The 57,671-nt window shown below is 75.5% G+C and carries 11 protein-coding genes (2 of these 11 cut by a window edge); 2 read left to right on the top strand and 9 right to left on the bottom strand.

Annotation, left to right across the window (positions count from 1 at the left end; translation table 11 throughout):
* Both ACFV0O_RS15875 and ACFV0O_RS15880 read left to right on the top strand, forming a co-directional pair.
* Window positions 1-12 carry the 3' end of a BTAD domain-containing putative transcriptional regulator gene (locus tag ACFV0O_RS15875; RefSeq protein WP_380341600.1) on the top strand. The gene continues 1,815 nt to the left of window position 1, outside the view, so the window shows 12 of its 1,827 coding nt (coding positions 1,816-1,827); the start codon falls outside the window, past its left edge; the stop codon is at window positions 10-12.
* Window positions 13-121: 109 nt separating this feature from the next.
* Window positions 122-784, top strand: a complete 663-nt coding sequence (locus ACFV0O_RS15880; protein WP_380341562.1) for a class I SAM-dependent methyltransferase — start codon at window positions 122-124, stop codon at window positions 782-784.
* Window positions 785-829: 45 nt separating this feature from the next.
* Here the strand turns inward: ACFV0O_RS15880 and ACFV0O_RS15885 are convergent, their stop codons facing one another.
* The 9 genes from ACFV0O_RS15885 to ACFV0O_RS15925 all read right to left on the bottom strand — a co-directional run.
* Complete coding sequence (locus ACFV0O_RS15885; RefSeq protein WP_380341565.1) at window positions 830-1,930, bottom strand: HAD-IIIC family phosphatase; 1,101 nt, start codon at window positions 1,928-1,930, stop codon at window positions 830-832.
* A gap of 35 nt (window positions 1,931-1,965) precedes the next feature.
* Window positions 1,966-3,081, bottom strand: coding sequence for an acyl-CoA dehydrogenase family protein (locus ACFV0O_RS15890; protein ID WP_380341567.1), 1,116 nt, complete (start codon window positions 3,079-3,081; stop codon window positions 1,966-1,968).
* The gene (locus tag ACFV0O_RS15895; RefSeq protein ID WP_380341570.1) at window positions 3,074-3,355 is read right to left on the bottom strand and encodes an acyl carrier protein; all 282 of its coding nucleotides are present in this window, start codon (window positions 3,353-3,355) and stop codon (window positions 3,074-3,076) included. Before ACFV0O_RS15895 ends, ACFV0O_RS15890 begins: the two co-directional genes overlap by 8 nt.
* Before the next feature lie 22 nt (window positions 3,356-3,377).
* Window positions 3,378-4,247 carry a 3-hydroxyacyl-CoA dehydrogenase family protein gene (locus tag ACFV0O_RS15900; RefSeq protein WP_380341573.1) on the bottom strand — a complete coding sequence of 290 codons (870 nt, stop codon included), beginning with the start codon at window positions 4,245-4,247 and terminating at the stop codon, window positions 3,378-3,380.
* A 17-nt stretch (window positions 4,248-4,264) separates the two neighbouring features.
* Window positions 4,265-10,585 carry a type I polyketide synthase gene (locus tag ACFV0O_RS15905; protein ID WP_380341576.1) on the bottom strand — a complete coding sequence of 2,107 codons (6,321 nt, stop codon included), beginning with the start codon at window positions 10,583-10,585 and terminating at the stop codon, window positions 4,265-4,267.
* 31 nt (window positions 10,586-10,616) lie between these two features.
* Window positions 10,617-20,804, bottom strand: a complete 10,188-nt coding sequence (locus ACFV0O_RS15910; RefSeq protein WP_380341579.1) for a type I polyketide synthase — start codon at window positions 20,802-20,804, stop codon at window positions 10,617-10,619.
* Window positions 20,805-20,916: 112 nt separating this feature from the next.
* Entirely contained in the window at window positions 20,917-32,709 is an 11,793-nt protein-coding gene (locus ACFV0O_RS15915; RefSeq protein ID WP_380341582.1) for an SDR family NAD(P)-dependent oxidoreductase, read from the bottom strand.
* Between the two features lie 37 nt (window positions 32,710-32,746).
* Window positions 32,747-47,788 carry a type I polyketide synthase gene (locus ACFV0O_RS15920; RefSeq protein ID WP_380341585.1) on the bottom strand — a complete coding sequence of 5,014 codons (15,042 nt, stop codon included), beginning with the start codon at window positions 47,786-47,788 and terminating at the stop codon, window positions 32,747-32,749.
* Window positions 47,789-47,804: 16 nt separating this feature from the next.
* Window positions 47,805-57,671, bottom strand: the 3' portion of a protein-coding gene (locus ACFV0O_RS15925) for an SDR family NAD(P)-dependent oxidoreductase (RefSeq protein ID WP_380341588.1). It continues 735 nt past the right edge of the window; only the last 9,867 of its 10,602 coding nucleotides appear in the window; the start codon falls outside the window, past its right edge — the gene reads right to left on this strand; the stop codon is at window positions 47,805-47,807.

A 57,671-nucleotide genomic window follows, 5' to 3' on the forward strand; every position in this document is an offset into this window, starting at 1 on the left:
CGCGCCGGGTGACCGTCCCGGCGGCCCGGCGACGGGCACCCGGCGGCCCGGTTCCCCTTCCCCCGATGCTTTTCGACTCGATCTCCTTCGACCCGATCTCCTTCGAGAGGACCCCCGCGCCATGGCCCACCAGACAGAAGCCACCCACGACCTGCTCGCCTACGTCCGGGAGGTCTCCCTCCGTGACGACGATCTGCTCAGGGAGCTGCGGGAGGCCACCGCGGACCTGCCGGGCGGGACCGCCCTGCAGGTGATGGCGGAGGAGGGCCAACTGCTCTCCCTGCTGGTCGGGTTGACGGGGGCGCGGGCGGTGCTGGAGATCGGCACCTTCACCGGCTACAGCACCCTGTGCATGGCCCGCGCGCTCCCGGCCGACGGGGTGCTGGTGTCCTGCGACATCGACGACCGGTGGCCGGCCATCGGCGCCGACTTCTGGAAGCGGGACGGGGTCGACTCGCGGATCGACCTGCGGATCGGCGATGCCACCGCGACCCTGGACGCGCTGCTGGCGGAGCGCGGGCCGGAGAGCTTCGACCTGGTGTTCATCGACGCGGACAAGAGCAACTACGTCCGCTACTACGAGACTTCGCTGGCGCTGCTGCGCGCCGGCGGTCTGATCGTGGTCGACAACACCCTCTTCTTCGGCCGGGTCGCCGATCCGGCCGCCGTGGACCCGGAGACCGCCGGGGTCCGGGCTTTGAACCGGCTGCTGCACGAGGACCCCCGGGTGGAGCTGTCGCTGCTGGTGATGGCCGACGGGATCACACTGGTCCGCAAGCGCTGAGGGCGGCGGGCCGGAGCCCGGGAGCGCCGGCCGCCGCCGCCGCGGTCACGACGTTCCCGGGCCCCCTTCCGGCACGTTCAGGTCGGGTGCGTCCACGCTGATGACCGTGGACACCACGCGCGGGCCGGGGACCAGGTGGAGGCGCTGGAGTCCGGTGTCCTCCGGAACCGGCGCGAGGACGGCGGCGCACGGGCACGGGGCTTCGTCCAGGCCCTCGAAGCCCGCGAACCGGTAGGCGATCTCCATCATCCGGTTGCGTTCGGTCGCCCGGAAGTCCGCGACCAGGTGGACTCCGGACCGGGCGGCGGCGTCGGCCAGCCAGTTCAGCAGGGTCGCGCCGGCGCCGTAGGCGACGACCCGGCAGGAGGTGGCGAGCAGCTTGAGGTGCCACAGGCCCGGGTGCCGTTCGAGCAGCAGGACGCCGACCGCGCCGTGCGGGCCGAACCGGTCGGTGAGGGTGACCACCAGGACCTCGTGCCGGGGGTCGGTGATCAGGCCGCGCAGCACCGCGTCCGGGTAGTGGACCCCGGTCGCGTTCATCTGGCTGGTGCGCAGGGTGAGTTCCTCGACCCGGGACAGCTCCTCGCCGGTGGCCCGGCCGATGCGCATCCGCAGGTCCAGGGAGCGCAGGAACTCCTCGTCGGAGCCGGGGGCGGCCGCCCGCTCGGCCTCGCGGCGGAAGCCCGCCTGGTACATCCGGCGGCGGCGCCGGGAGTCGACGGTGTCGGCCGCGGGGGTGAACTCGGCGAGTTCGGGGAGTGCGAGGACCTGCTCGGCCGGGTAGCACCGTACGTCGGGCAGGTGGAAGGCCACTTCGGCGCGTTCGGCGGGCCGGTCGTCGACGAAGGCGATGGTCGTGAGCGCGAAGTTCAGCCGGTCGGCGATCCGGCGCACCGACTCGGACTTGGCGCCCCACCCGATCTCCGGCAGGACGAAGTACTCGGCCACGCCGAACGCCTCCAGCCGGGCCCAGGCGTGCTCGTGGTCGTTACGGCTGGCGACGGACTGGAGGATGCCGCGGGAGTCGAGCTCGATCACCACCTTGCGCACCTCGTCCGGCAGGTGCACCTCGCCGTCCTCCAGCAGGGTGCCCTGCCAGAGGGTGTCGTCCAGGTCCCAGACCAGGCACTTGACGATCTCGGCCATGCCGTCCTTCCTCGTCCCGTCGGCCGTGGGCCCGCTCACCGTGCCCCCGGAGCGGAGAGGGCGTGCTGTGCCAGCATCAGCCGGCACAGCTCGTTGCTGCCCTCGATGATCTCCATCAACTTGGCGTCCCGGTACGCCCGGGCCACCGCGTGCCCGTCCCGGGACCCGGCCGAGGCCAGTACCTGGACGGCCGTCGCCGCTCCCCGGGCGGCCTGCGTCGCGCTGACGTGCTTGGCCAGTACGGTCGCCACCACCTGGTCCGGCGACCCTTCGTCCCAGCAGCGGCCGGCGTGCTCGCAGACCCGCGCGGCCACCTGCTCGGCCGTGTAGAGGTCGGCGAGGTGCCCGGCGACGAGCTGGTGCTCTGCGAGCGGCCTGCCGAACTGCTCCCGCCCGGCGGCGTGTGCGGTGGCCGCCGCCAGACAGGCCCGCAGGATGCCCACGCACCCCCAGGCGACGGACATCCGCCCGTAGGCCAGCGCGGTCGTCACCAGCAGGGCGGGCGGCAGTCCGTGACCGCCCAGGACGCTGTCGGCCGGCAGCCGCACCCCGTCGAGGTGTACGTCCGCGTGTCCGGCCGCGCGGCAGCCGAGCGGGTCGGCGATCCGCTCGATCCGGACGCCGGGCGTGTCGGCGGGCACCACGACGGCCACCGCGCCGTCCTCGTAGCGGCCGACGACGACCAGCAGGTCGGCGTAGTGGGCGGCGGTCACCCACTTCTTGTGTCCGTCGACGACGACCGCGTCGCCGTCGCGGCGGACGGTCGTCGTCATCGCCGCGAGGTCACTGCCGGCGCCGGGCTCGCTGAAGCCGACCGCCGCCAGTCCACCGCCGGTCAGCCGGGGGAGGTGGGCGGCCGACTGCTCGGCGGTGCCGAAGCGCTGGATGGTCCATGCCGCCATGCCCTGGGAGGTCATCACGCTGCGCAGCGAGCTGCAGAGGCCGCCCACGTGGGCGGTGTACGCGCCGCTGCGCATGCTGCTGAGCCCCCAGCCGCCGTACTGCTCCGGGACTTCGGCGCACAGTCGGCCCTCGGCGCCCAGTTCGCGGAGCAGGTCCAGCGGGATGAGGCCGGTCCGGTCCCACTCCCCCGCCTGGTCGCCGACCCGCAGGGTGACGGAGGTCATGGCGCTGTTCAGGTCCTCACTCATGCCGGCCCCCGGCGGCGGGCACCCGGAGCCGGTCCACCAGCTCCGCCATCCGCCGTACGGTGCGGAAGTTGTCCAGCCGCAGGTTCGCGCCGCGGACGGCGATGGCGTAGGTCTTCTCCAGGTGCACCACCACCTGCATGGCGAACAGGGACGACAGGCCGCCGGCGTCGAACAGGTCGGTGTCTGCGTCCCAGGCGGTTCCGGTGTGTCCCTCCAGGAATCCCAGCAGTTCCTTCTCCAGGTCGTGGGTGTCGGGCGTGTTCGCTGTGGTCATGGCCGTCTCCTTGTCGGGGTGATCAGGTGTAGTCGTAGAAGCCGCGCCCGGACTTGCGGCCCAGCCGGCCCTCGCGGACCAGCCGGAGCAGCAGTTCGGCGGGGCGGCAGCCGTCGTCGCCGGTGCGTTCGTGGAGCACGGTGAGGGAGTCGACGAGGTTGTCGATGCCGATCAGGTCCGCGGTGCGCAGCGGGCCGGTGGGGTGTCCCAGGCAGCCCTGCATCAGGGCGTCGACGTCCTCCGCGGTCGCCGTGCCCTCCTCCACGACCCGGGCCGCGTCGTTGATCATCGGGTGCAGGATGCGGCTGGTCACGAAGCCGGGTGCGTCCCGGACGACCACCGCCCGCCGCCGCAGCGCCGTGAGCAGGGCCGCCACGGCGGCCATCGCCGGGTCCCCGGTCTTGGCGCCTCGAACCACTTCGGCGGTGCCGATCAGGTAGGGCGGGTTCATGAAGTGGGTGCCGACCAGATCCTCCGGCCGCTCCACGGCCCCGGCCAGTTCGTCGACGGGGATCGAGGAGGTGTTGGTGATCAGCAGGGTTCCGGGCCGGACCAGTCCGGAGACCTCGGACAGGACGGCGGCCTTGGTCGCGGCGTTCTCGGTGACCGCCTCGACGACGGCGGTGGCTCCGGCGGCGGCCTTGAGCGAGGTGCCGGTGGCCAGGGCGCCGAGGGGCGTCCCGGCGGGCAGGGCGCCCATCAGCTCGGCCAGCCGGAGGTCGCCGTCGATCAGGTCCGTGGCCCGGTCGAGCCGTTCCCGGTCGATGTCGACCAGGTGGACCGGCAGGCCGTGTCCGAGGGCGAGGACGGTGATGCCGACGCCCATCACCCCGGCTCCCAGCACGGTGAGGGCGTGTCGCGGGGGGGAATCGTCGTACGGGGCCGTGGTCAACGGGCTCTCCTTCGGTTTCACAGGTCTTCGGGGGTGCGGAGGGTGGTGCCGAGCCAGTCGGCGACGGCGTCGCCGGTGGTCGCGACATGCTGTTCCATGATCGAGAAGTGGTCTCCGGGAACGTCGACGACGGTGTCGGCACCGGCCCAGGACGAGCGCCAGTCACCGGCCTCGGCGGACGGGCGGCCGAGCGGGGTGGAGGCGCGGACCAGCAGCAGCGGGGCGCGGACCGCCGGGGGTTTCCAGTCGTCGAGCAGACGGAAGTAGCCGCCCATCGCGGTCAGCCTGGTCCCGTCCATCGGGGCCGCCCGGTCCTCGCGGTCGAACATGCCGCCCAGCAGGACGTCGTTGAACTGGGTGATGCCCTCGTTGTCGGAGAGGTAGGTGTCCAGCAGCACCACGGCCGCCGGGCCCTCGCCGCGCTGCTCCAGCGCGGCGGCCACTCCGTGGGCGAGCGTGCCGCCGGAGGAGGAGCCGGCCAGGACGAGCGTCCGTCCGGGCAGTTCCCGGAGCAGTGTCGTCGCCTGGAAGTCCAGCAGGGCCGACATGTCGGCGGGCAGTTCCTCCTCGGGGGTGAATCCGGGGGCGTCCAGGGCGGCGACGGCGTAGCGGTCCCGGAAGCGGGCGGCGAAGCGGGCGTACTGGTGGGCACCGCCGAGGGCGACGATGGAGCCGAAGCAGACGAGTACGGGGGCGTCGGCGCGCTCGTTCAGGCGCAGCAGCCGCGGGCCGGTGCCGGCGGCCGCGAGGTCGCTGCCGCTGGGGAAGGCCGGGCGCAGGGCGGAGGCGTGCTTGAGCAGGGCGATGCCCTCGTCGATCCGGCCGAGTGCGCAGGCCCGGCGGAACAGCACGCTCACCGGGTCGGTGTCGGCGGCGTCGGTTCCGGTCGTGGCGGTTCCGGTTGCGGCGGTTCCGGTTGCGGGTGCCGTTTCGGGCCGGGGGGTGTCGTCCGTCCGGGCCTCGGCGGCGAGGCGCGCCGCGAGCGCGGCGGGGGTGCCGCTGTCGAAGACGGCGGAGGGCCGCAACCGCAGTCCGGTGGCGGCGGCCAGCCGGTTGCGGAGCTCGACCGCGGTCAACGAGTCGAATCCGACGGAGAGGAAGGGCACCGTCGCGGACAGCGCCCCGGAGTCGGTGTGGCCGAGGACGTCGGCGGCCTCGGCGAGGACGAGTTCGCGCAGGACCAGCTCGCGTCCCTGTTCGTCGGCGGCGGCGTCGAGCCGGTGCCGCAGCACTGCGGCGGCGGTCGGCGTCCCCGTCGCTCCGGTCGTCGCGGTCGGGCTGCGCCGGACCAGGGAGCGCAGCATCGGGTGCACCGGGCCGTCGCCGCGCACGGTGAGGTCGAGGTGGGCCAGGACGACGGGGCTCCCGTCTCCCGGCGGGGCGGCGTCCGCGGCGCACACCGTGTCCAGCAGGGCCATGGCCTCCTCGTCGGAGAGGCCGCGGGCGCCGCGCCGGTCGATGCGCCGCCGGTCGGCGCCGCCGAGCTCCGCCGTCATCCCGCTCACCCGCTCCCAGGGCCCCCAGGCCAGGGACAGGCCGGGGAGCCCGAGCCGTCGGCGTTCCGCGATGAGGGCGTCGAGCGCGGCGTTGGCGGCCGAGTAGGACGCCTGGCCGGGGCTGCCCAGCACGCCCGCGGCGGAGGAGAAGACGACGAACGCGGACAGGTCCGCTCCGCGCGTCAGCTGGTCGAGGTACCGGGCGGCGTCGAACTTGGGCCGCAGGACGGCGGTCATCCGCTCACCCGTCAGCCCGTCCAGCAGACCGTCGTCGAGCACTCCGGCGGTGTGGACCACGGCGCACAGCGGATGGCGTTCGGGGATGGCCGCCAGGGCGGCGGCCAGTGCCTGACGGTCGGACACATCACAGCTGACGGCGGCCAGTTCGGCTCCGGCCTCGGCCAGCTCCGCCGTCAGCTCCGGCATGCCGGGGGCGTCGGCGCCGCGGCGGCTCAGCACGAGGAGGTGGCGTACCCCGTGCGCGACGACCAGATGGCGCGCCAGGACGGCCGCGAGAGCGCCGCCCCCGCTCACCAGTACCGTCCCTTCGGACGGCCCGAACGGGCCGGCCGGCCGGGTCGCGGTGGCCGTGGCGGTGGTGACCGTGGCCGTGGCGCTGATGACCGGCGGCCGTATCAGTCGGGGCGCGTACAGGACGCCACCGCGCAGGGCCGCCTGTGGTTCGCCCGTGGCGAGGAGCTCGGCGAGCGCGTCGCCGAGACCGTCCGGGTCCGGCCCTTCGGTGTCCAGCAGCACGAACCGGTCGGGGTGTTCGAGCTGAGCGGCTCGGAGCATGCCCCAGACGGCCGCCGCACCGAGGTCCGCCGGCTGCGGCTGCGCGCCGAGCGGGCCGGTCGCGCCCCGGGTGAGCACCACCAGGGGCGTACGGGCGGTGGTGTCGTCGGCCAGGTGGGCCTGGAGGCGGTCCAGGACCCCGGACGCGACCGCGTGCACCGCCGCGGGGTCCGCGTCCCGGGCGGGGGCGTCCGCGGTCACGGTGTCGGCGGACGGGGGGCAGGTCAGCAGCATCGCGTCGGGTGTCGCGGACGGGGGTTCGGTGGGGAAGGCGGCCGGCAGCAGCCGCTCGTCCTGCGGGCCGAGGAGGCCCCAGCGGGTGACCGGGCGCGGGCCGGGCCCGGCAGTGACCGGCGTCCAGCCGACGTGGAAGACGGAGCCGGAGGACGCCCGCAGTGCGGCGGTGGACGCCGTGCGCAGGGTGAGCGAGCCGACCGTCGCCACCGTGCGCCCCGAGGGATCGGTGATCCGCGCGGTGACGGCGTCCGGGCCGTCGGGGCGCAGCCGGACGCGCAGGACCGGCGCGTCGGAGGTTTCGATCGCGACGCGCTGCCAGGAGAACGGCAGGGGGACGCCGTCGGCGGGCTCCGCGGTCGCGGCGCCTTCGCGCAGACCGGTCGTCTGGAGGGCCGCGTCCAGGAGGGCCGGGTGCACGCCGAAGCCGCCCGCTCCGCCGGCGGGGAGTCCGTCGGGCAGGGCCACTTCGGCGTGGATCGCGTCCGCGGTGCGCCATGCGGCGCGCAGGCCCCGGAACGCCGGGCCGTAGGCGACGCCCCGGGTTTCGAGCAGCCCGTACAGTTCGTCCACGTCGAGGGGGACCGCGTCGGGCGGGGGCCACGTGCCGACCGGTTCGGTCGTGTCGTCCCGGTCGGCCGAGGGGTCCCGGGGGCCGACCGCGCCGGTCGCGTGCCGGGTCCAGGGCCGGTCGGCGGAGCCGGGGGCGGCCTCGGGCCGGGAGTGGAACTCCACCGGGCGCCGTCCCGTGCCGTCTTCGGCGCCCACCCGGACGCGCAGTTGCACGGCCTGATCGTCGGGCAGCAGCAGCGGGGCGGCGAGGGTCAGCTCCTCCACGAGGGCGCAGCCGAGGCGGCGGCCCACGTGCGCGGCCAGCTCCACGAGGGCCGCGCCGGGCAGGATCACGGCTCCGGCCACGGCGTGGTCGGCGAGCCAGGGGTGGGTGGCCGAGGAGAGCCGGCCGGTGAAGAGGGTGCCCGCGTCGTCGGGCAGTTCGACCGCGGCGCCGAGCAGCGGGTGGTCCGCGGCGGACTGGCCGGTGGCCGTCCGGTCCCGGTCGGCCGGCAGGGCGTCCAGCCAGTAGCGGCGTCGTTGGAAGGCGTAGGTGGGCAGGTCCACCCGCTGGGCACCGGTTCCCGCGAACAGTCGCTCCCAGTCGACGCGCAGGCCCCGGACGTGTGCCTCGGCGAGCGCGAGCTGGAGTCGGCGGAGCCCTCCGGCCCCGCGCCGCAGGGTGTCGAGCACCAGCGTCTCCGGGGCGCCCGCGCCGGCGGCCGTGTCCTCGATCGCGTACATCAGGGCGGGCTGGGGGCCGGCCTCGATGAAGACGCGGTGCCCGGCCGCGAGGAGCGAGCGGGTCGCCCGCTCGAACTCGACGGTCTGCCGGAGGTTGCGGTACCAGTACTCGGCGCCCAGGGACTTCGTGTCCAGCAGGCCGCCGGTCACGCTGGAGTAGTACGGCACCGCACCCGCGAGGGGGGTGATCCCGTCCAGGTCGGAGAGCAGGCGCTCGCGGATCCGCTCCACGTGCGAGGAGTGCGACGCGAACTCGGCTTCGATGCGGGTCGCCCACACCCCTTCCTCCAGGAGTTCCTCCACCAGGGCCGTGACCGCGTCGGCGTCACCCGACACCGCCACCGACGACGGGCCGTTCACCGCCGCCACCGAGAGCCGGCCCGCCCACGGGGCGATGCGCTCCCGTGCCACGTCCACCGGCAGGGGCACCGACGCCATACCGCCACGGCCCGCCAACGCCCCCACCGCACGGGAACGCAGCGCGACCACCCGCGCCCCGTCGTCGATGCTCAGGCCACCCGCCACCACCGCGGCGGCGATCTCGCCCTGGGAGTGGCCCACCACCGCGTCCGGAACGACGCCGAACGAACGCCACACCTCCGCCAGCGACACCATCACCGCCCACAACACCGGCTGCACCACGTCGACCCGCGCCAGCAGCGCCTCCGAACCCAGCGCCTCCGCCAACGACCAATCCACATAAGGCGCCAGCACACGCTCGCACTCCGCCATCCGCCCCGCGAACACAGCCGACTCGGCCAACAACTCCGCAGCCATCCCCACCCACTGCGAACCCTGACCCGGGAACACCAACACCGAACGACCCGGGGGCAGCCCGCTGCCGACCGTCACGCCCGCCGCACGCACGCCCCGCGACAGGGCGGCGACACCGGCCAGCAGTTCGCCCCGGTCCGCCCCCACCACCACCGCGCGCTCCGCGAACCGCGAACGCCCGGCCGCCAGCGAATGGCCGACGTCCGTCACGCTCAGGCCCGGTTCCGCCACCACCCGCTCGTACAGCGCCGTCGCCTGGGCGCGCAGCGCATCCGGAGTACGCGCCGACAGGATCCAGGGGACGGCGGCGGGCACCGCTTCCGGCGTGGCGGGCCCGTCGGAAGCTGCCGGGTCGGCCGGGGCCTGTTCGAGGATGACGTGGGCGTTGGTGCCGCTGGCGCCGAAGGAGGACACCCCGGCCCGGCGCGGACGTCCCGTCTCCGGCCAGGGTGCGGCCTCGGTGAGCAGGGAGACGGCTCCCTCGGTCCAGTCGATGTGGGGCGAGGGACGGTCGACGTGCAGGGTGCGCGGCATCACGCCGTGCCGCATCGCGAGCACCGACTTGATCACCCCGCCGACGCCCGCGGCGGCCTGGGTGTGGGACAGGTTGGACTTCAGCGAGCCCAGCCGCAACGGCCGCCCGGCGGGCCGGTCCTGCCCGTACGTGGCCATGAGCGCCTGCGCCTCGATGGGGTCGCCGAGGACGGTGCCGGTGCCGTGCGCCTCCACCATGTCGACCTCGGACGGGTCGAGACCGGCACGGGCGAGCGCCCCGTTGATGACGCGCTGCTGCGCGGGCCCGTTCGGGGCGGTCAGCCCGTTGCTGGCGCCGTCCTGGTTGACGGCCGAGCCGCGGATGACGGCCAGGACGGGGTGCTCCGCGCGCCGGGCGTCCGAGAGCCGTTCCAGCAGGAGCAGGCCCAGGCCCTCCCCGAACCCGGCTCCGTCCGCCGCGGACGAGAAGGACTTGCTGCGTCCGTCGGGTGCCAGGCCGCGCTGGCGGCTGAATCCGACGTACAGGCCGGGGGTGGACATCACGGTCACCCCACCGGCCAGGGCGAGGGTGGTGTCGCCGGAGCGCAGCCCCTGGCAGGCGAGGTGGACGGCGACCAGGGAGGACGAGCAGGCAGTGTCCAGGGTGACCGCCGGGCCTTCCAGGCCCAGGGTGTAGGCGATCCGGCCCGAGGCGACGCTGGGGATGGTGCCGGTGCCGAGGAAGCCTTCCACTTCGTCGGGCACCCGGCCGAGCCGGGACCCGTATTCGCTGTAGATCACTCCGGTGTAGACGCCGGTGCGGCTGCCGCGCAGGGTCGCCGGGTCGATGCCCGCGCGTTCCACCGCTTCCCAGGACGCTTCCAGCAGCAGCCGCTGCTGCGGGTCCATGGCCAGGGCCTCGCGCGGCGAGATGCCGAAGAAGCCGGGGTCGAAGCCGGTCGCGTCGTGGAGGAAGCCGCCTTCCCGGACGTAGAAGGTACCGGGGGCGTCGGGGTCGGCGTCGAAGCCGCCCTCGACGTCCCAGCCGCGGTCGGTGGGGAACGGCGAGACCGCGTCGCGTTCCTTGACCAGCAGTTCCCACAGGTCTTCCGGGGTGCGTACGCCGCCGGGGTAGCGGCAGCTCATCGCCACGATGGCGATGGGCTCGGCGGAGTCGTCGCGGAGCCGTCGGTTCTCCTGCCGCAGGCGCTGGTTGTCCACCAGCGAGGCGCGCAGGGCGGCGACCACCTGGTCCGTGTCGGTGGGCATGGGGTCGGGCTTCTCCTTCTGCGGCTGTCGGTCAGTCACGTGCGCCGCCCAGGGCCATCCGGACGAGTTCGTCGACGGCCATGGCGTCGATGTCGGCGGCGGGAACCGGCGTGTCCGGTGTCTCCGGCCGGTCGGCGAGGTGCGCCCCGGCGGCCTTCCCGGTGCCGGCGGGGTCGCCCGGCCCGTCGGGTACCAGGCGCCCGGTGAGGTGGGCGGCGACGGCGGCCGGGGTGGGGTGGTCGAAGACCAGGGTGGCGGGCAGCCGGCGGCCGGTGGCGGCGCCGAGCCGGTTGCGGAGTTCGACGGAGGTGAGCGAGTCGAAGCCGAGGTCCTTGAACGCCTGGTCCGGGTCGACGGCCTCGGGTCCGCCGTGGCCGAGGATGTCGGCGACCCGGCTCCGTACCAGGTCGAGCAGGGTGGCGACGCGTTCCTCCGGGGTGAGGCCGGTCAGCCGGCGGCGCAGCGAGTCCGCTTCGGCGGCGTCCGCCCCGGAGGCGGGGCGGCGTGCGGTACCGGGGACCAGGGCGGCGAGCAGGGCCGGGACGGGTCCGGTCCGGGCTGCCGTCCGGAGCCGGCCGAGGTCGATCTTGACCGGGACGAGCAGCGGTTCGCCCAGGGTGAGCGCCGCGTCGAACAGGGCCAGGCCCTCTTCGCTGCCGATGGCCGCGGTGCCTCCCCGGGACATCCGCCGCAGGTCGGCGGCGGTGAGCGTGCCGGTCATGGTGCTGCGGCGCGCCCACAGGCCCCAGGCGAGCGACTGGGCCGGCAGTTTCAGGGCACGGCGGTGCTGGGCGAGCGCGTCGAGGAAGGCGTTGGCGGCCGCGTAGTTGCCCTGCCCGGCGTTGCCGACCGTGGCGGACGCGGAGGAGAACAGGACGAAGGCCGACAGCGCGAGGTCACGGGTGAGGTCGTGCAGGTTGAGGGCTGCGTCGACCTTGGGCCGCAGGACGTGGCGCATCCGCCCGGGGGTCAGCGACTCGATCGCTCCGTCGTCCAGGACGCCGGCCGCGTGGACGACCGCGCTCAGCGGGCGGTCGGCGGGGATGCCGGCGAGCAGCGCGGCGAGCGCGTCCCGGTCGGCGACGTCGCAGGCCTCCACGTCCACCCGGGCGCCGAGGCCGCGCAGTTCGGCGGCGAGGTCGGCCAGGCCCGGGGCGTCCGTGCCGCGCCTGCCGACGAGCAGCAGGTTCCGTACGCCGTGCGCGGTGACGAGGTGCTGTGCCACCAGGCCGCCGAGCGCGCCGCCGGCCCCGGTGACGAGGACGGTTCCCCCGGCCGCGGCAATACCGGACGGTGTGTCCGGGGCCGGGTTCGGGTCCGTGGCGACGGTGGCCCTGGTGAGGCGGGCGGCGAGGAGCTCTCCGCCGCGTATCACCAGTTGGGGTTCCGTTCCGGCCAGTGCCCGGGGCAGCAGGCCGGCCACGGCGGCCGGGTCGTCGGTGTCGATCAGCAGGAAGCGGTCCGGGTGCTCGGACTGGGCGGAGCGGACGAGGCCGCGGACCGCGGCGCCGCTGAGGTCGGTGACCTCCTCGCCGGCTGCCGTGGAGACCGCACCCCGGGTGACGAGCACGAGCCGGGTGCCGTCGTCCCACCGCGGGTCGGCCAGCCAGTCCTGGACGAGCCGCAGGGCGTCGTCCAGTGCGGTGTGCACGGATGCGGCGTCGGGCGGGGACGGGAGGTCCGGGGTGTGGTCGCACCAGGCCAGCACGGCGGCGGGCGACGGCGCTCCCCCGTCCAGCGCGGCGCCGAGCGCGGCCAGGTCCGGATGGCTGTCCGGGAAGAGTTCCCGGCCGCCGAGGACGGCCCAGTGCCCGAGGGGGTCGGCGGGTGCGGTGGCGGGCACCGCCGACCACTGCACCCGGTAGAGGGATTCCGGGCCGCCGCCCGGGCGGAGGGTGTCGGGGTCGATCAGGCGGACGGCGAGCGCCTCGACCGACGCGACGGGGAGGCCGTTCGGGTCGGTCGCGTCGATCGACACCGATCCGTCCGGCCGGAAGCCGAGCCGTACCCTGAGCGCGGTGGCTCCGGAGGCGTGCAGCCTGACTCCGCTCCAGGAGAACGGCAGTCCGGCGGACGGCCGGTCCGGGCCCGATCCGGTGTCCGGCCGAGCCCGCAGGAACAGCCCCTGGAGGGCGGCGTCCAGGAGGGCGGGGTGCACGCCGAAGGCGGAGGCGGACCGGTGCTGGTCCTCGGGCAGACGTACCTCGGTGAAGATCTCGTCACCCCGGCGCCAGGCAGCGGTGAGCCCGCGGAAGGCGGGTCCGTAGCCGTAACCGGAGGCACGGAACCGCTCGTACAGGTCGTCGACGGGGATCGGGACGGCGCCGGGCGGGGGCCAGGAGCCGGCGTCGTCCGGTACGGCTGAGGACGACGGCTCGCGGGTCGTGGCGTCGGCGGTGAGCCTGCCGGTCGCGTGCGCGGTCCAGTGCGGGGTCGCCGCGTCCTCGCGGCAGGAGAACAGGTCCAGTGAGCGGCTGCCGTGCGCGTCCGTGGCGCCGACCCGAACCTGCAGGCGGACGGCGGTGTCGGCGGGTATCAACAGCGGTGACTGGAGCGTCAGTTCCTCCACCGTGTGGCAGCCGGCCTCGTCCGCGGCGCGTACCGCGAGTTCCGCGAAGGCCGCGCCGGGCAGCAGGACCGTACCGGCCACCGCATGGTCGGCGAGCCAGGGGTGGGTACGCAGCGAGATCCGGCCCGTGAGCAGCAGTTCACCCGTGTCGGCCAGTTCGATGGCCGCTCCGAGGACGGGGTGGTCGGCCGGATCGAGCCCGGCCGCGCCCACATCGGCCGCCGCGGTGGGCGCCGGCTCGGGCCAGTAGCGGCTGCGCTGGAAGGCGTACGTCGGCAGGTCCACCCGCCGCGCCCCCGGGAACGCACCTGACCAGTCCACCCCCAACCCGCGCTCCCACCCGCGGCCCACCGCACGCAACACCTGCGCCAGGCCACCCTCCCCACGACGCAACGTCCCCAACACCACCGCGTCCACACCCGCGGCCTCCACCGACTCCCCCACCGCCACACCCAGCACCGCATGCGGACCGGACTCGACGAAGAACCGGAAACCCTCCCCCAGCAACACCGCCGTGGCCCTCCCGAACTCCACCGTCTCCCGCAGATTCCGGTACCAGTACTCGGCGTCCAGGACCTCCGTGTCCAACCAACCGCCCGTCACCGTCGAGAAGAACGGCACCGTGCCGGACAGGGGTGCGATGCCGTCCAGGTCGGACAACAACCGCTCACGGACCTCCTCCACATGCGAGGAGTGCGACGCGTAGTCGACCTCGATCAGACGCGCCCGCACCCCCTCACCCACCAGCGCGTCGACCAGTGCCGCCACCGCGTCCGCGTCACCCGACACCACCGTCGACGACGGACCGTTCACCGCCGCCACCGACAACCGGCCCACGCGTTCCCGCACCGCCTCCACCGGAAGAGGCACCGACGCCATCCCGCCACGGCCCGCCAACGCACCCACCGCACGGGAACGCAACGCCACCACCCGCGCCCCGTCCTCCAGACTCAGACCACCCGCCACACACGCCGCCGCGACCTCGCCCTGGGAGTGGCCCACCACTGCATCCGGAACCACACCGAACGAACGCCACACCTCCGCCAGCGACACCATCACCGCCCACAACACCGGCTGCACCACATCGACCCGGGCGAGCAACCGCTCCGAACCCAACGCCTCCGCCAACGACCAATCCACATAAGGCGCCAGCGCCCGCCCGCACTCCGCCATCCGCCCCGCGAACACAGCCGATTCGGCCAACAACTCCGCAGCCATCCCCACCCACTGCGAACCCTGACCCGGGAACACCAACACCGAACGACCGTCGACCGGGCGACCGCCGTCCCACGCTCCCGAGTCGTCGTCGGCCATCCGGTCCAGCAGGGTGTGGAGTTGGTCCCCGTCCCCGACCAGTGCCTTCCGGTACTCGAAGGCGGTGCGCGTGTGCAGGGCGGATCCGATGTCGCGCGGGTCGACCCCGGGGTTGCCGTCCAGGTGGCGGCGCAGCCGGTCGGCCTGGAGGCGCAGTGCCTGCGGGCTCTTCGCCGACAGCAGCCAGGGCACCGCCGGCAGGGGGGTGCGCTCGGCCGGCGGGCCGTCGTCCTCCAGGGGGGCGTGTTCGAGGATGGTGTGGACGTTGGTGCCGCTCAAGCCGAAGGAGGACACTCCGGCCCGGAAGGGGCGGCCGTGGGACGGCCAGGGCTGCTGCTCGGTCGCGAGGGCCAGCGCTCCGCGCGTCCAGTCGACGTGGCCGGAGGGCCTGCTGACGTGCAGGGTGCGGGGCACCTGCCCGTGCTGCATGGACAGCACCGTCTTGATGACCCCCGCCACACCCGATGCTGCCTGGGCGTGGCCGAGGTTGGACTTGAGGGAGCCGACCAGCAGGGGCCGTCCGGCGGGCCGGTCCTGGCCGTAGGTGGCCAGCAGGGCCTGCGCCTCGATGGGGTCGCCGAGGGTGGTGCCGGTGCCGTGCGCCTCCACCACGTCCACCTCGGACGCCGTCAGGCCCGCGTCCGCGAGCGCCGCCCGGATCACCCGCTGCTGCGACGGACCGTTGGGGGCGGAGAGTCCGTTGCTGGCGCCGTCCTGGTTGACGGCGGAGCCGCGTACCACCGCCAGTACCGGGTGTCCGTTGCGGCGGGCGTCCGACAGCCGCTCCAGCAGCAGGACGCCGACGCCTTCGCCCATGCCCATGCCGTCCGCGTCGTCCGAGAAGGCCTTGCAGCGGCCGTCCTCGGCGAGTCCCCGTTGCCGGGAGAAGCTGATCAGGGCGCCGGGGGTCGCCATCAGGGCGACGCCGCCGACCAGGGCGAGGGAGCAGTCGCCGCCGCGCAGGGCCCGGCCGGCGTAGTGCATGGCGACGAGTGAGGACGAGCAGGCCGTGTCGATGGTCACGGCGGGGCCTTCGAGACCCAGGGTGTAGGCGACCCGGCCGGATACGACGCTGGGTGCGCTGCCGGTGAGCAGGTGGCCGTCTCCTTCCTCCGACTGGGCGACGACGGCCGCGTAGTCGGCGTAGTTGACGCCGGTGAACACTCCGGTGCGGCTGCCGCGCAGGGCGGCCGGGTCGATGGCGGCGCGTTCGATCGCCTCCCACGTGGTTTCCAGGAGCAGCCGCTGCTGGGGGTCCATGGCCAGGGCTTCGCGCGGCGAGATGCCGAAGAACTCCGCGTCGAAGTCGGCGGCGTCGTGCAGGAAGCCGCCCCGCCGGGTGGTCGAGGTGCCGGGGCGGTCGGGGTCGGGGTCGTAGAGGACTTCGAGGTCCCAGCCGCGGTCGGTGGGGAAGTCCGAGACGGCGTCGCCGCCGTCGGCCAGCAGGCGCCACAGGTCTTCGGGGGTGCCGATGCCGCCGGGGAAGCGGCAGGCCATGGACACGATCGCGACCGGCTCGTCGTCGGGCGCGGGCGGGTGCGCGGCGGCGTCCGGGGCGGCGGGGTCCGGGTCGGCGGCCTGCCGGCCGAGCAGTTCGGCGCGGATCTCCCGGGCGAGCGCGGTGGACGACGGGTGGTCGAAGATCAGCGTGGACGGCAGCCGCAGTCCGGTGGCGGTGTTGAGCCGGTTGCGGAGTTCGACTGCGGTGAGGGAAGCGAAGCCCATGTCCTGGAACGCCGCGCCGGGCCGGATCGCGTCCACCGAGGGATGGCCGAGGACGGCTGCCGCGTGGGTGCGGACCAGGTCGAGCAGCAGGCGGTGCTGTTCGGATTCGGCGAGGGCGGCGAGCCGTTGGCGCAGCAGTGCGGCGGCGGGTGCCTCCGTGTCGCCGGTCGCGGCTTCCAGGGCGCGGCGGGCTTCGGGGATGCCGGTGAGCAGCGGGCTGCGGCGGGTGGAGGTGAAGACGGCGGCGAACTGCTCCCAGTCGACGTCGGCGACGGCGAGTACGGTCTCGTCGTCGTCGAGTGCCTGCTGCAGGGCGTGGACCGCGAGGTCGGGGGCGATCCGGGGCAGGCCGTGCTGCTCCAGGTTGAACAGGTCGGCGTCCGCTCCGGCGATGCGGTCCTGGAAGGGGTTCTCGGCCTGCCAGATGCCCCAGTCGACGGTGGTGGCGGTGAGGCCGCGGGCCCGGCGGTGCTGGGCCAGGGCGTCGAGGTAGGCGTTGGCTGCGGCGTAGGCGCCGTGGTCGCCGCTGCCCCAGACCCCGGCGATCGAGGAGAACAGGACGAAGGCGTCGAGTTCGCGGTCGAGCAGGGCGTCGAGGTGTTCGGCGCCGGCGGCCTTGGCGGCGACGATCTGTTCGAACGCGGACATCGGTGTGCCGTCCAGGGGGGCGAGCGCGACGAACGCGGCCGCGTGGACGACCGCGGTGACCGGGTCGCCCGCCGTGTCCAGGCCGGTGAGCAGTTCCGCCACGGCCTGACGGTCCGCCAGGTCGCAGACGGGCAGGGTCAGTCGTACGCCGAGGGCGGCCAGTTCCGCGGCGAGTTCGGCCGCGCCGGGTGCCTGGGGGCCGCGGCGGCCGGGCAGGACGAGGTGGGTGGCGCCGCTGCGGGCCAGCCAGCGGACGAGGTGCGGGCCGACGGCTCCGGTGCCGCCGGTCAGCAGGACGGTGCCGCGGGGCTTCCAGTGCTTCGTACGGCTGTCGGTCCGGGGGGCGCGCCGGAGGCGGCGGGCCAGCAGGCCGGTGGGGCGCAGGGCGAGCTGGTCCTCGCGGCCGAGGCCGTCCGGGCCGGTGCCGGGGGCCGCCAGGACGGCGGCGAGGCGGGTCCTGGCGCGGGCGTCGAGGTTCGGCGGCAGGTCGATGAGTCCGCCCCAGCGGGCGGACAGTTCCAGCGCGGCCACCAGTCCGGTGCCCCAGACCAGTGCCTGGCGGGGGTGGGTGACCGGGTCGTCCTGGCCCGTGGACACGGCCCCGGCGGTGGCGCACCACAGGGGTGCGGTGAGCGCGAGGTCGCCCAGGGCCTGCACCAGGACGACGGTGAGTGCCGTCCCGGTGGGCAGGGCCGGGTGGTCGGGGTGGGGCCGGTCGTCGGCGGCCAGCAGCGACAGCACGCCCGTCGGGACGCGGTCGCCGAGGGCGGTGGCGAGCGTGTCCGCGAGGTCCGTGCGGCGGACGGCGTCGGCGGTGAGTTCGGCCGTGACGACGGTGGCGCCCGCTTCGGTGAGGGCGAGCAGCGGGCCGCGTACCCGGGCGTCGTCGTGGTGTCCGGCGGGCAGGACGACGAGCCAGGTGCCGGCGGCGGGGGTGGCGGCCGGCGGGTCGGGCAGGGGCTGCCAGCCGATGCGGTAGCGCCAGGAGTCGATGACGCTCTCGTCGCGCCGCTGTTTGCGCCAGCCCCGCAGGGCGGGCAGGACAGGGGCGAGGGCGTCCTCGTCGACGGCGAGGTGGGCGGCGATCTCGGCCGGGGCGTCGTGGTCGACCATGTGCCAGAAGGCCGTGTCGTGCGGGTCGGCGGCGGCCGGTCCGGTGCCGGGCGCCGCCTCCGGCTCCGGTTCCAGCCAGTAGCGCCGCAGCTGGAAGGGGTATCCGGGCAGGGCGGTCGGGCGGGCGCCGGTGCCGGCGTACACCGCGGACCAGTCGACGGCCGCGCCGGCCACCCACAGTTCGGCGGCCGAGCGCAGGGCCCGGCGCAGTCCGCCCTCGTCGCGGCGCAGGGTGCCGACGACCACGGGCGGCTCCTCGGCGCCGGTGGCCTCGGCGGTGTCCTGGAGGGCCATGGTCAGCACCGGGTGCGGCGACACCTCGACGAAGACCTCGTGGCCCTGTTCGATCAGGGAGCGGACGGCGGCATCGAAGCGGACGGTCCCGCGGAGGTTGCGGTACCAGTAGTCGGCGTCCATGACCGTGGTGTCGAGCCGGTCGCCGGTGACGGTGGAGAACAGCGGAATCCGGGCCGGGAGCGGGCGTACGCCGGCCAGCGCGGCCAGCACCTCGGACCTGATCCCTTCGACCTGGGCCGAGTGCGAGGCGTAGTCCACGGGTACGGACCGGGCCCGTACGCCCTGTGCGGCGCAGTGGGCGAGCAGTTCGGCCAGGGCCTGGGTCCCGCCCGAGACCACCACGGCGGCGGGCCCGTTGACGGCGGCCACCGACAGCTTCTCGGCCCAGGGGGCGATCTCGGCGCGGACCCGGTCCTCGGGCAGGGACACCGCGACCATGCCGCCGCGTCCGGCCAGCGCCCGGATGGCCCGGCTGCGCAGGGCGACGACCTTCGCCCCGTCCTCCAGGCTCAGCGCTCCCGCCACCACGGCGGCGGCGATCTCGCCCTGGCTGTGCCCGACCACGGCGTCGGGTCGGACGCCCCAGGACTCCCAGTGCGCGGCCAGTGACACCATCACCGCCCACAGCACCGGCTGCACCACGTCCACCCGTTCCAGGGAGGGTGCCCCGGGCGCGCCCTCCAGGACGGCGGGGAGCCGCCAGTCGACATGGGCGGAGAGGGCGGCGTCGCAGGCGGCGAGGCGGTCCCGGAAGGCGGGGCTGGTGGCGAGCAGGTCCTGTGCCATGCCGGCCCACTGGGAGCCCTGGCCGGGGAACACCAGGGCCGTCCGGCCCTCGACGGCCCGGCCGGTGCCCGCGACGACATCGGCGGGCGTGGCCGGGGCGGTGGAGAGGTCCGTGCCCGGCCCGGGCAGGGCGGCGAGGCCGTCCAGCAGTGCGGGGCGCCCGTCGCCGATCACCACGGCCCGGTGGTCGAAAGCGGACCGGGTGGTCGCCAGCGAGAATCCGATGTCGGCCGCCCGTGCGGGCGCGTCCGTGGCGAGCCGGGCGCGCAGCCGGGCCGCCTGGTCCCCGAGCGCGGACGCGGTGCGGCCGGACAGCACCCAGGGCAGCACGGCCCCGGGCGCGCCCGCCCCGGCTGCGGTGTCCGGGCCGTCGGTCGCTGCTTCCGGTCCGTCGGCCTGTTCCGGCTCCGGTGCCTGTTCGAGGACGACGTGCGCATTGGTGCCGCTCATGCCGAACGAGGACACCCCGGCCCGGCGCGGCCGGTCGACGGCGGGCCAGTCGCGGGCCTCGGTGAGGAGTTCGACGGCGCCCGAGGACCAGTCGGCGTGCGGGGTGGGCGCGTCCACGTGCAGGGTGCGGGGCAGGACGCCGTGCCGCAGCGCGAGCACCGTCTTGATGACCCCGGCGACCCCGGCGGCGGCCTGGGTGTGCCCGATGTTCGCCTTCAGCGACCCCAGCCACAGCGGACGCCCGGCGGGCCGGTCCTGGCCGTAGGTGGCCAGCAGCGCGTCGGCCTCGATCGGGTCGCCGAGGGTGGTACCGGTGCCGTGCGCCTCCACCGCGTCCACGTCGGACGCCGTCAGCCCCGCATCCGCGAGCGCCGCCCGGATCACCCGCTGCTGGGAGGGTCCGTTGGGGGCGGTCAGGCCGTTGCTGGCACCGTCCTGGTTGATCGCCGAACCGCGCAGCACGGCCAGCACCGGGTGGCCGTTGCGGCGCGCGTCCGACAGCCGCTCCAGCAGCAGCATCCCCACGCCCTCGCCCCAGCCGGTGCCGTCCGCGGCCGCCGCGAACGGCTTGCAGCGGCCGTCGGCGGACATCGCGCCCTGCCGGCTGAACTCGACGAACACCGCCGGCAGCGCCATCACGCTGACCCCACCGGCGAGCGCGAGCGAGCACTCACCGGCCCGCAGGGCGCGCGCCGCGAGGTGCAGCGCCACCAGCGAGGCCGAACAGGCGGTGTCCACGGTGACGGCGGGGCCTTCGAGACCGAGCGCGTAGGACACCCGCCCGGACATCACGCTCATCGAGTTCCCCGTCATCAGGAACCCCTGGACGGCTTCGGCGGCGCCGGAGCCCAGCGTCGCGTACCCCTGGTCGACGGCTGCGGCGAACACCCCGGTACGGCTGCCCCGCAGGGTGAGCGGGTCGATGCCGGCCTGCTCGACGGCCTCCCAGGACGCCATCAGCAGAAGCCGCTGCTGCGGGTCCATCGCGACCGCCTCGCGGGGCGAGATGCCGAAGAACTCCGGGTCGAAGTCCGCCGCGCCGTCCAGGAACGCCCCCCGCCCGGGGACGGTGCCGCCGGACGGCCAGGCGGTCTCCCATCCCCGGTCGTCGGGGACGGGCCCGATGGTGTCGCGGCCTTCGGCGAGCAGTTCCCACAGGTCCTCGGGGGTGCGGACGCCGCCGGGGAAGCGGCAGCTCATCGCCACGATCGCGATCGGCTCGCTCGTGCGGGCCTCGGCCTCCCGGAGCCGCTGCCGGGTGTCCCGCAGGTCGATGGTCACCCGGTTGAGGTAGTCGCGCATCCTCTGGTCGCTCACTGGACACCGCTGCTTTCGTCTCGGGCTGCTCGGGTCTCGTCTCGGGCTGCGCGGGGTCCGCGGGGTGCGCGGGCTGCGCGGGGTGCGCGGGGTCCGCGGACCGGTGCCCTGGTCATGCGGATCCCAACTGCCGGTCGATGTAGTCGAACACCTCGTCGTCGCTGGCCGCCTCGATCAGGTCGGGGGCAAGGTCGTCCGCGTCGCCCGTGGGGCGGGCGGTGGTGGCCGGTGTCCCGCCGGGCAGCGGGCGGGACAGCACGTCCCGTATCCGGGCGGCGAGTTCGTCGCTGACGCCGTCCGGCGGCAGGGCGTCGAGCAGGGTCTCCAGGGTGTCGAGCCCGGCCCGGACCGCCGCGTCGCCCGTCGGGCGGGCGGCGGTGGCCCGCTCGGCGAGGTGGCGTGCCAGTGCCTCCGGGGTGGGGTGGTCGAAGACGAGCGCGGCCGGCAGCCGCAGCCCGGTCGAGGACACCAGCCGGTTGCGCAGTTCGACCCCGGTGAGGGAGTCGAAGCCGACGTCCTTGAACGGGCGGGCCGGGCGGATCAGGTTCGGCGAAGTGTGGCCGAGCACCGCCGCGGCGTTGCCGCGCACCAGGTCGAGCAGGGTCCGGTACAGCTCGGCCTCGGGCAGCTCGGCGAGCTGCCGCGCCATCGAGCGGGCCGGCGCCGCAGCGGAGGCGGAACCGGTACGGGCGGGGCGGACCAGGCCGCGGAGCACAGCGGGCAGTCGGTCGTCCGCCCGCAGCACGGACGGGGCGATCCTGGCCGCGAGCCGGTAGGCGTACGGGGAGTCCAGTGCCGCGTCGAACAGGGCGAGGCCCTCCGCCGAGGTCAGCGCGCCCGCCCCGACGCCCCGGCCCGCGGTGACCGCGGCGGTCATCCCGCTGCGCTCCTCCCACAGGCCCCAGCCGATGGACAGGCCGGGCAGCCCCTCGGCCCGGCGTTCGGCGGCGAGGGCGTCGAGGACCGCGTTGGCGGCGGCGTAGTTCGCCTGCCCGGCCGCGCCGAACTGGGCGGCGCCCGAGGAGAACAGGACCAGCGCCGCGAGGTCGAGGTCCCGGGTGAGTTCGTGCAGGGCCAGCGCCGCGTCCGCCTTGGGCCGCAGGACGCGGTCGAGCCGGTCCGGTGTCAGCCCCGCGATCGTGGCGTCGTCCAGGACACCGGCCGCGTGGACGACGGCGGTGAGCGGGTGCGCGGCGGGCACCGACCCGAGCAGGGCGGCGAGCGCGGCGCGGTCGGCGACGTCGCAGGCTGCGACGGTCACCGACGCCCCGAGCCCGGTCAGTTCCCGTACCAGCTCCGGCATTCCGTCGGCGGATCCACCCCGGCGGCCCGCCAGCAGCAGGTGCCGGGTGCCGTGCGCGACGACCAGGTGCCGGGCCAGGAGCCGTCCCAGGGTGCCGGTGGCCCCGGTGACCAGGACAGTCCCTTCGGGGTCCGGCGGAGCCGGCAGCAGCAGGACGTTCTTGCCGGTGCCCCGGGCCTGGCTGAGCGAGCGCAGGGCGGCCGGGGCCTGCCGGACGTCCCAGCCGGTGACGGGCAGAGGACGCAGCACTCCCTGCCGGAACAGGTCCAGGACGTCGGCGAGCATCTCGCCGATGCGCTCCGGACCGGCCTCCATCAGGTCGAACGCCCGGTAGCGCACCCCGGGGTGCTGCCGGGCGACCGTCTCGGGGTCGCGGACGTCGGTCTTGCCCATCTCCACGAACCGGCCGCCGTTCGACAGCAGCCGCAGACCGGCGTCGACGAACTCCCGCGCCAGGCTGTCGAGTACGACGTCGACGCCCCGCCCGCCGGTGGCCGTCAGGAACGTCTCGGCGAAGTCGGTGGTACGGGTCGAGGCGATGTGCGCGGCGTCCAGTCCGCCGGCCCGCAGGACGTCCCACTTGGCGGGAGAGGCGGTCGCGAACACCCGCGCACCGGCGTGCCGGGCGAGTTGCACCGCCGCCATGCCGACACCGCCGGCCGCGGCGTGGACCAGGACCGATTCCCCGCGCCGCAGTCCGCCGAGATCGAACAGACCGTAGTAGGCGGTGAGGAACACCACCGGCACGGATGCGGCGCGGGCGAAGGACCAGCCCGCCGGCATCCGGGCGACGGTACGGCGGTCGGCGACGGCGGTCGGGCCGAACGCGCCCCCGAAGATCCCCATCACCCGGTCCCCGGGTACCAGGTCGTCCACACCCGGGCCCACCTCGATGACGGTTCCTGCGCCCTCGCTGCCCAGGCCCTGCTGTTCGGGGTCGGGGTCCAGGCCGAGCGCGGCGATGACGTCGTGGAAGTTCAGCCCGGCGGCGCGCACCGCGATCCGTACCTCACCCTTGCCCAGCGGGGCGAGGGCCGCCGGAGCGGGCTCCGCCACGATGTCCTCCACGGAGCCCCGGCCGTCGGTGGTGAGCCGCCAGGCGGCGCCGTCCGGCAGGGACAGCGTGCCGTCCGGCCGTCCGCCGCGGACCAGCCGCGGCAGCAGCGGCGGGCCGGTCCGCAGCGCCAGCTCGGGTTCCCCGGCGGCGAGCGCCGCAGGCAGGGCGTCCGCCGGCTCGCCGGTCCCGGCCGCGTCGATGAGGACGAAGCGCCCGGGGTGCTCGGCCCGCGCGCTGCGCACCAGGCCCCACAGGGCGGCCTGGGCGGGATCGACGGGACGGTCGACCGGTCCGGTACGGACCGCGTCCCTGGTGAGCAGGGCCAACCTGGCCGCAGCGAACCGCTCGTCGGCCAGCCACTGCTGTACGAGGGCGAGGCCCTGGTGTGCGGTGGCGCGGACCCGGTCGGCGGGGTGGGGCAGGTCGGCGGTGGCGACGGCCGCCACGATCACCTCGGGGAGGGCGGCGCCCGCTTCGAGAGCGGCCCCCAGGGCGTCGATGTCCTGCCATGACACCGCGCCGGGGACGGCACCGCCGAGGGCGGCCCAGGTGGGCACGGCGGTGTCGGCCGGGTCGGTGGCCGGGGTCCAGTCGAGGCGGTACAGCAGGTCGGCGTGGGCGGTCGCGGAGAGCGGCCCGCCGGCGGCCGGAGGCCGCAGCAGCAGGGCCTCCACGCCGAGCACCTGCCGTCCGGACAGGTCGTGGGCGTGCAGGGTCACGGTGTCCGGCGCGTCGGTGGCGAGCCGCACGCGCAGCGTGGTGGCCCCGGTGATCCCGCTGGTCACGCCGTTCCAGCTGAAGGGCAGCCGGGCCCGGCCGTCCTGGTCGGGCAGCAGTGCGGCGATCTGGAGGGCCGCGTCCAGCAGCGCGGGGTGCAGCACGCATCCGGCCGCGTCGGCGTGCTGCGGCTCCGGCAGCACCACCTCGGCGAACACCTCGCCGCCGCGGAGCCACGCGGCACCGATGCCGCGGAAGGCGGGGCCGTAGTGGTAGCCGGCCTCGGCGAAGCGCTCGTAGAGGTCGCCGGTGTCCACGGGTTCGGCACCGGACGGCGGCCAGCTCAGCAGACCGGCCGGGGCTCCGGCCGGGTCCCCGGCGGGCCGGGGTACCAGGGTGCCGGTGGCGTGCTCGGTCCAGGGCGCGTCGGCGTCCCGTGCCGTACGGGCGAACACGCCGAGCCTGCGCCGACCGTCGCCGTCGGGTGCGGCGACCCGGAGCTGTAGGTGGACGGCTCCCTCCTCCGGGAGCACGAGCGCCGATCCGAGGGTGAGTTCCTCGACCACCGGGCAGTCCGCCTCGGCCCCGGCGCGCATCGCGAGTTCGAGAAACGCCGTGCCGGGGAAGAGGACGACGCCCGACACCGCGTGGTCGGCGAGCCAGGGGTGAGTACGCAGCGAGATCCGGCCGCTGAGCAGCAGCTCATCGGAGTCCGCGACCTGCGTCGCCGCGCCGAGCAGCGGGTGCCCGGTCGTGGCGAGCCCCGCCGAGGCGACGTCCCAGCTCGTGGTCGGAACGTCGAGCCAGTAGCGGCTGCGCTGGAAGGCGTACGTCGGCAGGTCCACCCGCCGGCCCTCCGGGAACGCACCCGACCAGTCCACCCCCAACCCGCGCTCCCACCCGCGGCCCACCGCACGCAACACCTGCGCCAGACCGCCCTCCCCACGACGCAACGTCCCCAACACCACCGCATCCACACCCGCGGCCTCCACCGACTCCCCCACCGCCACACCCAGCACCGCATGCGGACCGGACTCGACGAAGAACCGGAAGCCCTCCCCCAGCAACGCCGCAGTGGCCCGCCCGAACTCCACCGTCTCCCGCAGATTCCGGTACCAGTACTCGGCGTCCAGGACCTCCGTGTCCAACCAACCGCCCGTCACCGTCGAGAAGAACGGCACCGAACCCGAGACAGGAACGATCCCGGCCAGATCGGACAACAACCGCTCACGGACCTCCTCCACATGCACGGAGTGCGACGCGTAGTCGACCTCGATCAGACGCGCCCGCACCCCCTCCCCGACCAAGGCCTCGACCAGTGCCGCCACCGCGTCCGCGTCACCCGACACCACCGTCGACGACGGACCGTTCACCGCCGCCACCGACAACCGGCCCACGCGTTCCCGCACCGCCTCCACCGGAAGAGGCACCGACGCCATCCCGCCACGGCCCGCCAACGCACCCACCGCACGGGAACGCAACGCCACCACCCGCGCCCCGTCCTCCAGACTCAGACCACCCGCCACACACGCCGCCGCGACCTCACCCTGGGAATGGCCCACCACCGCGTCCGGAACCACACCGAACGAACGCCACACCTCCGCCAGCGACACCATCACCGCCCACAACACCGGCTGCACCACATCGACCCGGGCGAGCAACCGCTCCGAACCCAACGCCTCCGCCAACGACCAATCCACATAAGGCGCCAGCGCACGCTCGCACTCCGCCATCCGCCCCGCGAACACAGCCGATTCGGCCAACAACTCCGCAGCCATCCCCACCCACTGCGAACCCTGACCCGGGAACACCAACACCGAACGACCGGAAACCAACCCGCCGCCGGCCACCGCAGCGCCCTGCGACAGCGCGGTCAGGTGCTCGGCGAGGTTCTCCTCCGTGCCCACCAGCACCGCGCGGTGTGCCAGCGCGCTGCGGCCCGTGGCCAGGGAGAAGGCCACGTCCGTGGCGCGGACGCCCGAACCGTCGCCGATCCGGGCCGACAGCGCGGCGGCCTGGGCGCGCAGCGCCTCCGGAGTGCGCGCCGAGAGGAGCAGGGGGACGGCGGCGGGTGCGGTCTCCGGTGTCCCGGGCTGGTCGACGAGCGTGTCCGCGGAAGCTGTCGGGTCGTCCGGGGCCTGTTCGAGGATGATGTGGGCATTGGTGCCGCTGACGCCGAAGGAGGACACGCCGGCCCGCCGCGGGCGGCCCGTGTCGTCCCACGTACGGGCCTCCGTCAGCAGTCGGCCGGCTCCCGCGGACCAGTCCACCTCGGGCGTCGGGCCGTCCACGTGCAGTGTCTTGGGCATCACGCCGTGCCGCAGGGCGAGCACCGACTTGATGACCCCCGCCACACCGGCGGCAGCCGAGGCGTGGCCGATGTTGGACTTCAGCGAGCCGATCCACACCGGACGGTCCGCCGGACGGTCCTGCCCGTACGTGGCCAGCAGGGCCTGCGCCTCGATCGGGTCGCCCAGCCGCGTCCCCGTGCCGTGCGCCTCCACCACGTCCACCGCGGACGCCGGCAGCCTCGCGTCCGCGAGCGCCGCCCGGATCACCCGCTGCTGCGACGGGCCGTTCGGCGCCGTCAGGCCGTTGCTCGCACCGTCCTGGTTCACCGCCGAGCCACGGATCACCGCCAGCACCGGATGCCCGTTGCGCCGCGCGTCCGACAGGCGCTCCACCAGCAGCATGCCGACGCCCTCGCCGAAAGCGGTGCCGTCGGCCGCCGCGGCGAAGGACTTGCAGCGGCCGTCCGGGGCGAGTCCGCCCTGTCGGCTGAACTCGACGAACAGTTCGGGGCTGCACATCACGTTGACCCCGCCGGCGAGTGCCAGCGAGCATTCGCCGGACCGCAGCGCCCGTACCGCGAGGTGCAGGGCCACCAGCGAGGACGAGCACGCCGTGTCGACGGTGACCGCGGGGCCTTCCAAGCCGAAGAAGTAGGCCAGGCGTCCGGAGACGATGCTGCCCGAGTTGCCGGTGCCGAGGAATCCTTCGACGTCCTCGGGGATGTAGGGCAGCAGCCGGGCGGCGTAGTCCTGCTGCATCAGGCCGACGTACGTGCCGACGGGGGCGCCGCGCAGGGCGGCCGGGTCGATGGCCGCGCGCTCGAAGAGTTCCCAGGTGGTCTCCAGCAGCAGCCGCTGCTGCGGGTCCATGGCCAGGGCCTCGCGCGGCGAGATGCCGAAGAACTCCGCGTCGAAGTCGGCGGCGTCGTACAGGAAGCCGCCGTCGCGGGTGATGGAGGTGCCGATGCGGTCGGGATCGGGGTCGTAGAGGGCTTCGACGTCCCAACCGCGGTCGGTGGGGAACCCGGAGACGCCGTCGCGGCCCTCGGACAGCATCCGCCACAGGTCCTCGGGTGAGCGGACGCCGCCGGGGAGGCGGCAGGCCGCGGCGACGATCGCGATCCGGTCGTCGTCCGCGTCCCGGTTCCGGTCGGCCCGCCCCGCGGGTACGGCGGGCAGGGCGGCGGCGGCCGTTTCCGGGTCCGTGAGCCCGGTGCCCAGGAAGTCCGCGAGCGCCGCCGGGGTCGGGTGGTCGAACACCAGGCTGGCGGGGAGCCGCAGGCCGGTGGCGGCGTTCAGGCGGTTGCGCAGTTCCACCGAGGCCAGCGAGTCGAATCCCAGTTCGCGGAAGGCCCGTCCGGCGTCGACGGTGTCCGGGGAGGCGTGGCCGAGGACTGCTGCCGCGTGGGTGCGGACGAGTTCGACGAGCAGCCGGGTCCGTCCGGTGCCGTCGAGGGCCGCGAGGCGCCGGCGCAGGGCGTTGTCGTCGGCCCTCGCCTCCGCGGCCGTGGCCGCCCGGCGCGGCGGTGTGCGCACCAGGCCGCGCAGCAGCGGCGGCAGGGTGCCGTCCGCCGCCGCGGACCGCAGGGCCGCGGCGTCGAGGCGCATCGGGACCAGGGCGGCCCGGTCCACGGTGAGGGCGGTGTCGAGGAGCGCGAGTCCTCGCTCGGTGGAGAGTGGCGGCATCCCGGACCGGGCGAGGCGTCGTACGTCGTCCTCGTCCAGGTGTCCGGTGAGGGCACTGGGCTGCTCCCACAGGGTCCAGGCCAGGGACTGGCCGGCCAGCCCTGCCGCCCGGCGCTGAGTGGCCAGGGCGTCGAGGAAGGCGTTGGCGGCGGCGTAGTTGGCCTGTCCGGGGCCGCCGAAGGTGCCCGCGGCCGAGGAGAAGAGCACGAAGTGCGTGAGGTCGAGGTCGCGGGTCAGTTCGTGCAGGTGGAGGGCGGCGTCGACCTTGGGGCGCAGCACGGCGTCCACCCGTTCGGGGGTGAGTGCGGTGACGACGCCGTCGTCGAGGGTGCCCGCGGTGTGGACCACGGCGGCCAGCGGGTGCGCGGGCGGCAGGTCCGCGAGTACGGCGGCCAGGGCGACCCGGTCGGCGGCGTCACAGGCGACGATGGCGGTCTCGGCTCCCAGCGCGGCGAGTTCGGCCCGCAGTTCTTCGGCTCCGCCAGCGGCCGGGCCGCCGCGGGAGAGCAGCAGCAGGTGCCGGACGCCGTGCCCGGTGACCAGGCGGCGGGCGACATGGGAGCCGAGCAGGCCGGTGCCGCCGGTGATGAGGACCGTGCCGTCCGGGTCGAAGGCCCGGAGGGGCCCTGCCGCGTCGTCCGAGAGGTCCGGGTCGTTCCTGAGGACTCGGACCAGCCGGGGTACGCGGACGTCGTCGCCGCGGACCGCGGACTGCGGTTCTCCCGAGGCGAGGGCCGCGGCGACGCCCGCGGAGGTGCCGTGCTCGTCGTCGGCGTCGAGGTCGAGCAGGGCGAAGCGCCCGGGGTGTTCGGACCGGGCCGAGCGGACCAGGCCCCAGAGCGCGCTGTGCGCGGGATTGCGTACGTCCTCCCCCTCCCCGGCGCCGACCGCGCCCCGGGTGGCGAACACCAGGCGCGAGCCGGCGAAGCGGTCGTCGGCGAGCCAGGTCCGGACGTCGGCGAGGGCCTGGTGGACGGCCGCGCGGACGGCCGCGGCCGGTCCGGCCGTGGCCGCGGGCTCCGCGCAGGCGAGCAGGACCGTTTCGGGCACCGGGGCTCCGGCGTCGACAGCGGCCACCAGCGTGGCCAGATCCGCGGTTCGGTGGACCGGTGCGGCACTGCCGCGCGGGCGTGCGGTGACCCACTCCGTCGCGTAGAGGTCCTGGTGGTGGCGGCCGTGGGGGGCGCGGTCGGTGCCGAGGCCGACGGTGCCCGCGGGCCGCAGGACCAGCGCGTCCACGGTCGCGACGGGGGCGCCGGTCGCGTCGGCGACGGCGAGCGTCACCGCGTCGGGTCCGGCCGGGGCGAGCCGGATGCGGATTGCGTCGGCACCGGCGGCATGCAGGGTCACGCCGCTCCAGGAGAACGGCAGCCGTCCCTCGGGGTGGGCGTCCGCGCCAGGGGTGCCCGGCACGCCGGTGGCGTGCAGGGCCGCGTCCAGCAGGGCCGGGTGCAGGCCGAAGCGGGCGGCGTCGGGTGCGAGCCCGGCGGGCACGACGGCCTCCGCGAACAACTCGTCGCCGCGCTGCCAGGCCGCGTGCAGGCCCTGGAAGGCGGGACCGTAGGCGAATCCGCCCGCCGCGAAGCGGTCGTACAGACCGTCGAGGGCGAGGGGTTCGGCGCCGGGCGGCGGCCAGGGCATCGGCCCGTCGGCCTCGGCGCCTTCCGCGCCACCCTGGGCCAGGACGCCTTCGGCGTGCCTGGTCCACTCGTCGTCGAGGGCGCCGTCGAGGTCGCCGTCGGCGGGTGTGTCCGGCCGGGAGTGCAGGCTGAGCGGGCGGTGGCCCAGGGAGTCGGGGGCACCCACGGTGAGGCGCAGCACGGTGCCGCCGTGTTCGGGCAGCACCAGGGGGGCTTCGAGGGTGAATTCCTCGACCCGGGGGCAGCCGACGCGGGCTCCGGCCTGGAGCGCGAGTTCCAGGAAGGCGGTGCCCGGGAGCAGTGCCCGGCCGCCGACGGCGTGGTCGGCGAGCCACGGGTGGGTGCGGGCCGACAGGCGGCCGGTGAGGAGCAGACCGTCGCCGTCGGCGAGGACCACGACGGCGCCCAGGAGCGGATGGTCCGCGGGGGTCAGTCCGGCGGAGGTGACGTCGGCGACGGGTGCGGCGCCGTCCTCCAGCCAGTACGGGTCGCGCTGGAAGGCGTAGGTGGGCAGTTCCACCCGTCCGGGGCGGCGGTCGGCGAAGACGGTGTCCCAGTCCGGGGAGACTCCGCGCAGGTGGAGTTCGGCCAGGGACTCGGTGAACCGGCGCGGGCCGCCCTCGTCGCGGCGCAGGGTGCCCACGGCGGTGGCGTCGGCGCCCGCGTCCTCGGCGGTCTCCAGGGCTCCGACGGTGAGGACGGGGTGCGGGCTGCTCTCCAGGAGGACGTGGTAGCCGTCGGCGAGCAGGGCGCGGGTCGCCTGTTCGAAGCGGACGGTCCCGCGGAGGTTGCGGTACCAGTAGTCGGCATCCAGAGCGGTGGTGTCCTCCAGCAGGCCGCCGCTGAGGGTGGAGTAGAAGGGGATGGCGGACGGGCGGGGGGTCAGTCCGTCGAGCCGGGCGAGCAGTTCGGTGCGGATGTCCTCGACGTGGGCGCTGTGCGAGGCGTAGTCGACGGGGATGCGCCGACTGCGGATGTCCAGGGCCGTCGTCCGGTCGAGGAACGCGTCGAGCGCGTCGGTGTCGCCGGAGATCACGGTGGAGGCGGGTCCGTTGACGGCGGCGACGGAGAGCCGGCCGGCCCAGGGGGCGAGGTGTTCGGCGACCTGTTCGGCGGGCAGCGCCACCGAGGCCATGCCGCCGCGGCCGGACAGTGCCCGGATGGCGCGGCTGCGCAGGGCGACGACCTTCGCCCCGTCCTCCAGGCTCAGCGCTCCCGCCACCACGGCGGCGGCGATCTCGCCCTGGGAGTGGCCGATGACCGCGCCGGGGGTGATGCCGTGGGAGCGCCACAGTTCGGCCAGGGAGACCATGACGGCCCACAGCGCCGGCTGCACCACGTCGACGCGGTCGGCCGGCGGGGTGCCGGGGGCGCCGCGCAGGACGGCTTCCAGGGACCAGTCGACGAAGGGGGTCAGGGCGCGTTCGCAGTCCGCGATGCGGGCGGCGAAGACGGGGGCGGAGTCGAGGAGTTCGACGGCCATGCCGGCCCATTGGGAGCCCTGTCCGGGGAACACCAGGGCGACTTCGCCGCCGGTTCCGGCGGTGCCGAGGACCAGGCCGGGGACGGTGCGGCCGGCAGCCAGGGCGTCGAGGCCGGCCCGGAACTCGTCGGGGTGGGCGCCGATCAGGACCGCCCGGTGCTCGTGCGCGGCGCGGGTCGTCGCGAGGGCGTGGCCGACCTCGGCCGGGCCGGGGCCGGGGTGGGCGTCGAGGTGGTCGCGGAGCCGTGCGGCCTGGGCGCGCAGCGCTTCGGCGGTGCGTCCGGAGAGCACCCAGGGGAGGACGGCGGGGGCGGCGGGTTCGTCGGCCTGTTCCGGGACGGGTTCGTCCGCCTGTTCCAGGACGACGTGTCCGTTGGTGCCGCTGACGCCGAAGGAGGACACCGCGGCCCGGCGGGGCCGTCCGGTCTCGGGCCAGGGGGTGTTCGCGGTGACCAGGCGTACCGCGCCCGCGGTCCAGTCGATCTGCGGGGACGGGTCCTGCGCGTGCAGGGTGGGCGGGACGGTGCCGTGCCGCATGGCGAGGACGGTCTTGATGACGCCGCCGACGCCGGCCGCCGCCTGGGTGTGCCCGATGTTGGACTTCAGCGAGCCGAGCAGCAGCGGCTGCCCGTCCGCGCGGTCCTGCCCGTAGGTGGCCAGCAGGGCCTGGGCCTCGATCGGGTCGCCCAGCGGGGTGCCGGTGCCGTGCGCCTCGACCACGTCCACGTCGGCGGGGGTGAGTCCGGCGTTGGCCAGGGCGTGGCGGATGACGCGCTGCTGGGCGGGGCCGTTGGGGGCGGTGAGCCTGCTGCTGGCGCCGTCCTGGTTGACGGCGGTGCCGCGGATCAGGGCGAGGACCGGGTGGCCGTTGCGCCGGGCGTCGGAGAGGCGCTCCAGGAGGAGCATGCCGACGCCCTCGCCCCAGCCGGTGCCGTCGGCGGCGGCGGCGAAGGACTTGCAGCGGCCGTCCCGGGCCAGGCCGCCCTGGCGGCTCATCTCCACGAACGGGACGGGTGTCGACATGACCATCGCGCCCCCGGCCAGGGCCAGGGTGCAGTCGCCGGCCCGCAGGGCCTGGGCGGCGAGGTGGATGGCGACCAGCGAGGAGGAGCAGGCGGTGTCGATGCTGACCGCCGGGCCCTCCAGACCGAAGGTGTAGGCGACGCGGCCCGAGGCGACGCTGTCGGAGCTGCCGCTGCCGACGTAGCCGGCCACGTCGTCGGGTACCTGGCGCAGCCGTACCGCGTAGTCCTGGTACATCACCCCGGCGAAGACGCCGGTCCTGCTGCCCCGCAGGGTCGCGGGATCGATGCCGGCCCGTTCGAACGCCTCCCAGGTGGTCTCCAGGAGGAGCCGCTGCTGTGGGTCCATCGCGAGCGCTTCGCGCGGGGAGATCCCGAAGAATCCGGGGTCGAAGTGCCCGACGTCGTCGAGGAAGCCGCCCAGGGCGGTGTGGCTGGTGCCCTCGCGCAGTTGTTCCGGGTCGTCCAGGTGGTCCAGGTCCCAGCCCCGGTCGCCGGGGAAGCCGGCGATGGCATCGGTGCCGTCGGTGACCAGGCGCCACAGGTCCTCGGGGGACCGTACGCCGCCGGGGTAGCGGCAGCTCATCGCGACGACCGCGATCGGTTCGCGGCCCGCTTCCTCGGCCTCGGTCAGGCGCCGGCGGGTGTGGTGCAGATCCGCCGTCACCCGCTTGAGGTAGTCCCTCAGCTTGTCGTCGTTCACCATCGGGTGCCGCCGTCCTGGTTCGCGTGTCGGGTCGGTGTCATGACAGGCCGAGTTCGTTGTCGATGAGGTCGAAGAGTTCGTCGTCGCTGGCGCCGTCCATGCGGTCCTCGATGGAGTCGGCTGCCGTGCCGTCGCCGTCGGCTTCGGTGACCGCCGGGTCGAGGCGGCCCAGGAGTTCCCGGAGTCGGTCGGCGAGCCGTTCGCGGTCCGCCGGGTCGTCGACACCGCCGTCGAGGGCGCCTTCCAGGCGGTCGAGTTCGGCCAGGCCGGGGACCTGCCCGGGCCCGGCGTCGGGGACCAGTTCGGCGGCGAGGTGTCCGGCGATCGCGGCCGGGGTGGGGTGGTCGAAGAGCAGGGTGGCCGGGAGGGGGTGGCCGGTGGCGGCGCGCAGCCGGTTGCGCAGTTCCACCGCGGTCAGCGAGTCGAAGCCGACCTCCAGCAGGCCGCGTCCGGGCTCGACCGCGGCCGGGCCGCTGTGGCCGAGCACCAGGGCGGCGTGGGAGCGGACCAGGTCGAGGAGCACCCTCCCGCGCTGGGTGTCGTTGAGGGAGCCGAGGCGCTGCTTCAGGGCTTCGGGCCCGTCGGGGCCGGTGCCGGCGGCGGGGCCCGCGACGCCGCGCCGGGCGCCGGGGCGCACCAGGCCGCGCAGCAGGGCGGGGACGCCGCCGGTGCCGGCTTGGGCGCGGACGGCCGCGGTGTCGAGCCGCAGCGGGAGGACGACCGGCTCGTCGAGGGTGCCGGCCGTGTCGAACAGTGCCAGTCCCTCGGCCGGGTCGAAGGCGACGATCCCGCCCCGGGCGATCCGTCGCAGGTCGGCCTCGGTGAGCCCGCCGGTCATCCCGGTGCTGTTGGCCCACAGGCCCCAGGCGATGGAGCGGCCGGGCAGCCCGTCGCCGCGACGCCGGTGGGCCAGTGCGTCCAGGAAGGCGTTGGCGGCGGCGTAGTTGCCCTGGCCCATGCCGCCGAAGACTCCGGCGATGGACGAGAACAGCACGAACTCGGACAGGTCCAGGCCGGCGGTGAGTTCGTGCAGATTGATCGCCGCGTCCACCTTGGGGCGCAGGACGAGGTCCAGCTGCTCGGGCGTCATGGTGGCGACGACGCCGTCGGCCAGGACGCCCGCGGCGTGCACCACCCCGGTCAGCGGGTGTGCGGCGGGCAGGGCGGCCAGCAGGGCCGCAAGGGCGTCGCGGTCGGCGGCGTCGCAGGCGGTGATCTCGGCGTGCGCGCCCAGGGCGGCGAGGTCGGCGAGGAGTTCCGCCGCGCCGTCGGCGGCGGGGCCGCTGCGGCTGGTCAGCAGCAGGTGCCGGACGCCGTGTTCGGCGGCCAGGTGGCGGGCGACGTGGCCGCCGATGGCGCCGGTGCCGCCGGTGATCAGGACGGTTCCGTCGCCGCCCCAGCCGGGTGTGCGCCCGGCGGCGGACAGCGGTACGCGGGCCAGCCGGGCGATGTGGACGGCCCCGGCTCGGATCGCGAGCTGGGGTTCCCCGGACGCGAGGGCTTCGGCGAGTACGGCGGTCGGGGTCTCGTGGGCGTCCAGGTCCAGCAGGACGAAGCGGTCGGGGTTCTCGGTCTGCGCCGAGCGGACCATGCCCCAGAGCGCGGCCAGGGCCGGGGCCGGGACGTCGTCGCCGGTCACCGGGACCGCGCCCGCGGTGACCAGGACCAGCTTGGAGCCGGTCAGGCGCTCGTCGGCCAGCCAGTCGCGCAGCAGGGCGAGGACCGTGCCGAGGCCGTCGTGGACCGCGTCGCGGAGGGTGCCGGGCGGCGCGTGCGGGGCCGGGGCGGGCGGGCAGGCGGCCAGGACCAGCCGGGGCGGCGGGGCGCCCGCGTCGAGCAGTGCGGACAGCGCGGCGAGGTCGGTGACCGTACGGCCGGGGAGCGGCGCGGCGCCGGAGGGCAGGGGCGTCCCGGTGCCGAGCACGGTCCAGGACTCCGGGCCGAAGACGGTGCCCGCCACTGTCGCGGCGCCCTCGGGCAGGGCCTGCCACTCGGGGCGGAACAGTTCCTCGTGGTGTCCGGCGCGGGTGGCCTTGAAGCGGTCGGGCGAGACGGGCCGCAGGACGAGGGACCGGGCCGACACCACCGGCCGCCCGGTGGCGTCGGTCGCCCGTACGGCGACGGCGTCGCGGCCGGTGGGGGTCAGCCGCAGCCGGAGTTCGGTGGCGCCGGAGGCGTGCAGGCGCACCCCGTTCCAGGAGAACGGCAGCCAGCCCTGCTCCGGTCCCTCCAGTACGTCGAACACCAGCGCGTGCAGGGCGGCGTCCAGCAGGGCCGGGTGCAGGCCGAACGCGGCGGCGTCCGACTGCTGCTCTTCCGGCAGGCTCGCGACGGCGTACACCTCGTCGCCGAGCCGCCAGGCCGCGCGCAGGCCCTGGAACGCGGGGCCGTAGGCGAATCCGCCGTCCGCGAAGCGGTCGTACAGGCCTTCCGTGTCGAGGGGGACGGCTCCGGGCGGCGGCCAGGCCGCGGGGTCCGCCGGGTCGACCGGGTCCGCCGGGTCGGGCTCTCCGGCGGAGGTGAGCAGGCCGCTCGCGTGCCGGGTCCAGGAGGCGTCGGGGCCGGCGTCGGCGGCCCGGGCGTGGACGCTCAGCGGGCGGGTGCCGGAGGCGTCCGGGCTTCCGACGGTAAGCTGAAGTGCGACGGCTCCGCCCGCCGGGAGCACCAGCGGTGCCTCCAGGGTCAGTTCCTCGACCTGGTCGCAGCCGACCTGGTCGCCCGCGCGGACCGCGAGTTCCAGGAACGCGGTGGCGGGGAACAGCACGCCCTCGTAGACGCCGTGGTCGGCCAGCCAGGGGTGGCTGCGGACCGAGAACCTGCCGGTGAAGAGGAAGCCGTCGGAGTCCGCGAGTTCCGTTCCGGCGCCGAGCAGCGGGTGGTCGACCGTCAGCAGTCCGGCCGCGGGCAGGTCGGCCGCGGCCGGACTGGCCGCCAGCCAGTAGCTGCCGCGCTGGAAGGCGTAGGTCGGCAGGTCGACGGCGGAACGGGACGGGCCGCCGGAGTGGACGGCGTTCCAGTCCACGGGGACGCCCACGACGTGCAGCCGGGCCAGGGCGGCCGTCGCCGCGGGTGCTTCGGGCCGGTCCTTGCGCAGCAGGGGCACCAGCACGGAGCCGCCGGTGGCGCCGGTCAGGCAGTCCTGGCCCATGGCGGTGAGCGCGCCGTCGGCTCCGAGTTCGAGGAACGCGGTGACGCCGTCGCGTTCCAGGTGGCGTACGCCGTCCTGGAAGCGGACGGTGCCGCGCACGTGCTCCACCCAGTAGTCCGGTGAGCCGAGCTGCTCGGCGGTGGCCGGCTCGCCCGTCAGGTCGGAGATGACGGGGACGGTGGCCTCCCCCGGGACGATCCGTGCCACGACCTCGCGGAACTCGGCGAGCATGGGTTCCATGAGGGGCGAGTGGAAGGCGTGGGAGACCGGCAGCCGTCGGGTCTTGCGGCCGTGCGCGGCGAGCACGGCGGCGATCTCGTCCACCACCGCCGCGTCGCCGGAGATCACGGTCGAGGCCGGGCCGTTGACCGCGGCGAGGCCGACGTCGCTCTCGCGGCCCGCGAGCAGCGGCAGTACCTCCTCCTCCCCGGCGGCGAGGGCGACCATCGCGCCACCCGCCGGGAGGGCCTGCATCAGCCGTCCCCGCGCGACCACCAGCCTCGCGGCGTCGGGCAGGGTGAACACCCCGGCGACGTGGGCGGCGGCCAGCTCGCCCACGGAGTGGCCGAGCAGCCGGTCGGGACGCACGCCCCAGTGCTCGACGAGGCGGAAGAGTGCGACGCCGAGGGCGAACAGGGCGGGCTGGGTGTACTCGGTGCGGTCCAGCAGGCCGTGGCCGGGGGCGCCGGGGGCCGCGTCGATCACCTCCCGCAGCGGGTGGTCGAGCAGCGGGTCGAGTTCCGCGCAGACCGCGTCGAAGGCGTCGGCGAAGACCGGGAACCGCGCGTACAGTTCGGCGCCCATCCCGGTGCGCTGGCTGCCCTGGCCGGGGAACAGGAAGGCGGTCTTCGCGGCCGGGCCGGTGACACCGCTCACCAGGTCCGCCGACGGCTCGCCGGCGGCGAGGGCGGTGAGCCCTTGGAGCAGGGTCTGCCGGTCCGTGCCGGTGAGGGCGGCCCGGTACTCGAAGGCGCTGCGGTTCAGCGCCAGGGAGCGGCCCAGGTCCGCGACGGCGAGGGTCGGGGCATGCTCCACGTGCCGGAGCAGCCGGGCGGCCTGCTCCCGCAGCGCGTCCGCGCCGCGGGCGGAGAGCAGCCAGGGCAGGGCGGGCTCGGCGGGGGCGACGGGCGTGTCAGGGGTCGGCGCGGGGGCGGCGGCCGGGGCCGGTTCGGTGGGCTGTTCGAGGATGGTGTGGGCGTTGGTGCCGCTGACTCCGAACGACGACACCGCGGCCCGCCGGGGGCGGCCGGTCTCCGGCCACGGGGTGTCGTCGGTGAGCAGCCGGACCGCGCCGGCCGACCAGTCGACGTGGGGTGTCGGCGCGTCGACGTGCAGGGTGCGCGGCAGCGCCCCGTGCCGCATGGCCTGCACCATCTTGATGATGCCGGCGACGCCGCCGGCGGCCTGGCTGTGTCCGATGTTCGACTTCAGCGACCCCAGCAACAGCGGCTGCTGCGCGCCGCGTTCCCGGCCGTACGTGGCCAGGAGTGCCTGGGCCTCGATCGGGTCGCCCAGCCGGGTCCCGGTGCCGTGCGCCTCCACCGCGTCGACCTCGGAAGCGGTCAGTCCGGCGTCGGCGAGGGCCGCCCGGATGACCCGCTGCTGGGAGGGGCCGTTGGGGGCGGTCAGGCCGTTGCTGGCGCCGTCCTGGTTGACGGCGGAGCCGCGAACGAGGGCGAGCACCGGGTGGCCGTTGCGCCGGGCGTCCGAGAGGCGTTCCAGGACGAGCAGTCCGGCGCCCTCTGCCCAGGAGGTGCCGTCGGCGGCGGCGGCGAACGGTTTGCAGCGGCCGTCCTCGGCGAGCACCCGTTGCCGGCTGAACTCCACGAACGCGCCCGGTGTCGACATCACGGTCACCCCGCCGGCGAGCGCCAGCGAGCATTCGCCGGCCCGCAGCGACCGGGTCGCGAGGTGGACCGCGACCAGCGACGAGGAGCACGCCGTGTCGACGGTCACCGCGGGCCCTTCGAGGCCGAGGCTGTAGGAGATCCGCCCGGACGCCACGCTGCCCGCGCTGCCGATCCCGAGGTAGCCCTCGAGCTCTTCGGAGGGTTCGGTGACGCGCGACCCGTAGTCGTGGTGGCTGCATCCGACGAAGACGCCGCTCGCGCTGCCCTTGAGTGACAGCGGGTCGATGCCGGCCCGCTCGAACGCCTCCCAGGAGAGTTCGAGCAGCAGCCGCTGCTGGGGGTCGATGGTCAGCGCCTCGCGCGGGGAGATCCCGAAGAAGGCCGGGTCGAAGCGGTCGGCGTCGTGGAGGAAGCCGCCTTCCCGCGCGTAGGTGCTGCCGACCCGGTCCGGGTCCGGGTCGTAGAGACCTTCCAGGTCCCAGCCTCGTCCGGTGGGGAAGCCGGTGATCGCGTCCTGTCCGCCCGCGACGAACTCCCACAGCTCCTCGGGGGTGCTGACGCCGCCGGGGTAGCGGCAGCTCATGGCGACCACGGCGATCGCCTCGTCCTCGGGCACCGCGGCGGCCGCGGGCAACTGCCCGGGAGCGTCGGGCGTCTGCGTGGCGGGCGCCCCCGGCAGTTCGGTGCGCAGGTGTCCGGCCAGGGCCGTGGCCGTGGGGTAGTCGAAGGCCAGGGTCACCGACAGGCGCAGGCCGGTGGCCGCGGCCAGCCGGTTGCGCAGTTCGACGGCGGTCAGCGAGTCGAAGCCGATCTCCTTGAACGCCTGGTCAGGCCCCACCGCCTCGGGCCCGGGGTGGCCGAGCACGGCGGCGACCTCCCGGCGGACCAGGTCCAGCAGGGCCCGGTCCCGTTCCGCCGGGGGCAGTGCGGCCAGCCGCAGGGCCGGCGGCTCGGCACCGTCGGCCGTGCTCCGGGGCCCGCCCGCGGCGGCGAGTACGTCCCGTACCTCGGGCAGGTCCCCGAGGGCGGCACTGGGCCGGAGCGCGGTGAACGCCCGGGTGAAGCGGTCCCAGGCGAAGTCGGCGACGAGGACGGCCGTGTCGTCGTGGTCGAGGGCCTGACGCAGCGCGATCGTGGCCGCGGCCGGATCCATGGCGGGCAGGCCGTCCCGGATCAGCCGTTCGGCGACCGCTCCGGAGGCGAGGCTGTCGCCGCCCCACAGGCCCCAGGCCACCGAGGTGCCGGGCAGTCCGAGGTCGCGGCGCTGCCGGGCCAGGGCGTCGAGGTAGGCGTTGGCGGCGGCGTAGCTGCCCTGGCCGGTGCCGCCGAGGGTGCCGGCGAGCGAGGAGAACAGCACGAAGGCGGTCAGGTCGAGTTCACGGGTGAGCTCGTCGAGGTTGCGTGCGCCGTCGAGCTTGGGGCGCAGGACGCCGGCCGCGCGTTCGGGGGTGATCGAGTCGATCACCCCGTCGTCGAGGACGCCCGCGGTGTGCAGGACGGCGCGCAGCGGGCGCTCGGCCGGAATGCCGGCGAGCAGTTCCGCCAGTGCGTCGCGGTCCGCGACGTCGCAGGCCACCGCGGTGGCGGCGGCGCCGAGTCCGCGCAGTTCGGCGAGCAGGGCGTCGGCCCCCGGGGCCTGTGCGCCGCGCCGGCTGGTGAGCAGCAGGTGCGCGGTGCCGGTGCGGGCGAGCCATCGGGCGACCTGGGCGCCGAGGCCGCCGGTGCCGCCGGTGATCAGGACCGTGCCCTCGGGCGTCCAGTCGCGTACGGGCGCGGTGTCGCCGAGTGCGGCGTGGACGACCCTGCGGCCGTAGCGGCCGGTGGCGCGTACCGCCACCTGGTCCTCGCCGTCGGGGCCGGTCAGCGCTTCGGCGAGCCGGGTCGCGGCCCGGTCGTCGAGCCGTCGCGGCAGGTCGACCAGGCCGGCCCAGCGCTGCGGGTACTCGACACCGGCGACCCCGCCGAGGCCCCAGACCAGGGCCTGGAGGGTGCTGTCGATCCGGTCGGAGCGGCCGACCGACACCGCGCCCCGGGTGGCGCACCAGAGCGGGGCGTCGGTGCCGAGGTCGCCCAGGGCCTGGAGGAGCGCGACCGTCAGGGTGAGGCCGCGGGGAAGCGCCGAGCCGTCGCCGTGCGGTTCTTCGGCCAGGGCGAGCAGCGACAGGATTCCGGCGGGCGGCCCGTCGGTGTGGTCGTGGGCGTCGCGGAGCAGTGCGGCGAACCGTGTCCGGTCGGTGGCGTCGGGGCCCGCCTCGACCAGGACGGGTGTGGCGCCGTGTCCGCGCAGGGAGTCCACGGCGAACGCGACGGCCGGGTCGTCGGCGGCGCCGGCCGGGGCGACGACGAGCCAGCTGCCGGTGAGCCGGCGCCGCTCGGGTGCCGGCAGGGGCTTCCAGGCGACCCGGTAGCGCCAGCTGTCGGCGGTCCGGTCGCCGGCCCGGCCGCGCGCCCATTCGGCGAGGGTGGGCACCAGGGAGGCGAGGGAGGCCCTCAGTTCGCCGTCCTCGACCCGCAGGGTGGTGGCGAGGGCGTCCAGGTCCCCGTGGTCGACCGCCTCCCAGAAGCCGGAGTCGGCCGGGCCGGTGCCGGTCATGGCGTCAGTGCCGGTCAGGGCGTCGGCGGGCCGGTCGGGGGTGGTGTCCAGCCAGTAGCGCTGCTGCTGGAAGGCGTAGGTGGGCAGAGGTCGCTTGCGCGCGCCGGTTCCGGCGAACACCGTGCCCCAGTCCACCGGCAGTCCGCGTACCTGGAGTTCGGTGAGCGCGGCGAGGAAGCGGTCGGGGCCGCCCTCGGCGCGGCGCAGGGTGCCGACGACGGCTCCGTCTCCGGCCCCGGCCGCTTCGACGGCCTGCTGGAGCCAGACGGTCAACGCGGGGTGGGTGCTGCACTCGACGAAGGTGTGGTGCCCGTCGGCGATGAGCGCGTCGACCGCCCGTCCGAACTCCACTGGCCGGCGCAGGTTCTCGTACCAGTACGCGGCGTCCAGGCCCACGGTGTCCAGGGGGCCGCCGCTGACCGTGGAGTAGAACGGGATGTCGGACGTCCGCGGCGCGGTGCCGCCGAGGAGGGTGAGCAGTTCCTCCCGGAGCTCCTCCACCTGGGGCGAGTGTCCGGCGAAGTCCACACCGGGGACCGGCCAGGCCAGGACGCCCGCCTCGGAGTACTGCTCGCGCAGTCGTTCCAGTGCCGCCGGGTCGCCGGAGACCGTCACCGACGTCGGCCCGTTGACCGCGGCGACGTCGAGTGCCCCGTCGTAGGCGGACAGTGCTGCGCGTACGGCTTCGACCGGCTGTGGCACGAACAGCATGCCGCCGCGTCCGGTCAGGGCCGTCAGGGCCCGGCTGCGCAGGGCGACGATCCGGGCCGCGTCGTCCAGCGAGAGCGCGCCGGCCACGCAGGCGGCGGCGATCTCCCCCTGGGAGTGGCCGACCACGGCGTCGGGGACGATCCCGTGCGCCCGCCACAGCTCGGCCAGCGACACCATCACGGCGAACAGCACCGGCTGCACCACGTCCACCCGGTCCAGCGGGGGCGCGTCGGGCTCGTCCCGCAGGACGGCGAGCAGCGACCAGTCCAGGTGCGGGGCGAGGGCGCGGTCACAGGCCGCGATCCGGTCGGCGAAGACCGGGGCGTGGTCCAGCAGTTCCCGGGCCATGCCGGCCCACTGGGATCCCTGGCCGGGGAAGACGAAGACGGTCCTGGCCGACCGGGCGACGGTTCCTTCGACCAGGCCGGGTGCGCGGTCTCCCGCGGCCAGCGCGGCCAGGCCGCCCAGCAGGGTCGCGCGGTCGTCACCGACGACGGCCGCGCGGTGCTCGAAGGCGGTCCTGGTGGTGGCCAGGGAGTAGCCGACGTCGACGGACGACAGCTCCGGATTCTCCGTCAGGTACGCGTGCAGCCGCTCGGCCTGGGCCTTCACCGCCTCGGCGGTCCGCCCGGACAGGACCCACGGGACGGCGGACGCCCCGGGTACGGCCGCGGGTGCGGGTACGGGTGCGAGCTCGGGCTCGGCGGGCGGCTGCTCGATGACGACGTGGGCGTTGGTGCCGCTCAGGCCGAACGAGGACACACCGGCTCGGCGCGGCCGTCCCGTCTCCGGCCAGGGGGCGGCCTCGGTCAGCAGGGCGACGGCGCCCGCCGTCCAGTCGACGTTCGGGGACGGCCGGTCGATGTGCAGGGTCCGCGGCAGCTCGCCGTGCCCCATCGCCAGCACCATCTTGATGATGCCGCCGACTCCGGCGGCGGCCTGGGTGTGCCCGATGTTCGACTTCAGCGACCCGAGCCACACCGGCCGGTCGGCCGGCCGGTCCTGCCCGTAGGTGGCCAGCAGCGCGTCGGCCTCGATCGGGTCGCCCAGCCGGGTGCCGGTGCCGTGCGCCTCGACCACGTCCACGTCGGCGGCCGTCAGTCGGGCGTTCGCCAGCGCGTCGCGGATCACCCGCTGCTGGGCCAGGCCGCTGGGCGCGGTCAGCCCGTTGCTCGCGCCGTCCTGGTTGATCGCCGAGCCGCGCAGCACCGCGAGCACCGGGTGGCCGTTGCGGCGGGCGTCCGAGAGCCGTTCCAGGAGCAGCAGGCCCACGCCCTCGGCCATGCCGAAGCCGTCCGCCGAGGCGGCGAAGGACTTGCAGCGCCCGTCCTCGGCGAGCCCGCGCTGCCGGCTGAAGCCGGTGAACGACAGCGGGGTGCCCATCACCGTGGCGCCGCCCGCCAGGGCCAGCGCGCATTCGCCCGAGCGCAGCGACTGGGCGGCGAGGTGGACCGCCACCAGGGACGAGGAGCAGGCCGTGTCCACGGTCACGGCGGGCCCCTGGAGGCCGAGTTGGTAGGCGACCCGCCCGGACAGGACGCTGGTGGAGATGCCCGCGATGAACAGGCCCTCCAGTTCCTCGGGGACGTCGCGCAAGGTGCCGCCGTAGCCCTGGTAGGAGGCGCCGGCGAAGACGCCGGTCGGGGTGCCGTGCAGGGACGCCGGGTCGATGCCGGCGCGCTCGATCGCCTCCCAGGAGGTTTCGAGCAGCAGTCGCTGCTGCGGGTCCATGGCCAGGGCCTCGCGCGGCGAGATCCCGAAGAACCCGGGGTCGAACCGGTCCGCGTCCGTGACGAATCCGCCCGCGGCGGCGTAGCTCCGGCCGGGCCGGTCAGGGTCCGCGTCGTACAGCGCGTCGAGGTCCCAGCCCCGGTCGGACGGCAGCCCGGAGACGGCGTCGCGCCCGTCGGCGACCAGGTGCCACAGGTCCTCGGGGGTGCGTACGCCGCCGGGGTAGCGGCAGCTCATGGAGACGATCACGACGGGGTCGTCGTCCGCGGCGGGTGCCGCCGACGGGAGCGGCCGGACGGTGGCGGGCTCCTCGGCGACGCCCAGCAGTCCGGTCTCCACGCGCCGGGCGAGCGCGGTCGCCGACGAGTAGTCGAAGACGACGGTGACCGGGAGCCGCAGGCCGGTGGCGGTGTTGAGCCGGTTGCGCATGTCCACGGCGGTCAGGGAGTCGAAGCCCAGGTCGCGGAAGGCACGGCCGGGGGCGACCGCGTCCGGCGAGTCGTGGCCGAGGACGGCGGCCGCGTGGGTCCGGACCAGCTCGACCAGCACCCGGGTCCGCTCGGCCGCCGGGAGCGGCTCCAGCCGGTCGCGCAGCGCCGAGGGCGTTCCCTGGGCCCCGGTCCCGCCGGTCTCCGGCTCGGCGGCCAGCGCGGTGCGCACCTCCGGGAGTTCCCCGATCAGCGGGCTGGGGCGGGCCGAGGTGAAGACCGTCGCGAAGCGGTCCCAGTCGATGTCGGCGACCACGACCACCGTCTCGTCGTGGTCCAGGACCTGCTGGAGCCCGGTGATCGCGACCGCGGGCGGCATGAAGAGCACGCCGTGGCCGCGCAGGGTCTCCTCCGCCAGTTCGGCCGCCATCCCGCCGGCCCCGCCCTCGGGGCTCCAGATGCCCCACACCACGGAGGTCGCGGCGAGGCCGCGGCTCCGGCGGTCCTCGGCGAGGCCGTCGAGGTAGGCGTTGGCGGCGGCGTAGGCGCCGTGGACGGCGCTGCCCCACACCCCGGAGATGGAGGAGAACAGCACGAACGCGTCGAGCGTGTCCCGGTCGAAGAGCAGGTCCAGGTTCCCGGCCCCGCCGACCTTGGCGTGGAGGGTGTCGGCGAACTCGTCCGCGTCGGTGTCGGGCAGTGGCACCAGCAGCCCGGCCCCTGCGGCGTGGAAGACGGTGCTGATCCGGTGGCCGTCCTGTTCGAGGCCGTCCTTGAGCGCGCGCAGGGCCTCCAGGTCGGCGACGTCGCACGCGGTCAGGGTGACCCGGGTGCCGAGGGCGGCCAGTTCCTCGGAGAGCTCCGGCGCACCCGGCGCATCCGCGCCGCGCCGGCTGACCAGCACCAGGTGCCCGGCTCCCCGCCGGGCCAGCCAGCGCGCGATCTGCGCGCCGATCCCGCCGGTGCCGCCGGTGATCAACACGGTGCCCCCGGGCCGCCAGCTGCGCCGCGGCGCGGTGTCGCCCAGGGCGGACCGGACCAGCCGCCGGCCGTGGCAGCCGGTGGCCCGTACGGCGACCTGGTCCTCGTCCCCGGCGCCGCCGGCCAGCACCCGGCACAGCTGCGGGGCGGTGTCCGTGTCCAGGACCTCCGGGAGGTCGATCAGACCGCCCCAGCGCTGCGGGAACTCCAGCGCGGCGACCCGGCCCAGACCCCAGAGCAGGTTCTGCGCGGCGCTGACCGCGCTCCCGGTGTCCGTGCCCCCGACCGACACCGCACCCCGGGTCGCCCACCACAGGGGCGCGTCGATCCCGGCGTCTCCGAGGGCCTGCACCAGGGCCAGGTTGAGCGCGGCGCCCAGCGGGACGCAGGGGTGCGCCGAGTGCGGGCGCTCGTCGAGGCCCAGCAGCGACAGCACTCCCGTCACCGGGCCGGGCAGCGCGTCGAGGGACGCGCGAACCCGGTCGGCCAGCACGGCACGGTCGGCCTCCGCCTCGGCGATCCGTAGGTGGACCACCGAAGCCCCGGCCTGCTCCATGACCTGGACGGTCGTCTCCGATCGGCGCACCCCGTCCTCGGGCCGACCGTCGGACGACAGCACGAGCCAGGTGCCGTCCAGGGCGACCGGGGGACCCTCGGGCAGGGCTCGCCAGGTCACGCGGTAGCGCCAGGAGTCGACCACCGAACGCTCGGTGCGCTCGGTGCGCCAGGTGGCGAGCGCGGGGAGCACCACGTTCAGCGGGTCCTCGGGCGCCACCCCGAGGGTCGTGGTGAACCGGTCCAGGTCACCCCCGCCCAAGGCCTCCCAGAAGTCGTCGCCCTCCGAGGACGTTCCGGAAGGACCGCCCGCCGTGGGGCCGGTGTCCTCCAGCCAGTACGGGCGACGCTGGAAGGGGTAGGTGGGCAGGGAGACGCCGTCCGGACGGTGTCCGGCGAACACCCGGTCCCAGTCGGGCAGCAGACCGCCCGCGTAGGCCTCTCCCAGGGACGTCAGGAAGCGGTCGAGGCCGCTCTCGCCGCGCCGCAGCGTGCCCACGACCACGGCGGGGCCCTGCGCGGAGCCGGCGGTGTCGGCCTCGTCGGCGGTCTGCTGGACGCCGAAGGTGAGCACGGGGTGCGGGCCGGCCTCGACGAAGAACCGGAAGCCCTCCGCCAGCAACGTCTCCGTGGCCCTCCCGAACTCGACGGTCTCCCGCAGATTGCGGTACCAGTACTCCGCGTCCAGGGCCTTCGTGTCCAGCCAACCGCCCGTCACCGTCGAGAAGAACGGCACCGAACCCGAGACAGGAACGATCCCGGCCAGATCGGACAGCAACCGCTCGCGGATCTCCTCCACCTGCGCGGAATGCGACGCGTAGTCGACCTCGATCACACGCGCCCGCACACCCTCACCCACCAGCCCGTCGACCAGTGCCGCCACCGCGTCCGCGTCACCCGACACCACCGTCGACGACGGCCCGTTCACCGCCGCCACCGACAACCGCCCCGCCCACGGGGCGATCCGCTCCCGCACCACACCCACCGGCAGAGGCACCGACGCCATGCCACCCCGCCCCGCCAACACCCCCACCGCACGGGAACGCAGCGCGACCACCCGGGCCCCGTCCTCCAGACTCAAACCGCCCGCCACGCACGCGGCCGCGACCTCACCCTGGGAATGGCCCACCACCGCGTCCGGAACCACACCGAACGAACGCCACACCTCCGCCAGCGACACCATCACCGCCCACAACACCGGCTGCACCACATCGACCCGCGCCAGCAGCGCCTCCGAGCCCAGCGCCTCCGTCAACGACCAGTCGACGTAAGGCGCCAGAGCCCGCCCGCACTCCGCCATCCGCCCCGCGAACACAGCCGATTCGGCCAACAACTCCGCAGCCATCCCCACCCACTGCGAACCCTGACCCGGAAACACCAACACCGAACGGCCCGACGACACACCGTCGCCCCGCACCAGCCCCGGCACCGACCGGCCTTCGGCCAGGGCTTTCACGCCGTCGATCAGCCGGTCCGGGTCGGTGCCCACGACCACGGCCCGCCGTTCGAAGGCGGTACGCGTGAGGGCGAGGGCGCGGCCGGTGCCGGCGGCCCGCAGGGGTCCGGGACCGGCGCTCAGGTGTGCCAGCAGCCGGGCCGCCTGGTCGCGCAGCGCCTCGTCGGTACGCCCCGACAGCACCCAGGGCAGCGGGTACGCATCGCCATCGGCCGCGGCGTCGGCCGCCGGTTCGGTTTCCTCCGCCGGGGCCTGTTCCAGGATCAGATGGGCGTTGGTGCCGCTGACGCCGAAGGCGGACACCCCCGCCCGGCGCGGGCGTCCCGTGTCGTCCCAGGCTCGGGCCTCGGAAAGGATTTCCACGGCTCCCGACGACCAGTCCACCATGGGCGTCGGCCGGTCCGCGTGCAGGGTCCTGGGCAGTTCGCCGTGCTCGATCGCCAGCACCATCTTGATGACGCCGCCCACTCCGGCCGCCGCCGAGGTGTGGCCGATGTTCGACTTCAACGAGCCCAGCCACAAAGGTCGTTCGGCGGGCCGCCGCTGACCGTACGTGGCCAGCAGCGCCTGCGCCTCGATGGGGTCGCCGAGCGTGGTGCCGGTGCCGTGCGCCTCCACCACGTCCACCTCGGACGCCGTCAGGCCCGCGTCCGCGAGCGCCGCCCGGATCACCCGCTGCTGCGACGGGCCGCTGGGCGCCGTCAGGCCGTTGCTCGCACCATCCTGGTTCGTGGCCGAACCGCGGATGACGGCCAGCACCGGGTGCCCGTTGCGCCGGGCGTCCGACAGCCGCTCCAGCAGCAGGACGCCGGCGCCCTCGGACCAGCCGGTTCCGTCCGCGTCGGCCCCGAACGCCTTGCAGCGGCCGTCGGCCGACAGCGCGCGCTGGCGGCTGAACGCCACGAACGCGTCGGGGGTCGCCATCACCGACACCCCGCCGGCCAGGGCCAGCGTGCAGTCGCCGGCCCGCAGGGCCCGGATCGCCAGGTGCAGGGCGACCAGAGAAGAGGAGCAGGCCGTGTCCACGGTCACCGCGGGCCCTTCCAGGCCCAGGGTGTAGGCGATCCGGCCGGAGACCACACTGCTCGCGGTCCCGGTGTCCAACAGGCCCTGGACCTCGGGGAGGTGGCGCGAGCCCGCGCCGTAGCCGTTGCCGATCGCCCCGAGGAAGACACCCGTGCCGGTGCGCCGCAGCGTGCGGGGGTCGATCGCGGCCCGCTCGACCGCCTCCCAGGCGGTCTCCAGTGCCAGCCGCTGCTGGGGGTCCGTCGCCAGGGCCTCGCGCGGCGAGATGCCGAAGAACTCCGCGTCGAAGTCGGCGGCGTCGTGCAGGAAGCCACCGTGCCGGGTGTAGGAGGTACCGGGCCGCTCGGGGTCCGGGTCGTAGAGGCCCTCCAGGTCCCAGCCGCGGTTGACCGGCCAGGTGGAGACCGCGTCGGCGCCCCGGGAGACCAGGTCCCAGAGCAGTTCGGGCGTGTCGGCGCCGCCGGGATAGCGGCAGGCCATGGAAACGATGGCGATCGGTTCGTGGCGGGCTTGCTCGGCCTCGCGCAGCTGCCTCCGGGCGTCACCCAGGTCAGCGGTGGCGCGCCTGAGGTAGTCGAGCAGCTTCTTGTCGTCGGACATCAGTGCCAGCTCTCTCTCAGGCGTTGCCGAAGTCGTTGTCGAGCAGGGCGAACAGCTCGTCCGCTGTCGCCGTTTCCGTCGCCGTGGCGGTGTCGTCCACCGGTCCGGGCGGTGCTGCCTCGCCGCCCGGTGCGCCGGCGCGCCGGCCCCAGCCGCGCAGCAGTTCGTCCAGTCGTTCGCCGACCCCGTCGGTGTCGGCCGCTCCGGGCGGGACGGCCGCGAGGAGCGCGGCCAGCCGGTCCAGCTCGGCCAGCAGCGGCGAGGGCGGTTCGGGCGCGGCGGACAGCTCCGCGTCCAGGTGGGCGGCGAGCGCTTCGGGCGTCGGGTGGTCGAAGACGACCGTCGGCGGGACGGCCAGCCCGGTCGCCCCGGACAGCGCGTTCCTGAACCGCACCGCGAGCATCGAGTCGAAGCCGACCTCGGAGAAGGAGCGTTCCGGGCGCACCGGACCGGCTCCGGGATGGCCGAGGACCGCGGCCGCGTGCCGGATGACCAGGTCGAGTACCGCTTGACGGCGTGCCTGCCGGTCCAGCGGTGCCAGCCGGGCGGCCAGTCGTACGGCGGGGGTGGCGTCGTCGTCGCCCGCGGCCTCCGGGGTGTCCTCGGCCGGCACCGCGGTGGTGGCCGCGGCGGCCGTCCGGCCCGGTGTGGGCAGCCAGTACCGGTCGCGCTGGAAGGGGTACGTCGGCAACAGGACGGGTGCCGGGCCGCCCGGCCCGGGGGCCCCCGTCCACGGCGACCAGTCCACCGGACCACCGCCGGCCGCCCACGCCTCGGTCAGTGAGGCCAGCAGCCGGTCCCGGCCGCCGTCGCCGCGCCGCAGCGTGCCGACCGCCGACACCTCCCGCCCGGCCTCCGCGGCCACCGCCTCGATCCCGGCGAGCAGCACCGGATGCGGGCTGACCTCGACGAGCAGGGAGTGGCCCGCGTCGAGCAGGGCGCGGGTCGCTCCGACGAAGTCGACCGGCTCGCGCAGGTTGCGGTACCAGTAGGCGGCGTCGAGCGATTCTCCGGCGACGGGTTCGCCGGTCACCGTCGAGTAGAGCGGGACGGCCGAGGCGCGGGGGCGTATCCCGGTGAGGGCTTCGCGCAGTTCGTCCTCGATCTCGGCGACCTGGGCCGAGTGGGCCGCGTAGTCCACCGGGATCGCCCTGGCCCGTACACCTTCCCGGTCGCAGGCCGCGAGCAGGGCGGCCAGCTCCTCGGGCTCCCCGGCGACGACCACGGCGTCGGGGCCGTTCACCGCGGCCACGCAGAGGCGTCCGCCGGCGGGCATCAGGCTCGTGGTCCGCTCGGCGGAGGCGGCGATCGACACCATGCCGCCGCGTCCCGCCAACCTCAGCAGCGCCCGGCTGCGCCGCGCCACCACGAGGGCCGCGTCGTCGAGCGACAGCGCTCCGGCGACGTGGGCGGCGGCGATCTCGCCCTGGCTGTGTCCGACGACCGCGTCCGGGGTGACCCCGGTGTCGCGCCAGTGCGCGGCCAGCGCGACCATCACGGCGAAGAGCACCGGCTGGACGACGTCCACGCGGTCGAGCGTCGGCGCGCCGGGCGCGCCGCGCAGCACCTCGGTCAGGGACCAGTCGGTGTGCGGGGCGAGCGCCCGTTCGCAGGCGGCGATGGCGGTGGCGAACGGCGCGGAGGCGTCGAGAGCCGCCGCGGCCATGCCGGCCCACTGCGAGCCCTGGCCGGGGAAGACGAAGGCCGTACGGCCGCCGCGCGCCCGGTCCCGCACGACGTCGGGCGCGGGTTCGCCCGCCGCGAGGGCGTCCAGCCGGTCGAGGAGCGCGTCGCGGTCGCGGCCGACGGCTGCTGCCCGGAAGGGCAGGGCGGGGCGGGTGGTGGCGAGCGCACGGGCCGGGGCGGCGGCGCCCCCGTCGGGGCCGGCCCGCAGGTGCTCGCCCAGTCGGCGCGCCTGTCGGCGCAGGGCCGCGGGCGTCATGGCGGAGAGCAGCCACGGAACGGTGGTCCCGGTGTCCTCGGAGGGTTCGCCGTCCGTGCCGTCGGGCAGCGGGCCGGCGTCGGCGGCGGGTGCTTCCTCCAGGACGGCGTGGGCGTTGGTGCCGCTCATGCCGAACGCGGAGACGCCGGCCCGGCGCGGCCGGTCCCCGTCCGGGGCGTCCCAGGGGCGGGCGTCCGCGAGCAGCCGGACCGCGCCGGCCGACCAGTCCACCCGGCTGGACGCCTCCCGTGCGTGCAGGGTGCCGGGGAGCACGCCGTTGCGCAGTGCGAGCACCGTCTTGATGACGCCGGCGACCCCGGCGGCGGCCTGGGTGTGCCCGATGTTGGACTTCAGCGATCCCAGCCACAGCGGGCGGTCGGCGGGCCGGTCCTGGCCGTAGGTGGCCAGCAGGGCCTGCGCCTCGATGGGGTCGCCGAGCACGGTGCCGGTGCCGTGCCCCTCGACCAGGTCGATGTCGGCGCCGGACAGTCCTGCCGCGGCCAGCGCGGTCCTGATCACCCGCTGCTGCGCGGGGCCGCTCGGAGCGGTGAGGCCGTTGCTGGCACCGTCCTGGTTCACCGCGGTGCCCCGTACGAGGGCGAGGACCGGATGTCCGAGGCGGCGCGCGTCGGAGAGGCGTTCCACGAGCAGGACGCCCACCCCTTCGCCCCAGCCCGTGCCGTTAGCCCCTTCGGCGAAGGAGCGGCAGCGGCCGTCGGGCGACAGGCCCTGCTGACGGCTGAACTCGACGAAGGCGTCCGGGCTCGCCATCACCGCGGCGCCGCCGACCAGGGCGAACGAGCAGTCGCCGGCGCGCAGTGCCTGGCCGGCCAGGTGCAGTGCCACCAGTGAGGACGAGCAGGCCGTCTCCACGGTCACGGCGGGCCCGCCGAGTCCGAGGGTGTAGGCGACGCGGCCGGAGGCGACGCTGGTGACCGTGCCGCTGAGGAGGTGCCCCTCGATCTCGTCGGACGGGTTCTGCGGGCCGGTGCCGTAGCCCTGGGCGGCGACGCCGACGTAGACGCCGCCCTCGCTGCCGCGGACCGACGCGGGGTCGAGTCCCGCCCGCTCCAGTGCCTCCCAGCTGGTTTCGAGGAGCAGTCGTTGCTGCGGGTCCATGGCCAGTGCTTCGCGCGGGGAGATGCCGAAGAACTCCGCGTCGAACTCGGCCGCGCCGTCCAGGAATCCGCCGCCGGTGGTGGAGAAGGTGCCCGGGTGCAGGGGGTCCGGGTCGTAGAGGGTGTCCAGCGGCCAGCCGCGGTCGGCGGGCAGCGCGGCGACCGCGTCCACTCCGTCGGCCACCAGCTGCCACAGGTCCTCGGGCGAGCGGACGCCGCCCGGGAACCGGCAGGCCATCGAGACGATCGCCAGGGGTTCGTCGGCCGCCGCGGGCCCGGCCGCGCCTCCGGCGCCTGCGGAGTCCGTCGCGGCCGTGCCGGTCGTGCCGTCGGCGTCCGGTTCGGTGCCGCTCAGCTCGGCGAAGAGGTGGGCGGCGAGGGCGGCTGCCGTCGGGTGGTCGAAGACGGTGGTGAACGCGAGCGGCAGAGCGGTGGCCGCGACCAGCCGGTTGCGGAGTTCGACGGCGGTGAGCGAGTCGAAGCCCAGCTCGCGGAACGGGCGGTCGGCCGTGAGGCCGGCGGCCGACTCGTGGCCCAGCACGGCGGCCGCTTCGCTCCGCACCAGTTCCGTCAGCAGTTTGCGGCCCTCGGGCCCGGACAGTCGGTGCAGCCGGTGCAGCCGGTGCAGCCACGACGGGTCGCCGCCCGTGCCGGGTCCGGACCCGGCGGAGGTGTCCGCGTCCGCGGGGTCGCCGTCCGCCGCCCGGGGCTCCGGGGCGGCCGACAGGCCGCGCAGCAGCGCACTGTCCCTGACCGAGCCGAAGATCGGCGCGAAGCGGCTCCAGTCCAGCTCGGCGACGACCGGTTCGCCCTCGTCCAGGGTCAGCGCCAGGCCGAGCGAGGAGAGCGCCGCTGCCGGGGCCATCGGCACCAGCCCGTGTCGGCGCAGGCCGTCGCCGACCGCGCCCTCGGCCATGCCCGCGCCGGCCCAGGGGCCCCAGGCCACCGAGGTCGCCGTCAGGCCCCGGCCGCGCCTCGCCGCAGCGAGGCCGTCCAGGTAGGCGTTGGCCGCCGCGTAGGCGCCCTGGCCGCCGCTGCCCCAGGTGCCCGAGATCGAGGAGAACAGCACGAAGGCGTCCAGCGGGCGGTCTTCGAACAGGGCGTCGAGGTGGGCCGCGCCGCACGTCTTGGCCGCCGTCCGCCGGGCCAGTTCCTCCGGCGTGCAGTCCATCAGCGCGGTGTCCGAGGTGAGTCCGGCGGTGTGCACCACGGCCCGTACGGTGTCGCCCTCGTCGCGCAGCCGCCCCAGGACCCGCTCCAACGCGGTGCGGTCGGCGACGTCGCAGGCCAGCAGGGTGCTCCGGGCGCCGAGCGCCGCCAGGGCGTCGACCAGCGCGTCGGCTCCGGGGGCCTCGGGGCCCCGCCGGCCGAGGAGGACGAGGTGTTCCGCGCCGCGCTCCGCGAGCCAGCGCGCCACCTGGGCGCCGAGGCCTCCGGTGCCGCCGGTGACGAGGACCGTGCCGCGCGGCGTCCACGGTGCGGGCGCGGGTGTCGCGGGCTCCGGCGCGGGGACGAGTCGACGGCCCAACGGTGCCGGCGCGCGTACGGCCACCTGGTCCTCGCCGTCCCGTCCGGCCAGCACCGCGCACAGCCCGTCCAGCGCGGGCCCGTCCAGCAGGTCCGGCAGGTCGACCAGGCCGCCCCAGCGCAGCGGGTGCTCCAGTGCCGCCACCCGGCCCAGGCCCCACACCTGGGCCTGCTCGGGGCGGACCTCCTCCGTGCCGTCGGCTGCCACCGCGCCGCGGGTGGCGCACCACAGGGGTGCGTCGATGCCGCTGTCGCCCAGGGCCTGGAGCAGCAGCAGGGTCCCGGTCAGGCAGGCGTCGAGCATCGGCAGGCCCGGGCGGGGGCCCCGGGCCAGGGCCAGCAGTGACAGGACTCCCTCCAAGGAGCCGAACTCCGGGAGGAGCGAGGCCAGTTCGGCGCGTTCGGCGGCGGCCCCGACCCGGATCACGGCCACGTCGGCGCCGTGTCCGGCGAGCGCCTGCTCGCAGGCGAGTGCGGTGTCCTCGGCACCGGGTCCGTCCGGGGTGACGAGCAGCCAGCGGCCGGAGAGGCGGGGCTCCGCGGGCGCGGTGAGCGGCTCCCATGCGATGCGGTAGCGGCGGGGGCCGGCGGGGAGCTCGGTCTCCCGGCGGGAGCGCCGGGCGGCGGGGGCCGGGTCCGGCGCGGCCACCGGCCAGAAGCGCCTGCGCTGGAAGGCGTAGGTGGGCAGGTCGACCCGCTGCACGTCGGTGCCGCTCCAGCCCGCCGACCAGTCCACCGCCACGCCGCGCAGGTGCAGCGAGGCGAGTGCGGTGCGGACCGCGTCCGGCTCGCCGCGGCCGTCGCGCAGCAGCGGCACCGTCCCGGGGCCGCCGGGGCCGCCGGGGGTGGGGGTGGCGTCGGGGAGGCAGGCGTGGAGCATGCCGGACAGCACGCCGCCCGGTCCGAGTTCGAGGTACGTCGTCGCGCCCTCGGCCCGCAGTCGGCGGGCCCCTTCCAGGAAGCGCACGGTGCCCCGGACGTGGCGCACCCAGTGTTCGGGGGAACGGAGTTCCGCGGCCGTGGCCGTGCGCCCGGTCAGGTTGGAGACGATCTCGATGCCGGGCGCGTGGTAGGTCAGCGACTCGGCCACGTCCCGGAACGCGTCGAGCATCCCGTCCATCCGGGCGGAGTGGAACGCGTGGCTCACGCTCAGCCGGCGGGTGCGCCGTCCGCGGGAGCGGAACGCCCCGGCCAGGCGCAGCACCGCGTCCGCGTCACCGGACAGGACCACGGAGGTGGGCCCGTTGACGGCGGCGATGTCCACCGCGTCCCGGCCCGGGTCGCGGTCCGCTTCCGTCTCCGGGAGGGGGTGCGGGTGCCCGGTGCGGTCGTCCAGCAGGGCCTGGTGCACTTCCTCCTCGGTGGCCTCCACCGCCACCATCGCCCCGCCCTCGGGCAGTTCGTCCATCAGCCGGCCCCGGGCCGTTACCAGCGCGCAGGCGTCGGGCAGGTCCAGCACGCCCGCCGCGTGGGCTGCGGCGAGTTCGCCGATGGAGTGCCCCATCAGCAGGTCGGGCCGCACACCCCAGTGCTGCACGAGCCGGAACAGCGCCGTCTCCAGGGCGAACAACGCGGGCTGGGTGTACCGGGTGCGGTCGAGCAGCGCCGCACCGGGGGTTCCGGGCTCGGCGAACAGGATGTCGCGCAGGGGCAGGTCGAGGTGCGGGTCCAGGCCGGTCAGCACCTCGTCGAGGGCGTCGGCGAACACCGGGTCGTCGCGGTAGAGCTCCGCGCCGGCTCCGGCCCGCTGGCTGCCCTGTCCCGGGAAGAGGAAGGCGGTCCGGCCGGAGCGTACGGCGCCTCCGGTGAGCAGGTGGCCTGCTGCCGTGCCGCGCGCGAGTGCGGTGAGCGAGCGTCGGACGGATGCCCGGTCCCGTCCCAGGACGGCGGCCCGGTGTTCGAGCGGGGCCCGTCCTGTGGCGAGCGAGTAGGCGACGTCCGCCAGTTCGGCGTCCGGGTCGGCATCGAGCCGGCTCACCAGTCGGCCGGCCTGTGCCCGCAGGGCCTCCGGTGTGCCGGCCGAGAGCAGCAGCGGCACGGGCGGGGCGGCCCGGCGCGCGGTGGCCGTGGTGGCGGTGCCCGGGGCGGGCACGGCCGAGGTGTCGGTCCGCTCCGGGGCGGGCGCGACCGCGACGGCCGGTGCCTGCTCGATGATCGCGTGCGCGTTGGTGCCGCTGATGCCGAACGACGACACGCCTGCCCGGCGTGGGTTCCCGGTCTCCGGCCACGGGGTGTGCGCGGTGAGCAGGCGGATGGCACCGTCGGACCAGTCGACGTGCGGGTTCGGCGTCCCGGCGTGCAGGGTTCCCGGCAGTTCGCCGTGGCGGATGGCCAGCACCATCTTCATCACCCCGGCCACCCCGGCAGCCGCCTGGGTGTGCCCGATGTTCGACTTCACCGAGCCGAGCCACAGCGGACGGTCCGCCGGGCGCGCCGGTCCGTGGACGGCCTGGAGCGCCTGCGCTTCGATGGGGTCGCCGAGCCTCGTGCCGGTGCCGTGGGCCTCGATCGCGTCGATCTGGTCGGCGCGCAGCGCGGCGTCGGCCAGGGCGGCGCGGATGACCTGCTGCTGGGACGGGCCGTTGGGGGCGGTGAGCCCGTTGCTGGCGCCGTCCTGGTTCACGGCGGTACCGCTGATCAGTGCGAGTACGGGGTGGCCGTGGCGCAGGGCGTCGCTGTGACGCTCCAGCAGCAGCACTCCGGCGCCCTCGCCCCAGCCCGTGCCGTCCGCCTCCGCCGCGAACGCCTTGCACCGTCCGTCGGCGGCGAGCCCGCGCTGGCGGCTGAACTCCACGAAGAGCCGCGGGGTGCTCATCACCGTCACCCCGCCCGCGAGGGCCTGCTCGCAGTCGCCGCGCCGCAGTGCCTGCACGGCCAGATGCAGCGCCACCAGCGACGAGGAGCACGCGGTGTCGACGGTGAGTGAGGGCCCCTGGAGGCCGAGGACGTAGGACAGCCGCCCGGACAGTACGCTGGCCGTGTTCCCGGTCAGCAGATGGCCCTCGGACACTCCCTCGGCGCCCTCCAGCAGCGCGGAGTAGTCCTGGCCGTTGGTACCGATGTAGACGCCGACCTGCCGGTCCTTCAGCGCGGTCGGGTCCTGCCCGGCGTCCTCGACCGCCTCCCAGGCGGTTTCCAGGAGCAGCCGCTGCTGCGGGTCCATGGCCAGGGCCTCGCGTGGCGAGATGCCGAAGAACTCCGCGTCGAACTCGGTGGCGTCGTGCAGGAAGCCGCCCTGCCTGCTGTACGTGGTGCCGGCGTGGTCGGGGTCGGGGTCGTACAGCCCCTCGGTGTCCCAGCCCCGGTTCGACGGCCAGTCGCCGACGGCGTCGGTGCCCTTCGAGAGCAGGTGCCAGAAGTCCTCGGGCCGCGCGACCCCGCCGGGGAAGCGGCAGCCCATGCCGACGATCGCGATCGGCTCGTTGCCGCCGGGCTCCGCCCCCCGGCTCGCCTCGGAGCCGACGGAGCCGGCAGACTCGGCGGCGCCACTCGCCACGTCCGGTAGGTCCAGGTCCGCGAGCAGCCGGTCGGCCAGCGCCGACGGTGTGGGATGGTCGAACAGGACGGTGGCGGGCAGGGCCAGTCCGGTGACGGCGGCGAGCCGGTTGCGCAGTTCCACCGCCGTCAGCGAGTCGAAGCCGAGCGCGGAGAACGCCTTTCCGGACCGGACCGTGTCGACGTCGGGGTGGCGCAGGACCGTCGCCGCGTGGGTGCGTACCAGTTCGGTGAGGGTCCTGACCCGGTCCTCGTGGCGCGGCAGTACGGCGATCTGCTGCCGCAGGGCGTCGGCGGAGCCGCCGCCCTCCCGGGCCGCCGACGGCGCGGTGGTGTCCTGGACGGGCCTCGCGGCAGCCGGGTCCGGTATCCCGTCGAGCAGGGCGGCGGACCGCAGGCCCGTGCCCGTGGTGAAGCGCCTCCAGTCGACGTCGGCGACCACGACCAGTTCGTCGTCCTCCGCGAGTGCCCGGCCGATCGCGGTGACGGCCGTTTCGGGCTCCATCACCGGCATGCCGAAGTCCCGCAGCCGCGCGGCGACACCGTCCGCCAGCATGCCCGGCCCGGCCCAGGCGCCCCAGGCCACGGACGTGCCGGGCAGCCCGGCGGCCCGGCGGGCGGCGACGAGTGCGTCGACGGCCGCGTTGGCGGCCGCGTAGTTGCCCTGCCCGGCGTTGCCCACGACGCCCATCACCGACGAGAACACCACGAAGGCCGACAGGTCGAGACCCGCGGTGGCCTCGTGCAGGTTCCGTGCGCCGGTCAGCTTGGCGCGCAGCACCACGGCGAGCCGCGCGGGGTCCAGCGCGTCGAGCACACCGTCGTCGAGGACGCCCGCCGCATGGATGACGGCGGACAGCGGGTATCGCGCCGGGATGTCGGCGAGCAGCGCCGCCAGTGCGGCCGGGTCGGCGACGTCGCAGGCCGCGAAGGCCACTTCGGCGCCCAGCGCCGTCAGTTCCTCCCGCAGCGCGTCCGTACCGGGTGCGTCGGCACCGCGACGGCTGACCAGCAGCAGCCGCTCCGCGCCCTGGCCCGCGAGCCAGCGCGCCGTGTGCGAGCCGACGCCACCGGTGCCACCGGTGACGAGGACCGTGCCCTGCCATCGCGGTAGCGTCCGCACCCGGACGGCCGCGCCGTCCGCGCCACCCTTACGGGCCTTCGGCGGCGCGGACGACGCGGGCCGGAGCCGGCGTCCGTGAACCCCGGTGGAGCGCACCGCCACCTGTTCCTCATCGGCCACGGCTCCCGCGAGCACCGCGCACAAGCGGCGGGCGGCCCGTACGTCCAGCACCTCGGGCAGGTCGATCAGGCCGCCCCGGCGATGCGGGTGTTCCAGTGCCAGCGTCCGGCCCAGGGCGGCGGACGCGGCCTGGCCGACGTGTCCGGGCCGTTCCGCACCGCCCAGGACCGCCGTTCCCTTCGTCAGCGTCCAGAGCCGGGCGTGGATACCCGCGTCCTCCAGCGCCTGGGCCAGGGCGAGGGTCAGCGCCGGACCACCGGGCAGGTCGGGGTGTTCGGGATGGGGGCGCTCCTCCCAGGACAGCAGGGACAGCACGCCGGCGATCGGCTGCTCCCCGACGGTCTTCGTGAGCAGAGCGGCCATGTGTTCGCGGGTCGCGCCCGGATCGGCGACGACGCACGGGAGGAGGTCGGCTCCGGCCTCGCCGAGAGTGCCCAGGACGGCCGCCGCTTCGTCGCCCTCGGGACGCAGGGCGAGCCAGCGACCGGGGAGGCCGTCCGCCGGCGCGACCGACAGGGGTGCCCAGGCAACGTGGTAGCGCCAGGATCCCGCCCTCCG

Source organism: Kitasatospora sp. NPDC059577 (assembly GCF_042735475.1).
In the GTDB taxonomy this organism is placed as follows: Bacteria; Actinomycetota; Actinomycetes; order Streptomycetales; family Streptomycetaceae; genus Kitasatospora.

Coding starts and splice junctions, on each gene's coding strand:
- ACFV0O_RS15880 (WP_380341562.1), top strand. CDS start 122: ATGGCCCACCAGACAGAAGCCACCCACGACCTGCTCGCCTACGTCCGG.
- ACFV0O_RS15885 (WP_380341565.1), bottom strand. CDS start 1,930: ATGGCCGAGATCGTCAAGTGCCTGGTCTGGGACCTGGACGACACCCTC.
- ACFV0O_RS15890 (WP_380341567.1), bottom strand. CDS start 3,081: ATGAGTGAGGACCTGAACAGCGCCATGACCTCCGTCACCCTGCGGGTC.
- ACFV0O_RS15895 (WP_380341570.1), bottom strand. CDS start 3,355: ATGACCACAGCGAACACGCCCGACACCCACGACCTGGAGAAGGAACTG.
- ACFV0O_RS15905 (WP_380341576.1), bottom strand. CDS start 10,585: ATGCCCACCGACACGGACCAGGTGGTCGCCGCCCTGCGCGCCTCGCTG.
- ACFV0O_RS15915 (WP_380341582.1), bottom strand. CDS start 32,709: ATGGTGAACGACGACAAGCTGAGGGACTACCTCAAGCGGGTGACGGCG.
- ACFV0O_RS15920 (WP_380341585.1), bottom strand. CDS start 47,788: ATGTCCGACGACAAGAAGCTGCTCGACTACCTCAGGCGCGCCACCGCT.